The following is a 57,128-nucleotide window of genomic DNA, read 5'->3' as shown; positions in this document are numbered from 1 at the left end:
AAAAGTCGTGAACGTGAAGAAAGGACAGTTCCTGAGCGGCGAATCCATGCAGTTTGCCGTGGACAAGGTGCGCCAGTCGGGCAACGAAAACGTGATTCTGACCGACCGGGGCAACTCTTTCGGCTACTCCGACCTGGTAGTGGATTTCCGCAACCTGCCCGCTATGCGCGAGTTTGGCGTGCCGGTGGTAATGGACGTGACCCATTCCCTGCAGCAGCCCAACCAAAGCAGCGGCGTGACGGGCGGCAAGCCTCAACTCATTGAAACCATTGCCAAAGCTGCCATTGCCGTAGGCGCCGACGGCCTGTTTATCGAGACCCACCCCACGCCGGCCACCGCCAAATCGGACGGGGCCAACATGCTGGCCCTGGACCGGCTCGAAGATTTGCTCCTGAAGCTCACGCGCGTGCGCCAGGCCATCCGGTAGCCTAGTTGCGGGTGGGGAATCCTGGCAATTTGCTAGCCGGAAACCCCCAACGAACGGTATAACTTGTTTGCCAAAACATCCAGTATATTTGCTTCGTTGAAAACAAAAGTAGCAGGAAGCTTACCGCCCCCTGCTACCGTTACCGCTAAGGATTAAACAGGAGGTACAAACCTCCCATTCCGCCTAAAGCGGCCACTACCTTTACTACAAAAGTAGTGGTCACATGAATGGAGCATTGGAAACGAAGCCCATCCATGTCAGTACGACCCTGTCCCATACCAATGGATTTGAGGGTGGCCTAAACACCCTACTTATCCCGAAGCCCGTGCTACAACACGGGCTTCACTGCTTTTAAGGCAGCCGTGTTGGCGGGGTGACAACCGCACGTATGCCAAATATACTAGTATTCGGCGGCTTTGTTTTGCTATTTATTTTAGTAATTATCCTGCGGTTGAGCTTACCACTACGAAGCAAGCCATTCAACTCGCTCTAACAGGTTATCAAACGGGTTATCAAAACGAAGCGAAAAATGCTGTTTTGGCTGATTTCGGCGAAAGAAAACTAGGCCGATGAAAAACAGATCCACGGTAACGGTTACGTCGGGGTGCTGCTTGATAGTAGCCCAGGCCTGCTCCATTTCTTCGGACCAATGAATGTCATCCAGCACGAACACGCTTGAGTCGGTGCGGTAGCGGTTCAGCTGCTCGAAGTAGCGCACTGTGGGCTCGTAGCGGTGGTTGCCATCGAAGAAGGCAAAGTCGACGGGCGTGGGTAGTGCGGCGAGGGTAGGGGCCAGGGTATCATCCAAGTTGCCTTCAATGAGCTCCACGGCCGGCAGTTCCAGCTGCTGAAAGGTCTGGCGGGCAACGGCGGCAGTTTGAGGGCAGCCCTCGAAGGTGAGTACGCAGGCCCGCGAGTTGGCGGCGCTGAGGTAGGCGGTTGTCAGGCCCAGGGAGGTGCCCAGCTCCACAATGGTGCGTGGCTGAAAGTGGTTGACTAGGCGGAATAGCAACTGCCCCAGTTTGGGCGGCTTGGCGGCTGTCCGGGCAATATCGCGCAGGCGGCGGGTGCGGCCCGCCCCAGTGTGAGAGCCCGCTCCGAAGTCCCGCACCTGAATAGAGGTAGGGTCGGCTAACAGCTCCTGGCGCCGGGCTTCTACGGCATCATACGCAGCGAAATGCCCGCTGTGGTTGACTACGTGCGCGTACAGGCCGAATACAAACGGCGAATGGAGCCCGTGCGCGTTACCGGACCCGGCCAGAAAGCGGAGGTAGCTGAGAATCTGAAATAGCAACGGCGGAGAAGCGCAAGAACCCGGCGCGGGCGAGTTGTGATAAAATAAAGGAAACTGCTGGGGCGAAGATACAGCACGCGCCGTCGAAGCCGGCTAGGAAATTAGAGGGAGCAGCCAGGCACAAAAAAGCCGCCCCGAAAGCTCGGAGCGGCTAAAGGCGCAGGCTAGCATGCGCCAACTGCGCTAATTGAGGCGGTAGGGCACCACCAAAGTAAACTCCGGAATTTCGACCGTAAACTCGCTGCCATCCATGAGGCGCTCCATTTGGTAGGTGCCGCGCATCTTGCCCAGCCCCGACTTCAGGTTGCAGCCCGACACGTACTGGTGCGACTCGCCGGGCTCCAGCACGGGCTGCTGGCCCACTACGCCTTCACCCTCCACCTCCCGAACAACCCCGTTGGCGTCGTAGATGTACCAGTGACGACGCAGCAGTTTTACCGTGTATTCGCTGTCGTTGCGGATATCAATTTTGTAAGCAAAAACGTAGTGTTCCTGACCCGGACTGGAGTAGTCGGGTAGGTAGTTGGTGGTAACGCTAACGGTTACTCCCTGGGTGGAAATGGTATTCATAGCGCCTGGGGTACGGGTAGAAAAAGCTAACAGCCGTATGCGGAATTTGGTTTATCTACGTAGCCACTGCACTGCAAGGCCCACTCAACCGAAAAAATAATCCTCTCCCGTATGTCTGTAAAGATAGAAGAAAGCTGGCGCAAGGTCCTAGCGGCCGAATTCGAAAAGCCGTATTTCAACCACCTCATTGCCTTTGTAAAAGGCGAATACGCAACCGCCACGGTGTATCCGCCCGGCCCGCAGATATTTCACGCCTTCGACGCCTGCCCCTTTGATGAGGTGAAAGTGGTTATTCTAGGCCAAGACCCCTACCACGGCAAGGGCAGGCGCACGGCCTGAGCTTTTCGGTGGCTGAAGGCGTCCGGACTCCACCTTCCCTGCAGAACATTTTCAAGGAACTGCAGAGCGATTTGCCTGGTACCCCACCCGCTCCCAACGGCAACCTCGACCGATGGGCTCAGCAAGGTGTGCTACTGCTGAACGCCACCCTGACGGTGCGAGCTGGGGAGCCGGCCAGTCACCAGAAAAAGGGCTGGGAGCAGTTTACCGATGCCGTTATTCAACAGATTTCCGACCACAAGAAAAACGTCGTATTTATTCTCTGGGGAGCTTCCGCTCAGAAAAAAGGTGAAATCATCGACACCCGCAAACATTTGGTGCTCAAAGCCGCTCACCCCTCACCCTACGCCGCCGATCGGGGCTTTTTTGGCTCCCGGCCCTTCAGCCAAACCAATGCCTACCTAGAGCAACACGGTCAAGCTCCCATCAATTGGTAAAGCACAGTTCTAGCCGGATTTGTCGAATGCCACAGATTTGTTCTGCGTCCAACATGTCACAACAAAAAAGGGCCTTCCAGCTGGAAGGCCCTTTTTGTTCTTCAAGTTCTCTTTATCCGGCTTCAGAAGTGGATCATGTCTAGAACGAATCCGTGGTGGTATCCGACAAATCTGGTTAAATCCGTGATGTTAATTGACTAGGTCGAACAAGCGGTTCCAGCGGATTTTCTGGGCGAAGGAAGCAGTAGGATCTACGGACATCCAGATAAGCACGGCTTTGCCTACAATGTGGTCTTCGGGCACGAAGCCCAGAAGCGGGAGTCGAGCGAATTGTGGCGGTTGTCGCCCATCATGAAGTAGTAGTTCTGCTTAAACGTGTAGCTCTTCAGCGGCTGACCGTTCTGCAGAATTTGGCCGCTAGCATCCACGCTCATGCCTTCATTATGCTCGTAGCGCAGAATGATTTTCTGGTAGATGGGCGAGTTCTGCGGGGTAAGCTGCACCGTCTGACCCTCCTTCGGGATTTGCAAAGGCCCGTAGTTGTCCTTGTTCCAGGTAGGGAAGGGCGGGGTAGTTAGGGGCTGGCTGTAGGGCGAGTCGGGGTTGTTGGGGAACACCTGCTGGCGCTCGGGCTGGCCCACGGGCGTCTTCAAATCAATGATGCCCTTGATGTAAGGCTGCTGCTTGAAGTACTCGTAAGCAGCTTGGGTCATGTGCACCTCGTAGCCCAGCCCGTATTGGGCCGTCTGCATCTGAAATGGCATGCCATCGGGGAGCTTTGCTCCCACACACCAAAGCGCTTGAAGGCGTCGGCTAGGTCGTCGTTGGGCTGCGGTACTTGCAGAAAGTAGCTGCTCTGCATCTCCGGATAATTAGCAGCCTGCTTTCCATTCACAAACACTTGCCCCTGTTTAATTTCCAGCACGTCGCCGGCAATAGCAATGCAGCGCTTGATGTAGTTTGTGCGCAAGTCGGCGGGATGCTCCGCCTCGAAGGGCACGTTGAATACCACCACGTCGTTATTCTTCACCTCCGAAAAGCCCGGCAGACGGTAGCTCGGCAGCTGAATTAGGTCAGAGTAGCTTTTCAGGCTGGTCCCCAGATAGTTTGGTGCGTTAGGGGCACCTGCAGGGGCGTTTGGGGCGTGCGCGGGCCGTAGTGCAGCTTGCTCACGAATAGATAATCGCCCACCAGCAGAGAGTGCTCCATGGAGGGCGTCGGGATGGTGTAAGCCTCAAAGGTGGCCCAACGGATAAGCGTAGCCGCCACCACCGCAAACAAAATGGCATCGCCCCATTCCCTAACCACGCTCTTGCGCTTCTTAGGTTCTCCTGCGGGAGGCGCGGGCGCCGGCTTATTCTTCTCGAGGTATTTCTCCCAGGATTGTACTGCCATAATGAATCAGAGGCCAGAAAATACGAACAGCCGGCACGCGCCGGCCTCTCTCCGGATGAACGCCGGAAGATGCGAAATAATGCGGGAAGCGGTGAAGTTGCGCAAGGTGAAATTGTGAAAGAAGCATTTTTCACAATTTCACCTTGCGCAACTTCACCCATTACAAGCCCAGCAAGTCCTTCATGCCGAATACGCCCTGGCGACCGGGAAGCCACTCAGCCGCCAACAGCGCGCCCTGCACGAAGCCTTCGCGGGTATGGGCCTCGTGCTTAAGCTCAATGCTGTCGGCGGGGAGGAGTAAGTAACGATGTGGGTGCCTACTACCGCCCCTCGCGCTCCGAAAGAATGGCCAGCTCCGTGGGGGTAGTAGTTGTTTCGTTGCGCCACGTGGTTTTGCCGGGGAAATGACGCAGGATGCCTTCCGCCGTCGTTAGGGCCGTTCCGCTGGGCTGGTCCACCTTCTGGGTGTGGTGAATCTCCCGGACCTGCACATCGTAGCCACCAAACTGATGCATTTTGGCAGCTATGTATTCATTGAAGTGAAAGAACAGGTTTACGCCTACGCTGTAGTTGGAGGCATAGAACAGGGGGGTAGTCGTTTGCTGGCTCAAGGCCTGGGCCTCGGGAAAATGATGCAACCAGCCGGTGGAGCCGCATACTACCGGAATGCCCTGTTTCAGACAAGCTACCACATTTTGGAAGGCCGCGTCGGGATGGGTAAACTCGATGGCCGCGTCAACCTGCTCGGTTGTAAAGTCGGAGATGCGCACATCGGGCCGGGTAGGGTCCACGATGCCGGCTATCTGGTGGCCCCGGGCAATGGCCTGGGCTTCGATGGCCCGGCCCATTTTGCCGTAACCAATCAGGAGGAGCTTCATTGAAAAAATGCTGGCAGCGGACAGCTGGTTGCGGCGGCTGGGACAAGCAGCGCCGGAGGCAGGTGCGCTATTTTAAGTAGAAAGTTAGTGCCAGCCCTGTGCGTGGCACTGGTGAAGCAGAAGGAAGCAAGGCGGGGTCAAGACGCAAACTTAAATCTTCGCTGATGTCAAAGTCGCGCAAGTGGGCATCAACCAACGCGTCCAGAATGGTAATGCCGTAGGCTAGGGCCGTGTAAGCAATAAACGTGTCGCGGGAGGTACGGTAGTTATTCAGGCCCGTTTGGACGCCTTGATCCGTTACCTCGTCAACTAGGTTATTAGTAACCTGCGCTACCGTCTTGCCGGCGAGAAGTTCGTTTTTGGCCTTGGCGTAGGCCTTGTAGCGTATCTGGTAGAAGTACAAGCCGTAGCCCGTGCCCCAATGGCCCCGTACACCAAGGGCAGCTTCCAGTACTTGTGATTATATACCTGCCCGGCCCCCGGTAGCACCAAAGCCAGTAGAGCAGCCTTTTGCGGCCGGGTAACGCGCATCCCCAGCAACCGCTCCGTGCGCCGCGACGAATCGGGGACAGCCTGGGTAGCTACCCGGGCTGAATCGGGCCAGCCGTGACGGTTTGTGCCTGCGCACTCTTTCCCAGCAGCAGCACCAAACCAACCAGAAGCAGTAGCTGAAGGAAAAGACGTGAACAGTGCATAAATCGTGTTTCTGCTCGGGCCCACAACAAGGGGAAGGCTACGGACAGGTGAGGTTGACTACGCTTTCGAAACCCGGACCCTATGACTTCGGCTATAAAGCCTACCATCGGCTAACGCCTGGTTTGTCCGGTTAGTCTAACGGAAAGCAGGGAGGGCCGAAGAGCAGATTTTCGGCCCGCGCCCTGAAACCACCTGCGTAGCAGGCAAGCAGGTAGGCGCGGAACTAGAGGGTTTACGCGGGCTGCAGGATGTGCAGAATACGCTGCATGTCCTCTACTGAGTCGAAGGCAATTTTGATTTCGCCCCGACCTTGGGGCCCGGGCTTCACCATCACGCGGCTGCCGAAACGTTCCGAGAGGTGACGCTCGGCGCGCTTGAGTTCCGCCGGCGGTACTATTGGGGCTGCTGGTTGGGTAGGCTTCTTTTCCGTGTCGGGGGTAGCGCCGGCACCGGCGCGCACCAGCTGCTCCACCCGGCGCACGGAAAGGTCCTCATCCACGATGCGGCGGAACAGGTTGATCTGCTGCTCAGTATCTTCCACGTTTACCAGCGCCCGGGCGTGGCCCATGCTGATAACATTGTCGCGCAGGCCAATTTGGATATCGGGGGGAGCTTGAGCAGGCGCAGGTAGTTGGTAACGGTAGAGCGGTTTTTACCCACCCGGTCGCCCAACTCTTCCTGCTTCAGGTTACACTCACTCACGAGGCGCTGATAGCTCAAGGCAATTTCAATAGCGTTGAGGTTCTCGCGCTGAATGTTCTCGATGAGGGCCATTTCCAGCATCTGCTGGTCATCAGCCTTGCGGATGTAAGCCGGAATGGCATCGAGGCCGGCCAACTTGGAGGCCTGCAAACGCCGTTCCCCCGAAATAAGCTGGTAAGCATTCGTGCCGGTTTGGCGAACTGTAACGGGCTGAATGATGCCCTGCAGCTTGATGCTTTCGGCTAGCTCCTGCAAGGCCGCCTGGTCGAAGTGGGTGCGGGGCTGGTAGGGGTTGGCCTCAATCTGATTCACGGCAATCAGGCCCACCGAGTTGACGGGATGCGGAACCAAGCCCAGCCGCTCGCTTTTCTTCTCGTAGCTGCCCTCAATCAGTGCATTCAGTCCCCGGCCCAAGCCGCCAACCTTGCGCTTAGCGGCTGCGGAAGCCGCGGCCGGCGTATTTTTCTCTTCGTTTTTCTCTGACATACCTGCAATCAGCCCTCGCCCAATAGCACGGGGCGAAAGCGGGATTCAAAAATACACAAACGCCTGGGATGGCGGGGAAATTTTGTTCCACGCCTTTAAAAAACGTGAAACACTACCAGTCAGCTACCTATTGTTTAAGTACGGAAGGGTAATAGGCTGGCACAAGGCGATGCTGAAAAGAAAAAGCCCCGGCAAGATGGCACCTGTCGTTGAACGATTCAGTGCCGTCTTGCCGGGGCTAACCATCTGCGGTAGCGCTACGCGGCCGTGTCTTCCGCGGCCTGCTCCTGCTCGGGGTCAGCCGAAACCACGTTCTTCTCCACAATTTCGCGGGCCAGGTTGAGGTAGCTGATGCTGCCCTTGCTTTCCGCATCGTGCAGAATAACCGGAATACCGAAGCTCGGCGACTCCGACAGCTTCACGTTGCGCGGAATGATGGTATCGAAGACCAGCTGCTGGAAATGCAGCTTTACTTCCTCCACTACCTGGTTCGAGAGGCGCAGACGCACATCGTACATCGTGAGCAGAATCCCCTCAATCTCCAGTTCCTCGTTCAGGCGGCTCTGGATGATTTTGATGGTGTTAAGCAGTTTACCCAAACCTTCTAGCGCGAAGTATTCGCACTGTACCGGCACAATTACGGAGTGCGCGGCCGTGAGGGCGTTTACCGTAATCAGACCCAGGGAAGGGGAGCAGTCGATGATGATAAAATCGTACTGATCGGCTAGGGGGCGCAGGGCCTCCTTCATCTTCTCCTCCCGGTTGGGCAGGTTGATCATCTCAACCTCGGCCCCTACCAGGTCAATGTGGGAGGGAATCAGGTCGAGGTGGGGTAGCAGGGTTGTTTGCAGGATGATGTCCTGCACGTTAATCCCGTCTACCATGCACTCGTAAATGCTGTTCTGAATGTCCTTCGGGTCGAAGCCCACGCCGGAAGTGGCGTTGGCCTGGGGGTCGGCATCCACGAGCAGGGTCCGATATTCCAGCGCCGCCAGCGAGGCCGCGAGGTTGATCGAGGAGGTGGTTTTACCGACCCCGCCCTTTTGGTTGGCTACCGCAATGATTTTGCCCATGTGGTTGGAAGCTGGTGGCTAGCAGCGGGAAGCTGTTAGCTTGTCTCAGGTAATGCAAGAAATAAAAAAAGCTGGTAGCTAACCGAAGTGAGCTGCTTGCTTTTTACAGCGTAATCGTTTCGCCAATATTCAGCAGCACCAGCTCTTTGCCGGCCTGCTGGGCCTGGGTTTTGGCTTCTTCGTGGTTGATAACCAGGGGCGGGAACGTGTCGTAGTGCATCCCAATAACCTTGGGAGCACCCGTCCAGTCGGCCGCAATTAAGGCATCGTCCACGCCCATGGTGTAGTGGCCTCCAATGGGTAGGATGGCAAAGTCAAGCTGGTGCCGCTCCCCAATGATTTTCATGTCGTAAGTCAGAGCCGTGTCGCCGGCGAAGTAGAAGGTTTTGCCTTCGGTTTCGATGACAAAACCGGCCGCCAGTCCGCCATAGGACCCATCGGGTAGGGAGCTGGAGTGCGCGGCGGCTACCATTTTCACCGTGCCGAAGGGCAGCTTTACCGTGCCACCCAGGTTCATGGAGTAAGTAGCCTTCAGGCCTTTCTGCTCAAACCAGCCCAGCACTTCCACCATCCCGAGCAGGTCGGCACCGGTGCGCTTCCCGATTTCCTCCGCGTCGCCGACATGGTCGCCGTGGCCGTGGCTGAGCAGAATGAAATCTGCCTCAATTTTATCCACGTCCACGTTCTGAGCCAACGGGTTGTGGCGGATGAACGGGTCGAAAAGCACTTTGCTGCCACCGGCTTCGAGCAGGAAGCAAGCGTGGCCGTAGTAGGTCAGGTTCATAAAGAAAGGCTAGGTCGGCGCCGCAGGTGGGCCGCAAACCCCGGATGTGGGATACCTTTGCAAATATACACTGTTTCGCCGTTCCCATGCTCCCGTTTTCGCGCTGCGCCGCTGGTTCCGCTTTGCTCCTGACCGCCCTGCTGGCCGCCTGCTCGGGCCCTACCGCTACCACCGATGCGCGCCGGGTGTTTCGCTACAACCAACCCGAAGGCCTCACTTCCCTCGACCCCGCCTTTGCCCGCAACCAAGCCAATACCTGGGCTGTAACCCAGCTCTACAATGGGTTGGTTGAATTGGATGACAGCCTGAAGCCTGGCCCTTCCTTGGCCCGCCGCTACGACATTAGCCCCGACGGCCGGCGCTACACCTTCACCCTGCGCCCCAACGCGTTTTTCCACGATTCGGAGGTGTTTGCGGGTGGCAAGGGGCGGCGCGTTACGGCTCAAGATTTCGTGTACAGCTTCCGGCGGCTGCTGGATGGGGCACGGCCAGCCCGGGCGGTTGGATTTTCCGGGTAAAGTGCTGGAAAACAGCCAGGGCGAGCCGTCGGATACTTGCTTTGTAGCCGTGAATGACTCCACCCTGCGCATTCATTTGCAAGAGCCGTTCATTCCGTTTCTGGGCATCCTGACTATGCCTTACGCCTACGTGGTGCCGCGGGAGGCTGTGCAAAAGTATGGCAAAGACTTCCGGGAGCATCCGGTGGGCACGGGGCCGTTTCAGTTCAAGGAGTGGGACGAGGGCAACGCCATCATCTACCACCGCAACCCCACCTACTGGAAAAAAGACGCGCAAGGAAAACAGCTACCCTACCTCGATGCGGTGCAGATTAGCTTTATCCAGGACCGCAAATCGGAGTTTCTGACCTTTATGCAGGGCAAGCTGGATTTCGTGAGCGGTATCCGCAGCGGCTCCCGCGACCTTATCCTCTACCCCGATGGCACCGTGCGCGAAGACTTCCGGGGCAAGTTCCGCTTCCAGAAAGTGCCCTACCTTAATACCGAGTACCTGGGCATGCAGCAGGACCCCACCAACCTGCGCGGCGACAATGCCGAAACCGGCCGCGCCCTCCAGGACAAGCGCGTGCGCCAAGCCCTGAACTACGCTCTTAACAAGCCCGAGTTTCTGGCTTACTTCCTGAACAATGTGGGCAAACCCGGTAACTCGGGCTTCGTACCAGCTTCCCTACCTTCTTTCAGTGCTGCCCTAGTACCCGGCTACACCTACCAGCCCGACAAGGCTCGGCAGCTGCTTCGCGCCGCGGGCTACGGCCCCGGCAAACCCCTGCGCCTGCGCCTGAGCACGGTGGCCGAAACCAAGGAATACTGCGAGTACTACCAGAAAAAGTGGGCCGAAGTAGGCGTGCAAGTAGATATTGACGTCAACCAGGCCGCTGCCCATGGGGAGCTGATTGACAACGGCCGCGCCGCCTTCTTCACCCGCAGCTGGCTCGGCGACTACCCCGACGCGGAAAACTACCTGGCCCTGTTCTACAGCAAGAACTTCGCCCCAGCTGGTCCCAACAAAACCCACTTCAAAAGCGCCACCTACGACCAGCTCTACCAGCAGGCCAAACTGGAGCAAAACACCGAAAAACGCTACGCCCTCTACCAGCAAATGGACCGCCTTGTGGTAGAGGAAAGCCCCGTTATTGCCGTGTACTACGACGAGGTAGTGCGTCTAACCCAGAACAACGTACAGGGACTCACGCCTAACCCCATGAACCAGCTCGTGCTAGAGCGCGTGCGGAAAGAGTAGGTTTGGTTGTAGCAATAGGAGCAGTAGCAATAGAAGTAGCACCATTGTCATTTCTTCTGCTTCGGAATGACAGATGGGAGGAACTACTAACGTCAACTCAAAGACCGTCATGCAGAGCGGAGCGAAGCATCTCGCGTGTTGATGTTGCCAAATTAACTGTCATGCTGAGCGCAGCCGAAGCATCTCTACCGCTTCGTCTGAGCAAGCGTTGGAGTTAGCCAGAGGTAGAGATGCTTCGCTCCGCTCGGCATGACGGCCTTGTGCAATCCATAAGCCCTGACTGTTCACTCGGCCTAATTGACCTGAACTAGACAGGTTGCTGCAGAAAAGAACAACAGGCGGTACTGAGGGTTAGGGAGCTACCTCACTCTACATATAGACCACGTAAAACGACAACGCCCTGCTACCGGAAGGCAACAGGGCGTTGTCGTTTCTACGCTACTGCTCCGAATTACGAGCGGCGCGTTTTGCGGGGCGCTTGGGCGAAATATCCGAGGCACCGGTGCCGGGCTCAGTGTCAGAATCATCTGTATCATCGGCGGCGGTGTTGCGGCCGGCCTGGCGAGTCTGGGCTTCTTTCTCCTGGGCGGCTTTCATGGCGTCGGCGAGGCGGGCACCCAAGCCGGAGGGCTTCTTGTCTTTGTTCTTCACTTTGTTGGCTTCCAACTTGGCGCGCACCTTAGTGTCGTCGACGAACCGGCGGGTGAGGGCCTGCTGGCCCAGAGTTACCAGGTTCGAAACCAGGTAGTACCAGGTCAGGCCGGCGGCGAAGTCGTTAAGCACGAAGAAGAACACCAGCGGCATGAGGTAGCTGTAAAACTTCATCGGGCCCTGCATGGCCGCTGGGTTGGCCTGGTTGCTCTGGTAAGTCATGGCCAGCGTCGAAATCGTCATCAGCAGCGTGAACAAGCTGATGTGGTTGCCCAGGAACGGTACGTTGAAGGGCAGCTTAATCAGGTCGTCGTAGGTGCTCAGGTCCTTGGCCCACAGGAAGTGCTCCTGCCGTAGTTCGATGGCATTGGGGAAGAACTGGAACATGGCGAACAGGATCGGGATAGTCAGCAGCGTGGGCACGCAGCCGCTCAGCGGCGAGACCCCCATGGTCTGGTAGAGCTTCATTTGCTCCTGCTGTTGCTTCATCTGGTCGTCAGGGTACTTCTCCTTGATGGCGTCCAGCTCGGGCTTGAGCACCTTCATGCGGGCCTGCGACTCATACGTTTTATAGGTCAAGGGCCAGGTCACTAGCTTAATCAGCACCACCAGCAGGGCGATGATGATGCCGTAGCTGCTCACAAATTTCTCCAGCACGTGGAACACGGGCAGAATCACGAACTGGTTAACCCAGCGGAACAAGCCCCAGCCCAGGTACACGTTCCGGTCGAAGCCGGGCGTTACTTCCTTCAGGATGTTATAAGCGTTCGGCCCGAAATAGAAGCGAAAGTTAGCCTTGCCCTGCTGCACGTCGGCAGCTGGAATGCTCAAAGTAGAGCTCAAGGTCTTGAGGTAGGTCGTGTCCTCCAGGTTCACCGAGGAGTTGAACTGCCCGTTGCTGAACTGGTTATCGGCAATGATGCCGGCCACGAAGAAGTCGTGCTTGTGGGCGGCCCACTTCACGGGTTCCGTAATCTTTATTTCCTCCGGGTTTTCGGAGGCCTCGGTCAGGGCGGCATGGTCGCCGGAAGCGAGGTAGTGGTTGATGGTGGTGTGGTTGCGGTTCTGCTTGGCCACCTGCTCGGTCTGGCGCACCCGGTCGAGGAAGGTGAACGTTACCGGCTCCTGGGCTAGGGTCGCCGTCAACCCGTTGAAGCGCAGCTTGTAGCCTACCTCAAAGCTATTAGCGGGTAGTGAATATAACTGCTCGATCTGGCCGCCGGCCACGTCGGCCACGAAGCGCAGTTCGTTGCTACCCTGAGGCTCAGGGCGGAAGTACAGGTCAGAAAGCTTGATCTGGCGGCCGTCGGTGGTGCGGAAGCGGGTGTCCAGCTGGGCGCTCTGGGCATCGAGCAAATCCAGGGGCTGGCCCCGGAAGGTCTTGTACTTGTTCAGGCGCACGGCCTCAATCCGGCCGCCTTTCGACGAGAAGGTAATCGTCAGGTTCTCGTTTTGCAGCTGAGCGGTTTGGGCAGTGCCCTGGGCCGCGGCGGCAAACGAGCCAAGCTGCTGGGCCAGAGCCGCCGAATCGGGAGCTGCCGGAGTGGCACCAGGCGCGGCCGCGGCAGTTTTGGCGGGCTGCAGCGCGGGCTCGGGTTTCGGCTTGGGCGCGAACTGCAGGTAAATCAGAAGCAAGGCAGCCATCAGGAAGATGCCTATTGCTGAATTTCGGTCCATTCAAATACTAGTGAAGGCGAATAAAGAAGAGAAGGTATGCCGCCAGCAAAAATCCGGCGCCGCTGCCGCAAAGGTCGGACTTGTCAGGCGAATATTTTTCGCGGCGGCACTTTTGTCAGGTGGAAAGGCGAAATAGAGGGGTAGGTAGAAGAGAAAGTGAGTCAGCTACAGCCAGAAAATGCAAAAAGAACGTCATGCCGAGGCGCAGCTGTAGCATCTCGCGTGCTGACGTTGTAGTGCTAACTCAACGACTCGGGCGAGATGCTTCGGCCGCGCCTCGGCATGACGAACAACTAGTGAGTGGATGAGATGTACCAGCTCACTAGTTTATCATTTCACCGCTGCTACCCTTGCGGTTCTGGATAGCGGCGCGCACGAAGCGCACGAACAGCGGGTGGGGGCTCTGGACGGTGCTTTTCAGCTCGGGGTGGAACTGCCCGGCCACAAACCACGGGTGGTTGGCTAGCTCTACTACTTCCACCAGCCCAGTTTCGGGATTGAGGCCCGAGGGAATCATGCCAGCTTCCTCGTACTGCTTCAGGTACTCGTTGTTGAACTCGTAGCGGTGCCGGTGCCGCTCACTGATGTGGTTACGGCCGTAGGCTTTGGCTGCTTTCGAGCCCCGGCGCAGCTCACAGTCGTAGGCCCCGAGGCGCATGGTGCCGCCCTTCTGGGTGATACTTTTCTGCTCCTCCATCATGGCAATGACGGGAGCCGGCGTCTGGGCGTTCATCTCCGTAGACGAGGCTTCGGGCAGGCCCAGCACGTTGCGGGCAAACTCTACTACCGCTACCTGCATGCCCAAGCAGATGCCGAAAAACGGAATGTTGTTCTCGCGCACGTGCTTGACGGCCAGAATCTTGCCTTCGAAACCCCGCTCGCCAAAACCAGGTGCTACCAGCACGCCATCCACGCCGTGCAGCAGTTGGGCCACGTTGTCGGGGTTGATGTGGTCCGACTGAATGCTGCGCACCGTCACTTTGCACTCATTCTGGGCACCGGCGTGCACAAAGGCCTCATTAATAGACTTATAGGCGTCGGGTAGCTCTACGTATTTACCTACCAGGGCAATGGTCACTTCCTCGGTGGGGTTTTTCAAGCGGCCCAGGAAGTCTTTCCAGGCTTCCAAGTCAGGTTGGGGCGCGCCGCCTTGCAGCTTCAGCTTCTTGATAACCCGCTCATCGAGGTGCTCCTTCAGCATGAGCAACGGCACGGAGTAGATGCTGTCCGCGTCCAGGCTCTCGATTACGGAGTTAATGTTGACGTTGCAGAACAGGGCAATTTTGCGGCGCATTTCGGCCGGAATCGGATACTCGGAGCGGCACACCAGAATGTCGGGCTGCAGGCCGGCGCTGCGCAAGTCGCGCACCGAGTGTTGGGTGGGCTTGGTTTTCAGCTCGCCGGCCGCCTTGAGGTAGGGCAGCAGGGTGAGGTGAATAACCAGGGAGCTGTTTTCGGGTAGCTCCCAGCGCAACTGGCGCACCGACTCCACGAAGGGCAGCGACTCAATATCACCAATGGAGCCCCCGATTTCGGTAATCACTACGTCGAAGTCGCCAGTCTGGCCCAGCAGCAGCATGCGCCGTTTAATCTCGTCGGTAATATGGGGCACCACCTGCACGGTCTTACCGAGGTAGGCGCCCTCGCGCTCCTTCGTGATGACGTGGTCGTAGATGCGGCCGGTCGTGACGTTATTGGCCTGGGAGGTCGGTACGTTCAGGAACCGCTCGTAGTGGCCCAGGTCGAGGTCGGTTTCGGCCCCGTCGTCCGTGACGTAACATTCGCCGTGCTCATAGGGGTTGAGCGTGCCGGGGTCGATGTTGATGTAGGGGTCGAACTTCTGGATGGTGACGCGGAAGCCGCGGGCCTGCAGCAGCTTGGCCAAGGAGGCCGAGATGATGCCTTTGCCCAGCGAGGAGGTCACTCCACCGGTGACGAAAATGTACTTGGCCGTTGCAGCCGTGGGGGTAGGGGTTCGGTCTGGCATAACGGGAAACAAAGTTAGCGGATATATCCGGGGCCGCTCACGAAACTTTGTGCTACACGCGAAAAGCGGGACCAAGGCTAGAGGGAACGGGTCTATAAATGCAACAATGTTTCATATATTTACCTTAGTTTTACTTACCTACCTCTAGGACCTCGGCTCGTATGAAAACTGACTTTGTTGCTGACGTAGTAATAATTGGGGGTAGCACGGCCGGCTTAAGTGCAGCTCTTACCCTAGGCCGCGCCATGCGCCGGGTAGTGGTGCTGGATGGCGGCCAGCCCTGCAACCGCCAAACCCCGCATTCGCACAATTTTTTCACCCGCGACGGTGAAACGCCGGCCCAACTGCTGGCCCTGGGTCGCGCGCAGCTACAAGCTTACCCAACCGTGCACCTGCAAACAGCTACCGTGACGCAGGCAGCAAGAAAGGACGATCTGTTTCAGCTTACTACCGCTGAAGGGCAAACCTTTTGGGGGAGGCGGGTGCTGCTAGCTACCGGCGTACACGACCAGCTGCCGCCGGTGCCTGGCTTTGCCGAGAGCTGGGGAATATCGGTGCTGCACTGCCCCTATTGCCACGGCTATGAGGTAAGCGGGCAGGCGCTGGGGGTACTTGGCAACGGGGACATGGGCTTTGAATTTGCCCGCCTTATTCGCCACTGGACGCCCGATTTGCAGCTGTTTACCAACGGCCCGTCCACGCTGTCGGCGGCCCAGGTCACCCAACTCGTTGCGCATGGGGTAAGGATAGTGGAAGCGCCGCTGATTGAAATTGAGCACAGTAAGGGCCAGCTGCACCACCTCCGCTTGGCAGGAGAGCTGCGGCGGCAGCTCACGGCGCTGTATGCCCGCGTGCCGTTTGTACTACCGGGCACCTTGGCTCAACAGTTAGGCTGTGAACTGACTGAGCAAGGGCTTATTCGGGTAAATGAAGTGGGGCAAACCTCCGTGCCGGGCGTGTCGGCGGCCGGCGACAATAGCATCCCCATGCGGCAGTTGGCGCTAGCCGCCGCTAATGGCTCTAAAGCGGGCGCCTTTCTCAATAATGAACTAATTGAGAAAGAATTTTAAGCGGCAACCAAGCGCCAGCAGGCCTCCAGGGCCCACCAGAACAGCTGTTCTGGTGGGCCCTGGAGGCCTGCTGGTAGTCGACTATACTATGCTTTTTACGCCTGCTTCGGTTCGGGGCCCCGGAATACATCGGTGCCTTGCACTGGCGTCAGCTTTACCGGGCGGCCCTCACGGGCCGATTGGTAGATGGCCTCCATGATGCGCTGGTCCTGCAAGCCTTCCTCGCCGGGAGTGTGGGGCGGCTTGTCTTCCAGCACGCACTCCGAAAAGTGGTCCATTTCAGCGGCAAACTGGTTCTTCTCGCTCAGCACCACCTGGTTTTTCATCTTAGCGGGCCCTTCGGCGTGGGATGTTTGCAGCTGCTGGCCGGTGTAGGCGTAGGCGTTATCCACGTGAATCCAGCCTCGCTCGGTGTTCACGCGGTAAAACCGGGAATCGTGGGTATTGTAGTGGGTAATGCAGTTGACAATGATGCCGTCGGGGAAGCGCATCTGCCACGACATGGCTTCCTCTACCTCCTTGAACAAGGGGTTGCCGGGTGTGCTGTAGGAATAACCAAACACTTCGGTAGGCTCCGTGCCCAGCACAAAACGGCTGGTATTGAGACAGTAGAGGCCAATATCGGGGAGGGCACCGCCGCCGGCCAAGTCCTGTTTGTGGCGCCAGTGGTCGGGGTTGGCGGAGCTCTGGCTGTTCTGGGCTTCGATGTACTTGGGCTTGCCAAACTTGTTGCCGCGCACCATCTCCTTCACCTGCCGGTTGTAAGGCTCGTACTGAATGCGGTAGGCCACCATGAGCTTTTTATTGGCTTTTTTGCAGGCCGCAATCATGGCCTCGCACTCGGCCGAAGAGTTGGCCATGGGCTTTTCGCAGAGGATGTGCTTGCCGGCCTGGGCCCCCCGGATGGTGTACTCGGCGTGCATGGAGTTAGGTAGTACAATGTAAATAACCTGCACTTCGGGATTGTCCTTGAGCTTATCGTAATCCTGGTAGCTGTAGCAGCTTTCGGGCTTGATGCCATATTGCTGAGCCACTTTCTTAAGCTTCTCCGGTGAGCCGCTGACCAAGGCCACCGGCTTCGATTTTTTGCACTCTCCAAAGGCTGGCAGCAGCTCCTCCAGGGTTAGGTGGCCCAGGCCCACCAGGGCGTAACCCACGCGTTTGTCAGGCGGCAGGGGGTAGGCACCGGACCCGATTGTGGGTCCACGTCCGACTTCCAGGCTTCCAGTTCGATGGGCTTGTTCAGGTCGGCGGGTACCTTGGCCGGCGGCGACACTGCCTCGGAAGAAGGTATCTGCTGGCCACCTGGGGCCGCATACACGGTGCTGGCATCTACCTCCGAGGCGGGCGTGCCCGTAGTGGGGGTAGTAGCGGCCGAAGCGGAAGCCGACTTATCCTGGCAGCTGGCTAGCGTGCTAGTTGCTACGCCCACAGCTAGCCCGCGTCCGGCCAGGCTCAGAAACTCCTTGCGCGAAACCTCTTGGCTGGCGTGGCGCAACACGGTATGGAACAGTTCATTGGTGATGGACATAGAAGCAGGCTGTAGGTGATGGATATACCAACTCATACTGCCAGGTTCTGAGCGGGTTGCCTTTGCCCGCGGGGCCACCCCTACGAAATTATGGCTTCCCAAGGCGCGGGCTCGAGGAAATAACTGTCTATTGCCCGGGAATAGTTGGGTTTGAAACTGATTACGAGGCAAAACTGCCCTGGCGCGGATAATAGGTAAAAGCCCGTCATGCCGGGCGCAGCGAAGCATGATGGTAGAAACCTTTTACTACCCTCAAACAAGCGCAGCAGTTGAAAAGCGCGGTGGTTTTGCCCAAGTTGCGGGTGTTTTGCTTATCACTTCTGCCTTGATGCCGTTTTTTCGCTTGCTGCAACGCGCCTTGCTCGTGCTGCTGTACCTGCCGCTTGGGCTTCCTGTTACTGCCCAAATACTGCCCACTGCTACTCCTGCACCTGCTTCTGGTTTGCCGTGGCTAGAGCAGTTGCTTACTTCTTCGGCGGTGTTGCGGCGGCACCACGTGGGCGTGTGCCTGACGGATGTAGCCACGGGGCAACAGCTATTTGGGCTGAATGACGACCGATATTTCACCCCGGCCAGCACCATGAAGCTGTTCAGCCTCTACGCCGGGCTGCGCTTGCTACCCGATTCCTTGCCCAGTCTGCATTACGTGGTGCGCCCCGACAGCCTCGTGTTCTGGGGAACCGGCGACCCTACCCTGCTCCACGGCGACGTACCCTCCCGGCGGGCCTTTATCTTCTTGCAAAATAGGCCCGAAAAGCTGTTCTACGCCGAGGTGCCCACCGTTACCGCCTTCGGGCCGGGGTGGAGCTGGGACGACTACAACTACTACTTTCAGCCCGAGCGCGGGGCCTTTCCGGTGTACGGCCACACGGTGCGTTTTTACGGTAAACCAGGTCCGGCGCTACCCCACGTGCATCCGCGCTTCTTCCGGCCACTCACGGAAATGGCCCCAGCAGGAACCGCCAATCCGGCCGATGACCACGTGCGTCGGGTGCCGCTGGAAAACCGCTTCACCGTGTTTCCAGCCACGAAAAACTGGGTCGACGAAACACCGTTTCGAACGAGCTCGGCGCTGCTCCTGCAACTGCTTCAGGACACCCTGCGCCGCCCCGTGCTTCCCGTGCCGCTACGCCTGCGGCCCCAAGATGCGGTGTACACGCTGCGCGGGCTACCCGTCGATTCGCTCTATCGTCGCATGATTCGGGTGAGCGACAATTTCCTAGCCGAGCAGCTCCTGCTGCTGTGCTCCTCCTCGCTCCGCCTTGACTCCTTGAACACGGCCCGTACTATCCAAGTGGTGCAGCAGCGCTACCTCGCGGGCTTGCCCGATGCCCCAGTGTGGGTTGATGGCTCCGGCCTCTCGCGCCTCAACCTCGTGACGCCTCGTACGCTGGTGGCGTTGCTGCTGCGCCTGCATCAGGAGGTAGCGGAGCCGCGCCTGCTGAGCCTGCTGGCCGCCGGCGGCGGACAAGGTACTCTGCGTCGGCGCTACCGCCCCGTGGCGGGTAAACCTTGGCTGTGGGGCAAAACTGGTACGCTCACCAACAATCACAACTTAGTAGGCTACATTAGGACCAAGTCCGGTCGGCTGCTGGCCTTCAGCTTCCTGAACAACAACCTGCCCGGCGATGATGCTCCCGTACGCGCCGAGATGGAGAAGATCCTAGGCCAGGTTCGGGAGCGGCTGTAGAAACGGGGGTAAGATCTATCTTGTAAGAAGGCGTGTGAATTTATTTCACGAAGGCTGTCATGCAGAGCCGGAGACAAAGCATCTGGCGTGCTGACGTCTGAGTACTATGGCAACGACTGCACGCCGGATGCTTCGCCTCCGGCTCTGCATGACGGTCTAGTGAATCTTCTTAGGCACACGCCCTTAATACAGCACCCGGAACTTGATGGTGTGCTCTACCTTGCGCAGCTCCCCGATTACCTCCGGCTCGTACTGCTTGTCGATGTCGGTAATCACATAGCCGATGTGCTCGTTGGTTTTCAGGTACTGCCCCAGGATGTTGACGTGGTGTTGGGCCAGCACGTTGTTGATGCGGGCCAGCACGCCGGGCACGTTGTGGTGAATGTGGATGAGACGGTGGGCCTGCTGTTCGGGCAGCTGAATGTTGGGAAAGTTGACGCTCTGCTGGGTGTTGCCGGTATTCACGTACTGCATAATCCGCTCGGGCACGAACTCGGCAATGTTGCGCTGGGCCTCGGCCGTGCTACCCCCCACGTGGGGGGTGAGCAGCACGTTGGGCAAGCCGCGTAGTTCGCTCTCGAAGCTTTCCTGATTGGTTTTGGGCTCGTAGGGAAACACGTCGACGGCAGCGCCGCCCAGGTGGCCCGAGCGAAGCACGGCGGCCAGGGCGGGCACGTCCACCACGTGGCCGCGGCTGTTGTTGAGCAGCAGGGCGCCGGGCTTCATCATGGCCAGCTCCGTAGCCCCGATGAGGTTGGTGTTGGCCGGGCGGCCATCCACGTGCAGGGTGACGATGTCGGACTGGCGGAGCAGTTCCTCCAGGGTGCGGCACTTTACGGCGTTGCCGAGCTGCAGCTTCTCGGCCACGTCGTAGTACAGCACCTGCATGCCCACGGCCTCGGCCACTACCGAGAGCTGGGCGCCGATGTTGCCGTAGCCGACGATGCCCAGCTTCTTGCCCCGGATTTCAAACGACCCCTTGGCCGATTTATCCCACTCGCCCTCGTGCATTTTGGGGCTTTTCTCGGGGATGCGGCGGGCCAGCATGATGATTTCGCCCAGGGCCAGCTCCACCACTGAGCGGGTGTTGCTGAAGGGGGCGTTGAACACGGCCACACCCTTTTTCATGCAGCCCGTCAAATCAATCTGGTTGGTGCCGATGCAGAACGCCCCGATGCTGATGAGGCGGTTGGCAGCCTCCAGCACCCGTTGCGTTACCTGGGTTTTGCTCCGGATGCCCAGAATGCTCACGCCCTCAATCTGCTGCACTAGCTCGTCTTCGTCGAGGCCACCGGGCACGGTATCTACCTGGTAGCCTTCCTGGCGGAACAGCTCGGCGGCGCGCGGGTCGGGGTTTTCGAGCAGCAGAACTTTGATGCGGTTTTTGGGGTAGGAGAGGGTCATCGGGAGCTTGTTCTGGTAGAGAAATTCGTCGAAGGAAGGCAGCACCTCATCGGCGCGGGCTACTACGGCTGCGCGGTGCACGTTTTCGGTGAAGGCGTAGAAGCGGTTGGCCAGCCCAGCCTCCCGAATTTGGTAGTCGGTGTACCCGTCGCCGAGGGCGTACACGTCGCCGTCCAGGTCGAGCTGGCGCAACTGCAGAATCTTGCCCCCGTCGCGGCTGAGCACGTTTTCGGGGTCGAAGCCGGTAATGCGGCCCTCGGCATCGAAGGAGAAGGTATTGGCCAGCACGTGCGCGGCGTCGATGCCAAACTCGGCCACCACCGGCTCAATAAACTCCCGGAAGCCGCTGCTGACAATGTAAATGCGGCCCTGAAACTTCTCAAAAAAGCTGCGGTTACGCTGAATGCTTTCGGATACTTTGCCGCGCAGGCGCTCCACTAGCAGGGGCAGGTGCTCCCGCCGGGCCGGCAGCAGGGTCAGCCGCTGCTTCAACGACTCCGAGAAGTTTAACTCCCCGCTCATGCCCCGGTCCGTCAGGGCCCGGATGGCGCTTACTACCTCCTCCCGGTTCGGCTGACCTGTCAGGGCAATGTCGGCCAATTCATCGAGGCCTTCTACCTGCGTGAAGGTGCTGTCGAAATCGATAATGAGGTAGGGGAGTGGTTGCGGCTGGTTGGGCATAGTAAGGGGAGTTACATAACCGTTACATAAAAAAACAGATAGTATGGGATGGAAATGGCGTTTTTATATTCGCCAGTTACACAGCCGTTACATAAGATTTAGTTTAAAACTGGTACATACCGAGCTTGCTTTTTCGACTTGTTATCCGGATCATATGGTTTTATAAGACCAGCTTCTAGTGTATCAGAGATAATACGTGAAGCCATAGGATAGTTTTTTTCAGCTATTCCCATTCTTTCTCTAAAAGACTGGTTGGACATAGTTTCACCATTAGCTAGCTTTAAACAAGCATGTTGGTAGCACGCTCTTACTTTGTCTCGGGCACTCATTTCACGTAGCAGCCTAGGCGCGTATAAAATAGCTTGGGTAAAATTGTCCCCCGAATAAAATCTGGAGCTGGGAGTAAGTGTTTTTCACACTCCTCTACAATGCGGTCAATACCACTACCTCGTCGTTCGCAAAAGTCAAGGGCATGCATAGTGGCTGCAATAGCTTCATTACGACTAACCGGCAGATGATTGAGAAACTGAAGCACGTTAATTAAGGGCACACCAGGATTACTTACTTCAATACGATTAGTAAATACTTCGACCATTGGTGCAGAGCCAGATGTATCGAAGTTCTGATGAATTAATGCATTGGCCAATAGTTCTCTAATAGCTTTGGGTGGATACGTAGCAATATGTACTCGTCTTGCCGAACCAATTTCCTCTCGGTTAGGTAGCTTTTCATTCAGCCAATTGAGTGCGTTTTCAAACCCTAGAGCATACCCACGATGACCTGTGTGCTCTTGCTTACCTCCGGTGCGGCCAGTGCCGTCATAGAAAATTATCCGTAGCCGTTTGTATTCTAACTGGTCAAACTGTCGTAAGTCGCGGGCAAATAACACTGCGCCAAGGTTAGTAATATGAAGAACTTGATTCTCTCGGATCACTATCTTATCCATCACGAAACGAGCGACAACATCCTGCGCGTTGGTGGGCTTTGGATAGTTGAAAAGTTTGTAGTAACCCTCCCAGTCGAGTAGACTAAGGATATGCGAAACGCTAGCATTAAGGAATGCAAAACGACGCTCAAATGGCGTAATGGTTTGACCTTGCCATTCAAGACGACGACGCTCATCGGGGTTCAACGGACCTAGACTTTCACCATCGCGGCCGTAGTAATGGCCTTTCCAAGAAGTAGGGGAACCTAGAGCAGCAGGAGGAATTTCAAACAGAAGTACTCGTTTTTCCTCACAAAATATTTCGTGTATTGCACGAAATGTGAGCCGGTTGCCTGTTTGGTCAGCAATTTCGCGGTAAAGACTCTGCAACTTACCACTATCCTGCCGAAACGAAGTCCCTACTACTTGCTTCTGATCATCGACCCCAAAAACAAGCCAAGCCGCTTCCGTACCCTGTAAGCTAGCTTCGTTGCTTAACGCACTGAAATACTGGCCTAACTTGTCGAAGTCGAACGTGTTTTTTGCCTCTTTGAACTCAACAACTTCGTTTTCACTATGCAGCTGTAAAAGCTGATCTAATTGGTCAGAACCATCTCTCATACTGTTGTTGTCATTAGAAGCGAGCTAATGCATAGGTAAGGGATAAATGGATAGATATGGCTCTGCAATATAGCTCCAACCAGCTGAGTTAATGAGTCTCATAAAACTCCAGCGGCAGCCCGTCGGGGTCCTGAATGAAGGTGAAGCGGCGGCCGGTAAACTCATCTACCCGCACGGGCTCAGCGGCTACTCCGTGGCTGGCGAGGTGGCGCACGGTGGCTTCTATGTCCGACACGGCGAAAGCCAGGTGGCGCAAGCCAGTGGCCTCCGGCTGACTAAGACGGGCGGGCGGGGCAGGAAACGAAAACAGCTCAATACTATACTGCTCGCCTAGCGCTAGGTCTAACTTCCACGACTCCCGCTCGGCCCGGTGCACCTCCCGAATGATGCGCAGGCCTAGCACCTGGGTGTAAAACTGCTTCGAGCGGGCGTAATCGGCGCAGATAATGGCAATGTGATGAACGCGGAGCAGGGGTAGCATGGGCAACAAGAGAAAACAAGCAGCGAAGAGGCGCAAAGCTATACGATGCGCTGGCAAGCGGGCCCTACGGAGAACCTCAGCGGCATCCATTTCGGGCCGGAGCAGTACACCTTACCAAGTACCACCAACGCCGGCGCACCCATGGCACAGCAGCAACCGCAAGAGTATGAGTTAGAAGTCGTAACGCTAGACCGGTACGCGGCAGGAGTAGAAGAGCTCACCCTGCACACAAATGCCGGCCCAATAACCGCCCGCCTGCACCCGGCTACCCCCGGCGCGGCCGTGGTAGTGTGGGTAGGCGGTTCGGGCGGGGGCCTGGATGGGCCCGCTGGCGGGATGTATCCGCGGCTGGCGGGGCAGCTGGCGGAGCGCGGTATTGCTTCCCTGCGCCTGCATTACCGCCAACCTAATTACTTAGAGGACTGCGTGGTTGATGTGCTGCTGGCCGTGCAATACCTGGCGGAGCAGCGCGGCTACGGGCCAGTTGGGTTAGTTGGACATTCGTTTGGGGGTGCCGTGGTAGTGAGTGCCGGTGCCCTGAGCCCGGTGGTGGGAGCAGTGGTAGCCATGAGCAGCCAAACCTATGGCACCGACCTGGCCTCACAAGTAAGCCCGCGGCCCCTGCTGGTTTTGCACGGCACCGACGATGAAATACTACCTCATCGGTGCTCGGAGAACATTTACGAACGGGCCCAGCAGCCCAAAGAACTGCTGCTTTATCCCGGTTGCCGCCACGGCCTAGATGAGTGCCGCGACCAAGTGGATGCAGACGTAGTACATTGGCTGACTACTCAGCTACGCACCGCGTCCTTGCCGCCCGTAGGCGACGCCGGAGAGTAGCCGCCGCTTTCTACAGTGATTGAAATGGAGTGCGTTACTGCACCCGCTTGTCGTCGCAGGTGGGCACCCACTTGTCGCACTGGCAGCTGGGGCAGGTGGCGACGCCGCCGCGGGGCAGCAGCTGCACGGTGCCACACTGGGCGCAGGCAAAGTTGCCGGCCTCGCTCACGCGGCGCACGGCGGCGTCTACCCGCTCGGGCCAGATGGGGAGGCCAGGTCGCACGTCCGGATCATCGAAAAAGAAAATGCTCATTTCGCCGGTGGCCTCAATGTATACGCGCCGCACCTGGCCCAGGTGTTCGATCTGCTGCTGGCGCAGCTCCCCGAACAGCTCTTTCTGGTTGAGGCGTTGCTTGCGGAAGTTGCTCATGTTCACGACCCCTTCCTCTACCAACAGCACCGGGGCACCCTCCAGCCAGTCAGAAAAGCGCGGCAGGTGCTCGGTGAGGCGGTTAAAGCCGACGTACATGAGGGCCACGGCCGCAAACACCACCACGACGTGGCTCAGGGGCACGTCGTCGTAGAACATGGCGTCGCCGGCCGCCGAGCCCAGGGCCAGCACAATGCTCAACTCAAACAAGGAAAGTTGCTTGACCCCGCGCCGCCCGGTAATGCGCAGCACCCCCAGCGTCAGAATATAAGTGAACACGCAACGCGCCGCCACTTCCAGAAGGTACAGTGGCGGCGCGTCGTCGGACCAAAGGATGCGGTTCCAGTCGAAGGGGGTAATGGAGGCGGCAAGGAGCATACACAGCGAAATGGCAAACCGGCCGATACGGCCGTGTTTGGTCTAACGCAGGTAACAACCATACAGTTAATTAAATCGGCATTAACCCCACCCAAGCCGGAAAGCCAGCGCGTTAGCGCGGCGGCGTCAGGGGCAAGACGAAGTGGTAGGTGGAAGGCGCAAAGCCCAGCGCCGTCCAGAACTGCACCCCGGCCGGGTTGGCCACGGCTACCTGCAGCTCCAGGTGGTCGGCGCCTTGGCGGGTAAGCCAGTCTTTGGCCGTCTCAAACAGCAGCCGGCCCAGGCCGTTGCGCCGGTACTGGGGGCGCACAATGGTTTCGGCAATGTAGCCGCGCCGGTTGAAGTGCATGCCGTTGTTGCCAATCTGGTACATGGCCACGAGCAACCCCATCAGACCGTCCGCATTTTCCACCACAAAAAACCGGGTGTACGGCTCCTGCAAGCGTTGAAGCAGCACGCGTTTCAGCTCCGGTTCAGCCTGGCGGTAGTACCCGAAAACGGGGTGGTAGGCCTCGTGGGAGTCCATTAGCTCACACCAGATGGAATACAGGGCGTCAAGGTCGGGCCGGGTAGCGGTACGAATGGTCATAGGTAAAAGCCGGGGAAGCGCAAAAGTTGCAGAAGGAAGGTCACAAACCAATAGCTTCTCGTCGTTGGCTGCAGGCTCATCGGCAGTAAGCACCCACCTCCGGCCTTCAGTTGGGGCTGGCAGAAGTTGCCGGACCGGAGTACCAGGCCTTTGCCTCGCGGCAACGTTTAAACCCAAAACCTTTCACAACTGCATGCGCCGCGAGTAGGGTAGCTGTTCCCTCATCCGCGGCGCATGTGGTTGTGGGGGCATAAGCTAGGCGCTGGCCTCGTTCAGGGTTTGTATATCGTCGGGGCTTAGCTGCAACTCGGTGGCGTGCAGCAGCTCCGTTACCTGCTCGGGGCTGGTGGCGCTGGCAATGGGTGCCGTAAGGCCGGGTTGGGCCATAATCCAGGCTAGGGCCACCTGGGCGGGCGTGGCTTGCTGGCGGGCCGCCACGGCATCCAGGGCGCCAAGAATTCGCAGGCCTTTTTCGTTTAGGTATTTCTGACCTACGCCGCCCCCGCGGGCACTTTTCTGCAGGTCGGCTGCGGTGCGGTACTTGCCGGTGAGGAAGCCCGCCGCCAGCCCGTAGTACGGAATCACGCCGATGTTGTGCTCCTGCACCAGGGGTAGCAACTGCTGCTCAAACTCGGCCCGGTCGTAGAGGTTGTAGAGTGGCTGCAAGGACTCGTAGCGCGGGAAACCCAGACGGGCGCTAGCTTCCACCGACTCCCGGAGGCGGGCCGCATCGAAATTCGAGGCCCCAATGACGCGCACCTTGCCTTGCTGCACTAGCTGGGCGTAGGCTTCCAGGGTTTCCTCCACGGGTGTCGTGGGGTCGTCTTTGTGCGACTGGTAAAGGTCGATGTAGTCGGTTTGCAGGCGCTGCAGGGAGCCCTCCACGGCCCGCAGGATGTAGTCTTTTTTCAGGCCCTTGTTTTCGGGGTTTACTTCCCAGCCGACTTTGGTGGCAATAACTACATCGTCGCGGCGGCCGCGCTGGCGCAGCCACTTCCCGATGATAGTTTCCGACTCGCCGCCGACGTGGCCCGGCACCCACACAGAGTAGCCATCGGCGGTGTCAATGGCGTTGCCGCCCCCGCCCACGAAGGCGTCGAGAATACGGAAGGAAGTAGCTTCATCGGCGGTCCAGCCGAAGACGTTGCCGCCCAGCACGAGCGGGGCAATGCGCAGGCCGGAGCGGCCCAGTTCACGGTGTTGCATAAAGTAGGTACGTAAGGAAAGGAAACGATACCGTAAACCGGCGGGCCGCCCGGAGGTTAGGACGAGGGCGCGCCAGCTCGTATTTTCCCGGATGGCTACCAAACTCGATACCCTGGAAATAGTAGATGCCCCCAGTCGGGCGGAGTGGCGGGCGTGGCTAGTCGCCCACCACACCCAGCCGGTAGGTATCTGGCTGGTACTCTACAAGAAAGGCAGTGGACCTCAGCGCCTTTCATACGCTGAAGCCGTGGAGGAAGCCCTGTGCTTCGGCTGGATCGACTCTTCACCGCGCAAAGTCGATGACACGTGCTTTCAACTGTACTTTTCGCCCCGAAAAAAGGGTAGCGTGTGGTCGGCGGTCAACAAAAAGCGCATTGAGCAGCTAGCCGCCGCGGGCCTGCTCATGCCGGCCGGGCAAGCCAAAATAGCCGCCGCCCAGCACGACGGCAGCTGGGCCGCCCTGAATGAGGTAGATGCCCTGCTAGTGCCGCCCGACCTGGCCGCAGCCCTAGCCGTTACCCCCGGCGCTGAGCAGCACTTTGCCCGTATGGCCCCCAGCCGCCGCAAACAGCACCTTCAGCAACTGGCCGCCGCGCGCCGCCCCGAAACGCGGCAGCAGCGTATTGCGCGCCTTGTTCAGCAGCTCGTCCCGCCACCGCCGGCCCAATAGGAGTTCTGAAAGCGCAAAAGCGTGGCTGCCGGCGCGCCCGGCTGCGGTGCGGCTCCTATCTTCGCGGCCATGCTACGGATTTGCTACCTTCTGCTAAGCCTCGGTTGTTTGCTGCTTGGTGCCGCGCCCGCGCCCCGGGTTACGGAGCGCAACCTGCAGCAACACTTCGACCAGTATGGGGTGCGGGGCTCATTTCTGCTCTATGAAACGGCTACTGGGCGCTTTACCGCCTACCAGGAAAAGCGCTGCCGCCAGGGCTTTCTGCCGGCCTCCACCTTTAAAATTCCGAACACGCTCATTGGCCTGCAAACCGGTGCCCTGCCCGATACGGCCACCATTTGCCGCTGGGATGGAGTGCAGCGCGACTTCCCGCAGTGGAACCAGGATATGCCTTACGCCCGCGCCCTGCGCGTTTCCTGCGTGCCGTGCTACCAGCAGCTAGCCCGGAAGGTGGGTGTGCCGTCCTACCAGCAGTGGCTGCGGAAGCTGCGCTACCCCGGCATTGTCGTCACGCCTGGTACCCTCGATACGTTTTGGCTTGATGGTAGCTCGCGCATCAGTCAGTTTGAGCAGGTGGATTTCCTTCGGCGCCTGCAGGCCGAAACCTTACCCCTGGCAGTGCGTCACCAGCGGGCGGTAAAGCAACTGCTCATCTTGCAGAAAACGCCAACCTACACCCTGTATGGCAAAACCGGCTGGCGCTTTCACTCGGCTACTAACCCCGACAACGGGTGGTTTGTGGGCTGGGTAGAGCGTGCCGACGGCCGCACGGCCATTTTTGCCCTCAACGTGGAGCCCCAGCGCGGCCCCAAAGCCGACGAGCGGTTCCTCGCCGGCCGCCGAGCCCTCACGGAAGCTATTCTGCGGGAAATGCAGTGGCTGTAGCAGAAAGCCTCTGGTACCATGCCTGGCGTTAAAAACAGCTAACGGCAAGCCGCGAGGCACTGGCCAGCGCTGCCAGGAAGCGCAGCTCAACAACCGCGCAATTAAGCCAGGGCTACCTAAACCACGCTGCACCTGTAGTAGATTCGAAAAGTAGCTCGCTCTGGCGCTACCTTACGTTTCTATGCGCTGTACCCTGCTGATTTCCCTTCTTCTGCTCACTGGCCTGGCCGCGGCTCAAACCCCGCGGGCCGACATCCTGATCCGCAACGGCCGCCTCTATGATGGCACCGGCAACGCCTGGACGCTCGGCGACGTGGCCGTGCGGGAAGGCCGCATTGTGGCCGTGGGCCGGCTGCCCGCTGATTACCCCGCCGACACCGTGCTGGACGCCCGCGGCATGGCCGTGGCCCCAGGCTTTATCGATGTGCACACCCACATTGAGGACGATGAAGTGCGCCAGCCCACCGCCGACAACTTCCTCTACGACGGCGTCACGACCGTAGTGACCGGCAACTGCGGCTCCTCCCGCCCCAACCTGGCCCGCTACTTCCGCACCCTCGACAGCCTGCATCTATCCGTAAACACCGCTTCCTTGGTGGGCCACGGCACCGTGCGCAAAGCCGTGATGGGCCGGGCCCAGCGCCAGCCTACCCCCGCCGAGCTAAGCCAGATGGGAAACTTAGTGGAGCAGGCCATGCAGGCCGGTGCCGTGGGGTTATCATCGGGGCTGATTTACGTGCCGGGTACCTACTCCCGCACGCCCGAATTGGTGCAACTGGCCCAGGTAGCAGCCCGCTACCACGGCCTCTACGCCACCCACATGCGCAACGAAAGCGACAGTGTGCAGTTGGCCATGCAGGAAGCCCTGCGGGTAGGGCGGGAGGCCGGGCTGCCCGTCCAGATTTCCCACCTCAAGCTGGGCGGCCAGCAGAACTGGGGCCGCACCGCCGAGATGCTGGCCCTGCTGGATCAGGCCCGCCACGGCGGTCAGCAAGTCACCATTGATCAGTATCCGTACACGGCCAGCTCTACCTCCCTGAGTACCCTGCTGCCCGATGCCGTGCAGGCCGATGGCCGCGACTCCCTGCGCCAGCGCCTAGCCCGCCCCGCCGTGCGCCGGGCCGTGGAGGCCAGCATGCTGGCGCGCCTGCGGGGGCGCCAGCTCAAGCACTTTAGCTACGCCGTAGTAGCCAGCTTCCCACCCGATACCAGCTACCAGGGCCTGAGCATCGAGGAAATCAACCGCCGCCGGGGGCGCCCGCACAAGGCCCGCGCCGAGGCCGCCACCATTCTGGAGCTGGTATTGCAGTACGACGCCGGCATGGTATTTCACGGCATGAGCGAAACCGACGTGCAAAGCATTCTGCGCTACCCCCAGAACATGGTAGCTTCCGACGCCAGCATTCGGGTGTGGCGGGAAGGCGCGCCCCACCCGCGCGGCTACGGCTCCAATGCCCGGGTGCTGGGCCGCTACGTGCGCGAACTGCACATCATTACGCTGGAGGAAGCCATCCGCCGCATGACCAGCTTGCCGGCTCAAACCTTTGGTTTCGCGGACCGCGGGCTACTGCGCCCCGGTTTTGCCGCCGATGTGGTGGTGTTCGACCCCGCCACCGTGCAGGACCGCTCTACCTTCGAGCAGCCCCACCAGTATTCCACCGGCATGAAGTACGTGCTGGTGAACGGCCGCCTCACCGTCCGGGCCGGGCAGCACACCGGCCGGCGGGCCGGGCAGGTGCTCTACGGACCAGGTAAGCGGTAGCCCGGTGAGATAGAGACGTTCAGAAGGATGCTACAGAGTAGGCAGACCTTACTGTTTTTCTAGCACCCGCCAGCCCTGGGGCGGCAACACGAGTTCTTCGCCTGCCCGGAACATGAGCTGTTCACCGCTGAACGCATCTAGCCAGGTGCCGGCGGCCTCCGCGGGAAGGTGAAGCACCTGCGGCTCAAGGCTGCTATTAATGCCAGCGAGTACGGCGGCCAGTCCCTTGCTGCGCAGAAAACAGTACGTGTCATCAGGGCCCGCCAGGCGCTGGAAGCGGCTGAGCGGGTCGCCGTTCTGCAGGGCAAAGTGGCGGCGCTTGAGCTGGAGCAGGCGGGTATAGAATTCCTGGAGGGGGTAGTCTTGCCAGTCGACGGGGTCTTTATCGAAGAAGGCCAGACGCTTATTGAGGGCCGCTTCCTGGCCGGTGTACACCAGCGGCATACCCGGCAGCAGCACCGTGAGCACGGCGAAGGGGAGGGCCAGCGGGCCGAGGCGCTCGTACTCGGTGCCGTCCCAGCTGTTTACATCGTGGTTGCTGGTGAAGTGCATGAGGTACACCGAGGGCGGGTATTTGGCCCGCTCGTCGGCCAAGTACTCGTCAATGGCGGAAAGTGGCTGCTTGCCCTCGGCAATGTGGTCAAGCAGGTAGTGCAGGCGCAGTCCAAAGGTCATGTTAAAGGCCTTTTCCAGCAGCTTGGTGTCGGAGTTGAACCGCTCCCAGCTCAGGCCGCCCGAGGGGTACAGCTCGTCCCACTCGGCCAGCATAAACAGGGACTTTACAGCGTCCAACTCCCGGCGGGCGGCGTCCCAGAAATCGGTGGGCACCAGCCCGGCCACGTCGCAGCGGTACCCGTCAATGTCGGCCTCGCGCACCCAATAGAGCAGGGCATCGGTCATGTAGCGGCGCAGCTCGGGGTGGCTGTAGTCGAAGGCTACTACATCAGTCCAGTCGGGTACGGGAGGCACCAGCTGGCCGTGTTCGTCGTGCTGGTACCACTCGGGGTGTTCCTGCACTAGTAGGTTATCAGGGCTGGTGTGGTTGGCTACCCAGTCGAGCAGTACGCGCAGGCCCAGTTGGTGGGCGGTGTGCACGAGGTGGCGCAAGTCGTCGAGGGTGCCAAACTCCGGGTTCACCCCGAAGTAGTCGCGCACGGCATATTGGCTGCCCAGCGTGCCCTTGCGCTCCACTTCCCCAATCGGGTGGATCGGCATCAGCCACACGATGCTCACACCCATGGAAGCCAGCCGGGGCAAGTGGGCCTCAAACGCTCGAAACGTACCCTCCGGCGTGTATTGGCGCAGGTTAACTTCGTAGATGGTGGCGTTGGCGGCCCAGTCGGGGTGGCGCACCTGAAACAGGTGGGCGCTGGGGTGCAGTTGAGGTTCAGACACGGTACGAGGGGTAGGCGAGAACAAGTAAAACTGCTTCTGCCTACGCGAAATCAGCATGCTATAGCCGAAACCAGAGAGTGTCTACCTCATCCTGTAAGGTACAGGGGCAGGAACAAAGGAACGTCATGCCGGGCGCAGTGCAGGAAGCTCGCGTGCTGATGTTGCCATGCTAATCCGGCCGACAATACCCGAGATTCTCGGCCTAAAACCAACTGTTATCCGGGTTTGGGAGCTGCTCATACACCTGGTAGCTGTGCGGGGTCAGCAACAGGCGGGAGCCCGAGCCCAGGCTAAGCACCTTGCCCGTAAACACCTCCCGGTAAACGCCCGGACCCAACCCGCTCAGGAGCAGCTCGTGGGGCTGCTGGCCCAGGTTAACGGCCGTCAGGACGCCCGCCGGGCCTTTGCGGCGCACGAAGGCGTAGGTATCGGGGCTGGCCGTGGGGGCCATGCGCGTGAACTCGCTGCACGGGTCGCCGTTGCGCAGGGCCGGGTGGCGCTTCTTGAGCTGGAGTAGGGTGGTATAAAAGTCCTGCAAGGGGTAGTCGTTCCACGGAATAGTGTCCTTGTCGAAGAAGCGCAGCCGCTTTTTCAGGGCCGCTTCCTGGCCGCTGTACACCATCGGGATGCCGGGCAGCAGGGCCGTTAGCACGGCCTGGGGCAGGGCGTCCTTGCCCAGGCGCTCATACTCCGTGCCATCCCAGCTATTGATGTCGTGGCTGGTAGTGAAGTACATGAGGTAGGCCGAGGCGGGGTAGCGGGCGCGCTCTACCTCCCGGTAGGCATCGAGGGCCGTGAGGGGCTGCTGGCGCCGGCTGATGCTGTCGAGCAGGTAGCGCATGCGCAGGGCGTAGGTAGCATCGAACGCCTGTTCCAGCATGCCGGTGTTGGGATTGAACTCACCTTTTTTGAGGAAGGGCGGGTCGTGCAGCTCGTCCCACTCGGCCAGCATGAATACGGGCTTTACCTTTTCCAGCACGGGGCGGGTCTGGTTCCAGAAATCCATGGGTACGAGGCCGGCCACATCGCAGCGGAAGCCGTCGAAACCAGCTTCGCGCAGCCAGAACACCATGGTTTGCTGCATGTACTGGCGCAGCTCAGGCTTGCTGTAATCCAGGTCGATGACGTCCTGCCAGTCGGCCACGGGCGGCACCGGCTGGCCCTGGGCGTTGCGCGTAAGCCACTCGGGGTGCTGTTGCAGCAACTGGCTGTCCCAGCTGGTGTGGTTGGCTACCCAGTCCAGAATGACGTGCATGCCCAGCTGGTGCGCCGTCCGGATCAGGTGGCGCAAATCGTCCAGAGAGCCAAACTCCGGGTTTACGGCCCGGTAGTCCCGGATAGAATACTGGCTGCCCAGCGTGCCTTTGCGGTTCAGCTGGCCGATGGGCTGCACCGGCATCAGCCACAGAATGCCCACGCCCATTTTCTGGAGGCGGGGCAGGTGGGCCTCAAACGCCCGGAACGTGCCCTCCGGCGTGTATTGCCGAATATTGACCTCGTAAATACTGGCCGAGTCGGCCCACTGCGGGTGACGGATGGTGTAGGCGTCGGGAGCGTCGGGGGCGCAGGTGATGCTGGGCTCCTGGCGGCAGGCACCAAGTAGCAGCAAAGGAAATAGCAGGCAAAGAAAAGCACGGGACATGGCGAAACTTACCGCTTTTCCCGCATTTGCCAGGGAGAAGGGGTAGCAAGAGGTGCCGCCTGGCGTAAACTGAGTAGCGCAATGAGCTAGGCAGTGTCAGGACTAGGTCGTGTGAACAGTCAGGGCTTGTGAATTACATCAGCTCGTCCTACGGAGGCGGAGCCGAAGCATCTCGCGGGCTGATTTCTAAATTACTACCCAACGGTTTGAGCGAGATGCTTCGGCTCCGCCTCTGCAAGACGGTCGATTTTCATTACCGACCACTACTTCTAGCTGGGCTCCAGCTCTCGGTGGCGGTAGGCAATACCGCCGAACCAGTACAGCATCAGGGTGCGGGAGTAGCGCAGGCTGAGCGGGGTCAGGAGCACGGCTACCACGGCTACGCTCGTCACGTACACCCATACGGCCGGGTCGTGAAGCAGGAAGTACACTAAAAACCCCGTTATCAGCATAATGGCCGTGGAAAAGGCGTAACTGATGAACATGGCGCCCCAGTAAAAGCCCGGTTCCGGCTCGTAGGCTTGCCCGCATACGGGGCAGTGCTCGGGCATTTCAGCAAAGTGCACGGGGTTGAGCGCCGAGTGCGTAAACAAGGGGCCTTCGTGGCAACGGGGGCAGCGCTGTTGCAGCATGGCCAGGGCCGTCGAATCTAGCTTTGTCATGATTTCTTGTGGAGTTGGTGAAATCGTATGACAAAGGTAAAATGCCGCCCACGCGCCCGTAAGAGCTATTTCCGGGTTTGTGTGGTACAAATCAACGCGGGCTACTTGGGGCTGGGCGGCCTTCCTGCTGCTGCTCCCGAAACGCCTCGGGTGAATGGCCGGCGTGCTTGCGAAAGTAGCGGCTGAAGTAAGATGCATCGTCGAAGCCCAGAGAGTCGGCTACCTGCGCCACGGTAGCGGGCGTGTGGCGCAGCAGACGACGGGCTTCAATGAGCACCCGCTCCTGAACCAGGGCGCTGGCGGTTTTGTCCAGGTGGCGTCGGCACAGGGCGTTGAGGTGGTTGGGCGAAACGTGCAGCAAATCGGCGTAGAGTTGCACCTCGCGCTGGGTGCGGAAGTACTGGTTAATCAGGGCCCCAAACTCGCGAAGCAGCTGTTGGGCGTGGCGGGGCTCCCCGGCGGCAGCTGGCTGGCCCAGGCTAGTGGGGTAGTGGCGGGCGGCTAGTTCTAGGCAAATGTGCAGGTAGGAGCGAAAGACTTCGTCTTGCTGGGGGCGGGCGCCAAGTGCTCCTGCCACATGCGCTCAAACAGCGGTAACAGCTCGGTTTCGGCCGGGCCCAGTTGCAGCACCGGTGGGTGGCTGTGCTGGAAGAAAGGGTAGTCAAACAGCCGGGCGCCGGGGTAGCGAAACAGGTAGAAATCAGCCTCGAACAGTACCACGTAGCCCTGGGCGCCCTCGGAAAGCTGCCAGTGGTGCACCTGTCCGGGCGTCATGAAAAACAGACTACCCGGCCGCAGCTCGTAACGAACCAAATCAATGGTGTGGGTGCCGTGGCCGCCAGTGACGTAGAGCAGCAGGTAAAAATCGTGGGCGTGGGGCTGACTAACGCCGGGGAAGTTGGCCACGTGCCTAGCTAGCTGCTCCAGGTACCAGGGCCGCGGCTGCCCCTGCGGAAATGAGTTGAGGGTAAGAACGGGCAGGCCAGGCGGATTCATGGGCGCAGGGTGGGGTAGGGGAGCCAGCAACTCAGGCCAATCAAGCTCGGTAGTTAGTCACCGAAATTACGCAGGCGCTTCTTGCTGAGTTCGTAGCTGATGATGGCGGGAATGTAAAAGGTCACGTCGGCCGCGAACTTGGCCAGCAGCACGCCGCCCGCCCGGCTGCCGGTCCAGCGCGGTAGCCAGTACAATAGAGCCGGCCGAATCAGCAGGCTGTCCAGCAGCTCCGCCGGCCCAAATTCCACCACCAGCGCCCGCACGTTGCGCCCCAAGCTGCGGCGGGTATAAGGGCGGCCCTGGGCCCGAAGAGTACGGCGGGCCAGCTGCACATCCTGCCCCAGCAGCCAGCCAAAGTAGGCTACGTTGCCGGCCCAGGTGCCCGCCAGCGCTGCCCGCAAGTCCTGATTTGGGGCCAGGTGCCACACCAGGCCCGCCCCGGCCAATGTGGCCCCCACGGAAAGCACCTCGGCCAGCAGGTAACGGCGTAGCCACTCCCGAATTTTCTGTTTCATAAGCGGCCAGCGGAACCTACCCATGCAAGGCGCCTGGTGAGTTACAGCCAAAAATAGCGAGCTGGGGCAGAAGAGTAGCCGGTTGGCACCCCCGTTTCATAAGGAAGCTAGCCCGTAAGTAGTAAGTAACGTGCATAACTGATGGCTACCAACGCCGCTGTGCCCCGCAACTTCAATCGTGGCACAATGGGCTACTCTGGGGCCAGCTCCGCAGCGCTTGGCGGTGCCATGCTGTGGATGGTGCCGAAAAGGTAGTAGTAAGCTGTCAGTCAGGTGGTAAGAGTGGGGTATAGCGGGCCTATTGGCAGCTAGATTAGTGGGCTGCCAACAAAAAAAGTGCAACAATCAGAAAAAAAGTGAGCGAAAAAGGCTGCTCACTCCTCCCAAATTGAAACAGGAGGTGTAGCGGATAATGAGGTTTAAGAAGACGCATGCATGTCTGGTTTCATAATTGGATATAATCATTGTAATACGATTCAATATGGGATGATATTCCAAATATTAGAATTGAATATAAAGTATTAATAATCAAGAAAATAAACTTACAAAACTTGATTTATGGCTCATTTTACGGGATGCACTGGATTGAATCTGAAATTGAACTTTATAAGGTATATGGTAGTAAATTTGGCATTGCTAGCGGGGCAGCTTGTGATGGATGCCCTCAGATACACCTATTTATTTCTGCATGAAGACACCTTTACGCTACTTGTTCCCCTTGGGGCTCGTTTTGGGGGTTGGAACTTGGAACCAGGCAGCGGCCCAGTGCGCGGCTACCACTACGTTCGCTTTTTCCAGCGACGCGGCCAACGGCGACTGGAAAGCACGTCCGGCCTTAGCAGTGCCCACGGGCTCTGCCCTGACTACTCTTGGCAGTGAGGGCTACTACTCCGGCGCTTCGGGTACCAACGCGGTGTTGCGCACCCAGGCCGTAAACGGGGCCGACATGCTGAGCTGGTCCAACGACTACCCCGACAACTCGGCTGCCAACGAGCGGTACTCTACCATCACGTTTACTTTCAACCGGCCCGTTGCCAACCTCACCATCCGGTTGCAGGACGTGGATATGGCCGCTGGCTTTACCGATGAGGTAACGTTTGCCGGCAGCAACGGCGGGACGCCCGTAGTGCCAACGCTTACCAAGCCCACCGGCAGCAGCACGGCCATTTCGGGAGCTATAGCTACCGGCACGCAGAACGTGGACAACAACACGGGCGGCACCGTAACGGCCAGCTTCGCCGGGAGTATTACCCGCCTGACACTTACTTACCGCAACACCGTTAGCGGGGTGCCCGGCAACCACATGGTTGGCATTGAGCAGATGACGTGGTGCCGTAGCGTGCCCGTAGCGGCCAACGTAACCAACGCAGCCAGCCTGGCTAACTCCCTGGGCCAAACCGACATCGACTCGCCCACGGCCCAGGCCGAAGGTACCATTACGGGCTATACCGTTACGCAATTGCCGCCGGCTAACGAAGGGGTACTCTATTACAATGCGCCCGTACTACTGGGCATCCCCAACTACATTGCCCTGCCGGCCGGCACCACCATTTCGCCCGATCAGGCGGTTGGACTGCGTTTCGACCCGGCCCCGACTTTTGCGGGTGGCACTACCACGTTCCGCTACACCGCCACCGACAATGCCGGTCTGGTATCGGCCGCCGCTACCTTCAGCATCCCGATTCAGGCCATTGCCGGTCCGGCGGGTTGCGCGGGTTCGTATTTCGACAACACCAAGTCGTCCAGCGGCCTAACGGCGGAATACTACGCGGGCTACTTCAATGACAACCTCGCCTTCTTCGGTGGGCGCACGCCCAACCTGCGCCGCATTGATGCCCAGGTCAACTTCCCGGAAACCAACAGCTTCGGCAGTGACCTGATCAGCACAAACGCCGCCGCCGGCACTGCCGCCAACCCCGAGATGTTCAGCACCCGCCTGCGGGGTAGCATTTACGTGCCAGTTTCCGGTAGCTACACTTTCTATATCTCCTCCGATGACGCCGCTTACCTGTGGCTGGATGCGGCGGCCCTAGCAACTACCCCCACCGCGGCCACGGCTACCGTTGACAACGGCACGGCCCACACCGTGCGCGAGCGGCAAGCTACCGTCACCCTGTCGGCGGGCCTGCACAACCTGCTGCTGGTGTACGGCGACAATGACGGCGAGAACAGCCTGGTATTCTCTTACTCCAGCGCCATTTCAGGCGCTAGCATCTCCAAGCAGCCAGTTCCGACCTCGGCTCTGTGCGCGGGCCCTAGCAACCTGCCGCCGGTGGCGAACAACGTGACGGCTACGCTGCCCACGCTGGGCTACGCGCTGGCTCCGCTCAGCGGCACCGACCAGGATGGTAGCATTACCAGCTTCACCATTGAAACCCTGCCCGCCAACGGCCGGCTACTGCTCGGCAACACGGCCGTAACCGCTGGTCAGGTAATTTTGGTGGCTAATGCCGGCAATCTGACTTTCGTGCCGAATGCGGGCTACGTGGGCACCACCAGCTTTACCTATACTGCTACTGACAACGCCGGGCTGCGCTCCAACCTGGCCGCTACCTACACCGTGAATGCTCCCAACCGTCCGCCTGTGGTGGCTGGCGACTCCCGCGACGTGCCCCTGAACACGGCCGTGAACGGCAACGTGGTGCTCAACGACTACGACCAGGAGCAGAACGGCTTTACTGTAGCCCTGGGCACGGCCCCCACCCACGGTACGCTCGTGCTCAACGCCAACGGCACCTACACCTACACGCCCGCCACGGGCTACACCGGCCCCGACAGCTTCACCTACACCGCCTGCGACAACGCCGCTACCCCTCTCTGCTCGGGCAGCGCCACGGTAAGCCTGCGCGTATTCAGCACGAACACGGCCTGTACCTCCGCTACGGGCTCCAACCTGCTAGCCAACCCCGCCTTCACCAGCGGCAACACCGGCTTCGCGACCAACTACAGCTACGTGGCTTCGGCTTACGTAGCGGGCAACACTAGCACGGGTATTTATCCGGAGGGCACGTACACGGTGGGCCCCAACGCCACCACCTACCACCCCAACTTCCAGGGCACCGGCCGCACGGGCGGCACCTCCGATAACTTCCTGATGGTAAACGGCGCCGCTTCCATCCGGACGCTGTACGCCCAGACCGTGACCGTGCAGCCCAACCGCTACTACACGTTCTCGGCCTTCTTCAACAACCTGCTGGCCCCCAACAGCGGCCAGGGTATTCCGGAGCTGGGCTTCGTTATCAATGGCGAGTCTGTGTCGGGTACGATTCAGTTGAACGAGTCACCTGATCAGTGGGTGCAGTTCTCGGACGTGTGGTACTCGGGCAACAGCACCTCAGCTACCTTCGAGATTCGCAACGTGAGCACCGCTACCGGCGGCAACGACCTGGGCGTGGACGACGTGTACTTCGGCTCCTGCAACCTGGCCCCCACGGCCGTAGCCGACGTGGCCGCCACTACCTCGGGCGCCAGCACCAGCCTGAACGTGCTGACCAACGACATCGACCCCGAGAATTCGTTTAACGTAGCTACCGTCGACCTGAACCCCGGTCAGGCCAACCGCCAACTCAGCGTGACTACCGCCGAGGGCACCTTCACGGTGGACAACAGCGGCGTAGTAACCTTCGCGCCGGTAGCCGGCTTCGTGGGTACGGCTACGGCACCCTATACCGTGCAGGACGCGGCCGGAGCTCCTACCAACCAGGCCAACATTGTGGTGATGGTGCAGCAGGCCACGGCCGATGTGGTAGTAGCCCTGACGGCTCCGGCCAACAACGCTACCGCCACGGCTGGTCAGCCGATTACCTTCACGGTGCAGGCGACCAACAACGGTACCGTAACGGCTAGCAACGTAGCGCCTACCCTGCAACTGCCCGCCGGCCTGCGCGGCCTGGGTGCCAACGGCGCCCTCACGTTCAGCCACGGTGGCACGTACAACAGCAGCACTGGTCTGGTAACCTTCCCGGCGGTTAACCTCGCGGGCGGTGCCAACGCTCAGTACAGCGTGACTTTCCTGGTGCCCGGCTCCGGCCCCTTCATGGGCACGGCCAGCGCTGCTTCCGCCGCCGTAGCCGACCTAACCACCGGTAACAACACGGCCAGCGCCACGGTAAACGTGACGCCCGCCTTCGATCTAACGACTACCCTGCAAACCCCCGCCAACGCGGCTACCGGCTCTACGCTCACTTACACGGTAGTAACCCGTAATAACGGTCCTTCCCTGGCAACGGGCGTCGTGCAAACCGTATCGTTGCCCGGCAACCTGACCGGCCTGTTCGTATCCAACAACGGCAGCTACGTTTACAATTCGGCCTCGAACACGACGGACGTTACCTTCCCGAGCATTAGCGCCCTGCCCGCCGGCCAGACGGTGAGCAACACCATCAGCCTGACCGCTCCGGCCACGGCGGCTACCTTCACGGCTACGGCCAACGTAACGGCCAACGGCGAGACGGTGCCCGGCAACAACTCGCTCTCGGCTTCCACGGCCGTAGCGGCCAGCGCCGACACGCCGGCCAACGTGTACACTTCCCTGGCCCTGACCAGCAATGGTGTGGCCGTAACCTCGGCCGCTCCCGGCGCCCAGCTAACCCTAACGGCGGCAGTAACCAATGCTGGTCCTGGCACCGCCACTGGGGTAGTGCAGCAGCTTGCCGTTCCCGCCGATTTGGCAACCAGTGCTCTCACAATTTCCGGCGGCGGCACCTACAACGCCAGCGCCGGCGTGGTTACCTGGCCCGCTACCAGTTTGGTGAGCGGCACCAGCCAGACGAATACCGTGCAGCTGAACACCCCGGCTTATGGTCCGGTGCTGTTCAACTCCAACGCGGCTACCACTACTCCCGACCCCGTTGCCGGTGACAACATTGCCAGCCTCATGCTCACGGTTCGGCCGGCGGCTGATGTGGTGACCACCCTGGTAGGCCCCACGGCCGTAACGGCTGGTCAGCGCGTGACCTACACCCTGACGACGACCAACAACGGTTCCGTAGCGGCCGCTAACGTGCAGCAGTTCCTGCGCGTGCCCCCAGCCGTAGCCAACCTGACTTACTCCAGCAACCTGCCGGCCGGCACCACCGGCACTGTAGACGTGCAGCCCAACCAAGCTCTGCTGGCCTACCCAGTTATCAGCAGCCTAGCTCCTGGCCAGACGGTAGTGAACATGGTGTCGTTTGATGCGCCCGCGGGCTCTTTCACCAACACGGCCTTCGTTACCAGCACCACTCCGGATAACGCCACGGCCACCAACACCAGCACCCTGGCCGTTACGGCCAGCCGCGCCTCGGATGTGGTAGCCACCATTTCGGGTCCGGATGTGGTAGTGAATGGTACCCCGGTTGTGCTGACGGTACGCACCCTGAACACCGGCACCTCGCCGGCTGCCGGGGTAACAACTACGGTGCAGCTGCCCGTCGGCCTGACGGGTGTGACGGTGCGCGATGCGGCGGGCGTAGCTATTAACAGCGCTTACAACGCCACCACCGGCCGCGTAACCTTCCCCGCGCAAACGGAAGTAGTAGCTGGCCTGGCTGGTTCCGTAACGAACACCATTACCTTCAACGCCCCCGACGTGGCCGCCATCAGCGCCACGGCCATTGCTACTGCCAGCTCGGCTACCAACGACGTGAACGGCACCAACAACGCCACCACGTTCACCACCAGCGTACTGCGCCCGACCCTAACGGCCGCCGATGTAGTGGAAACGCTCAGCTCGAATGTAGCCAGCCAGACGGCCGGTCAGCCGATACTCTTCACCCTAACGGCTACCAACAACGGCACGGCTCCGGCCACCAACGTGGTGCAGCGCGTGGCTCTGCCCGCCGGCCTCGACCCAGCTAGCCTGAGCATCACCAACGGTGGTACCTACGACCCGGCTTCCGGCCTGGTAACCTTCCCGGCCCTGACCCTGCAAGCCAGCGGCACTGCCGGCAACGCCCAGACCAGCACCATTACGGTAGTAACGCCCGGCGTGGGTCCTGTAACGGCCGTGGCCAGCGTAGGCTCGGCCTTCAGCGACGGTACGCCCGCCAACAACACGGCCGTAGCCAGCGTGACGGTTAACTCGCTCAGCAACGTGCGCGCCATTGTACGCGGCCCCAGCGCCCAGACCTCGGCCCAGGACGGAACGGTGCTGCCGGGCCAGCCGGCTACCTATCTGGTACGCGTGCTGAATGATGGCCCTTCGGCCGCAACCGGCGTGAGCATTTCGGCCCAGATTCCGGCCGGCCTGAACCCAGCGGATGTAGCTATTACGGGGGGCGGCACTTACGCTCCCGGCACGGGCACGGTCACGTTCCCGGCCGTGGGCACCCTGGCTGCCGGTCAGGCCGCCTCGGTAGGCTACACCATCACCTTCCCGGTGCCGGCTACCGCCGCTTCGTTCCCGGTGTCGGCCACGGTAGGCGCATCCTCGGCGCAAACCACCACCGCCGACGACACCCAGACCTACACGACCACCCTGGCCAACCAGGTAGCCGTGGCCAACCAGGTGGTGAACAACCTAACGGCCCCGACGGCAACACCGCCGTAACGGCCCTGGCCCTGTCGCCGCTCAGCGCTTCCGATGCCGATGGTTCCATCACGAACTACGTCATTACCTCCCTACCTGATGCCGGTACCCAAGGCACCCTGTTCTACGCCGCCGACGGCACCAACTTCGCGCCGGTAGCGCTCAGCAACGGCCGCTTCACGCTGGCCGCCGCTACGGCCGGTAACCTGCGCTTCGATCCGGTAGCCTCCTTCGTGGGTAACGCCTACTTCACTTTCTTGGCCATTGATAACAGCAATGCTGAGTCGGCGCCGGTGCTCTATACAATTCCGGTAGGCCAGGACAACACCACGGTCTTCACGGCGGCTACCGTAAAAGGTGGCAGCAACGGAGCCTATCAGAACGGCGACGTAATTACCAGTGCCTTTGATGCCAACGGCGGCGAGTACAGCCTGAACACCACTACCAAGGTGAACAGCGTAACCGACACCGGCATCCGGGTTGCTACCACCGATGCCGCCAGCACTACCCGCCTGGCGAGCATGGGTCTGACCCTGAATGTGGCTACCGGCACCATCACGGTGGCCGACCGCACCCTGCTGCGCACCGGCAGCTACGACCTGACTGTAACGACCACCGACGAGTTCGGGGCACGAGCAGCCAGCTGGTGGCCTTCACCATTGGCGGGGCTCCGCTGCCCGTGCAGCTGGTGAGCTTCTCGGCCAAAAGCCAGGGTGCTAACGCCCTGCTGACCTGGGCTACCACTCAGGAGCTGAACAACGCCCGCTTCGAGGTGGAGCGCTCCGTAAATGGCAAGAGCTTCGAGAAAATCGGGCAGGTAGCCGGCCACGGCACCACCACGGCGGCCCAGCAGTACAGCTTCCAGGATGCCGGTGCCAGCCGCCACGGAGCCGTAGTGTACTACCGCCTCAAGCAGGTAGATACCGATGGGGAAGCCCACCTAACGGAAGTGCAGGTAGTGCGCTTCGAGCTGAGCCAGACGCCGGAGCTGGTACTCTTCCCGAGCCCCGCCACCGATGTGCTGCACGTGCGCCTGTCGGCTACGGCCAGCCAAGCTAGCGTAACGGTGTACAGCGCCACCGGCGCCCAGGTGCTGCAAGCCCAGCTAGATGCGGCCCTGAGCACCACGCTTCCGGTAAGCAACCTGCCCGCCGGTACCTACCTCGTGAAAGTGCAGACCTCAAACGGCGTTTCCCTGGTGCGTCGCTTCGTGAAAGAATAGATTAGCCTCCTGTAAGGCCTAAAAAAGCCGCGGTCTTCTAGGCCGCGGCTTTTTTTATGTCGGTTTATCAGCGTTATGTTATGAGGAAAGCACAAACTACTTGCACGGCTAGCGGCACGGATGGCTGCCTCAAGATGCCTCGGCAAACTCCCTGAAACGTCATGCAGGCGGAGCTGAAACATCTCGCTCGAATCGTTGAATTACTACTTCACGTCAGCCCGCAAGATGCTTCGGCTGCGCCTCTGCATGACGGCCTTTTAGGTTGGTTGTAGCTCACACACTCTAAGTAGTATAAGTAGGGAAGGTTTCTCTACCTCGTGCGCTGATTCTTCACTGACGGGGCGGTCAAGGCAACGCCTGGGCCGCTGCTGGCGTACAGTTCCACTACTTCTTCATTCTTCCCAACCTCCCGCGTTATGAACCACGCCGACCGCATCGAAGAAACTATTGAGGGCATCTACCGTGCCCTGGAGCAACACAGCAACCACCCCGTTGATGCCGGGCTAGGACATATTGACAGCTGGATTCAAGCCCTTGATGGCTTGGGCGGCTCGGCCCTCACGGGTTTGCAAGGTGAGCTGCGTCACCTGCGTACCCACGTGGAGCGCGACGACCGGCCCGCCATTGCTGCCTCCCTGCAGCAGCTGGGCCAGCAAACCTCCCTCATTGCCCGCGACATGCACGACGGGGTAGGTGACCACCTACGCCACCTGGGCCAGACGCTCATTGCCGCCGCTGGCAACCTGAAGGTTTCCTAAGCTACCACGTTTTTGACCGCCCCAGTGCCGCAGCCTTGCCTACCGGGCGAGGCTGTTTTTTTACCGGTTTGGCCGATTTCGGCTCAGGTCATATAATCGATTTTCTGTCACTCAATTTACTTACTGATATGAGCACGAACTCCCCTGACGCGGGCGCCGGGCATGCCCCCGGCTCCGTTCTGGCCGGCAGCCAAACCCACCTGGAAGCCACCCTGCACGCCCTGCAAACCGACCAGCTACCCCACCTACTGCCGGCCGCCGGCGACAACCTCTACCGCTGGATGAATCTGCTCCAGACCGTAGAGGGTGACCGGTTTGCGCCTCTGATTGAGGAACTGCAGAACCTTTACAACGCCATCGACCACGGCAACCCCAACGGCGCCCAGGTAAAGGAGTGCCTGCATAACCTGGCCAACCTGACTACCCAAGCCGCCGCCAGCGCCGATGCTCAGTCGCAGCCCAAGCTGCAGCAGCTAAGCCAGGCCCTCCAAAACGCGGCCGCCACTTTGTAACCTCCTTTTTCCTGCGCCCTTATCCGAAGTCGGCCTACTTCCTAAGAGGTAGGCCGCTTTTGTGGAAGAAGGGATACAGAGCGCAACGCAGCCGCGCTGGCGTGTTTAGGCCAGCGCGGCTGACGGAACAAGTGAGGTGAGGCTGCCGGGGAGGGATGAAAGGCAGTTTACCTGCCTTCGAAGCGGGTGCAGCGTACGCAACGAAGCTGAACTACAAGCCAAATGTTGTACCCTGGTTGCTACCAACCCTGAGAGTAAGGAAGTAGTACACAGGCTAGTATCTCTGTGTTTCACTCAACCTCCTTTCCTATGTCCATTTCGCATTCTGCCAGCGCCGACCAACTGGAGGCAACCCTCCGCATCCTTCGCAGTGAAGACGTAACGCAAGTGGTAGCCCGGGCTACGGAGAACATCGACGGCTGGATTCAGATGCTGCGTTCCTCCGGCGAAACCGCCCACGCTACCCTCGCCGCCGACCTGGTAAAGCTCAAAGGCTTCTTTAGCGGCACAGACCCCAACCCCATCAGCGACGTGCTGCAAACGCTGGCCGAGCACATCAACAGTTTCGTGGACAATGCCAACCCGCGCTACATCGAATCCCTGGACCAGCTCTCCAAGCAGCTCACCGAGGTAGCCCGCAACCTGCAAACCGCCCGTGACGCCCAGCAGCAGTAAGCAATCCGTTTCCGGCTCTAACTCAAAACCCACCTAGCCTTGCAGCATGCACAGCCGGGTGGGTTTTGAGCTGATAGGCGGTAGACCAACAGCCGCTTAGTAACCGGCCGCAGCGTCGTCGCCGCGGGGTCGGCGCCGCCTTCTAGCTGGCCACCGGGCAGCACCCGAATCACCTCTACCCGGCCCCAGGGTGCACGCGGGTTGAGTAGGTAACCGCGGGCCCGCAGCGTGTCTTGAGCGGCGGGTAGCAGGGCGCCGGCTTCCACGTCAATCTGGTCGGGGAGCCACTGGTGGTGCAGGCGCGGGGCGGCCACGGCTTGCTGGGCGTTCAGGCCGTAATCCAGAGTGTTGAGGATGGCCTGCATGACGCTGGTAATGATGGTGCTGCCGCCGGGCGTGCCCACTACCAGGGCCAGTTTCTTGTTTTTGGTGAGAATAGCCGGCGTCATGGAGGACAGCATGCGCTTACCGGGCGCAATGGCATTGGCCGCGCCGCCTACCAGTCCGTAGGCGTTAGGTGTGCCAGGCTTGCTACTGAAATCGTCCATTTCATTATTGAGTAAGAAGCCAGCTCCGGCCACTACCACCTTGCTACCGTAAGCCCCGTTGAGGGTGGTGGTGCAGCTGACGGCATTGCCTTGCGCGTCCACAATGTTGTAGTGCGTGGTCTGGTCCGACTCGTAGCCAGGCAGGCCTGTGCCGGCCGTTACCTGGGCGCTGGGCGTGGCGCGGTGGGGAAGGGCAGAGGCCATGCGCTGCTTGCTGTACGATTTTTCGAGCAGCTGCGCCACCGGCACCCGCCCAAAGTCTGGGTCGCCGAGGTAGGTAGCGCGGTCGGCGTACACGCGGCGTTCGGCCTCCGTAATCCAGTGCGTGGCCTGGGGCGAATGCCAACCAGCCTTACCTAGGTTGTAGGGCTCCAGCATCTGTAGCATTTGCAGCAGGGCTACCCCGCCGGAGCTGGGCGGCGGAAACGTCAGCACCTCGTAACCCCGGTACTTGCCGTGCAGGGGCGTGCGCCACTTGGGCTGGTAATTCGCTAGGTCCTGTTTGGTGATGATGCCCTTGCCGCGCTGCATCTCCGCCACGATATAGTCGGCAGTAGCGCCTGCATAGAAACCGGCGTGGCCCTGGTCGCGGATGCGTTCCAGCGTGCGCGCCAGTTCACTCTGCACGAAGTTTTCGCCGGTTTTCCATTCGTTCTGGGGACGGATAAGGGCGGCGCTTTGGTTTACCTTCAGGAACGTGTCGCGCTGGCGGTTCAGCCCGGCGGCTTCCTTCTCCGTCAGCACTACGCCCTTGGCGGCTAGGTCCACGGCGGGCTGCACCACGTCTTTCCACGGCAGCTTACCCAGTTTTTGGTGCAGCTCTGCCATGCCGGCCACGGTGCCGGGCACGCCGGCGGCCAGGTGGCCCAGCGTGCTCAGGTCCGGAATTACGTTGCCTTGCTTATCTAGGTACATGTCGCGGGTAGCGGCGGCGGGGGCGGTTTCCCGAAAATCCAGGGCGCCCTCCTGTCCATCGGCGCCGCGGTAGAGCAGAAAGCCCCGCCCCCGATGTTGCCTGCCACGGGAAACACCACCGCCAGGGCAAACTGCACGGCCACGGCCGCATCGTAGGCGTTGCCACCCCGACGCAGAATCTCTACTCCCACGCGCGTGGCCTCCGGATGCGCCGATACAACCATCACCTTGTCTGTGACGACGGGGTAGCCGTGGGCACCGGGGCGGCCAGGGTAGCGGCAGCGCCGGGGGCGGTAGTGTGCTGCGGGGCTGAGCAGGCCGCCAGCACCGCCAGGAGGGCCAGCGGGGAGAAAAAGCGTTTCATACCCGCAAAGCTACGGTAAGTTCAGGACCCCAGCGCGGCCTGGCCCGGCCGGTTCCGCTCCCATTCCTCTCTTGGGTCAGATGTTGCGTATGTGCTTCCCGGCCGGTTTGTCCTACTAAGACTTCCCTGAATCCTGTAGCTTTGGGCCGGACCAGACTTGTGACTGCGCTATGACTCCCGACCTGCCTACTGCCCCCGGTGCTACCGAAACTGCCCCCGCGCTGCCCCTCGTGCAGCTCGACCCGTGGCTGGCACCCTACGAGCCCGTACTCCGCCGCCGCCAGCAGCGGCTACGGCAGCGCCTCTCGGAAATTACAACCCAGTGCGGCTCCCTCACCAAGTTTGCCCAAGCCCACCAGCGCCTGGGTCTCAACTACGACGCCCGCCGCCGGGGCTACTGGTTTCGGGAGTGGGCGCCGGCCGCCGAAGCCCTGTTTCTGGTGGGCGACTTCAACGGCTGGGACCGGCAGGCCACGCCCCTGACCCAGGGCCCGGAGGGCGTATGGGAAGTGTTCCTGCCCGATAAAGACTACCAGGACCGGCTCACCCACCACTCGCTCTATAAGGTGCACGTGGTAACTAGCAAAGGAGCCAAAGACCGGCTACCCGCTACCCTGCGCCGTGCCGTGCAACATCCCGAGACCAAAGACTTTGCCGCCCAGGTCTGGAGGCCGGAAACGTCCTTTGCCTGGACCGACCAGAAGTTTCGGGTGCCCAACTTCGTGCGTGAGCCCCTGATTTACGAGGCCCACGTGGGCATGGCCTTGGAGGCCGATCGGGTGGGCTCCTACCTGGAATTTGCCGCGCAAATTCTGCCCGCATTCAGGCTGCCGGCTACAACTGCCTGCAGCTGATGGCCGTAATGGAGCACCCGTATTACGGCTCCTTCGGCTACCACGTGGCCAATTTCTTTGCGGTATCCTCGCGCTTTGGCACCCCTGAAGAGCTGAAGCACCTCATCAATGAGGCCCATAACCGTGGCATTGCCGTGCTGCTCGACGTGGTTCACTCCCACGCCGTGAAAAACGAGGCCGAAGGACTGGCCGACTTTGATGGCTCCGGCGGGCAGTATTTCCACGAAGGCGCCCGCGGCAACCACCCCGGCTGGGACTCCAAGCTTTTTGACTACGGCAAACCTGAGGTGCAGCAGTTTCTGCTCAGCAACCTGCGCTACTGGCTGGAGGAGTTTCACTTCGATGGATTCCGCTTCGACGGCATCACCAGCATGCTCTACCACCACCACGGCGAAGGCGTCAGCTTTGGCTCCTACGACCAGTATTTTGGCCCGGAGGTAGACGAGGACGCCATTCTGTACCTGCAACTCGCCGCTACCCTGGTGCGGGAGTGCAAGCGCAGCGCCCTGCTCATTGCCGAGGACATGAGCGGGATGCCCGGCCTGTGCCGGCCGATTGCGGAGGGCGGTATCGGCTTTGATTTTCGCTTGGCCATGGGTATCCCCGACTACTGGATCAAGCTGCTCAAGCACACCCGCGACGAGGACTGGAACCTGCACGACCTCTGGTACACGCTCATCAACCGCCGCCTCGGCGAGAAAACCGTGGCCTACGCCGAGAGCCACGACCAAGCCCTGGTGGGCGACAAAACCCTGGCCCACTGGCTGCTGGACAAGGCCATTTATGAGCACATGCACAAGGACGATGCCGACCCCATCACGGCCCGCGGCATTGCCTTGCACAAGCTTATCCGGCTGGCTACCCTGAGTTTGGGCGGCGAGGCTTACCTCAACTTTATTGGTAATGAATTCGGCCACCCGGAGTGGGTAGATTTTCCCCGGGAAGGCAACAACTGGAGCCACTACTTTGCCCGCCGCCAGTGGGGCCTAGCCGACAACCCCGACCTGAAGTACCAGTACCTGCTCAACTTCGACCGGGCCATGATTAAGCTGGCCAAGTCGGCGCGGGTATTGGCCGGCGGCCCGGCTCACGAGCTCAACATCGACAGCCACAACCAGGTCCTGATTTTCGAGCGGAGCCACCTGATCTTCGTGTTCAGCTTCCACGTCGAGCGGAGCGTGCCCGACTACCGCTTCTACGTGCCCCAGCCCGGCCGCTACCGCATCCTGCTCACCTCCGACGACGCCGACTTCGGCGGCTTCCAGCGCATAGACACCGCCCTGACCTACGAAACCTTCGAGGAAGACGGCGTCAATAAGCTCAGCCTCTACGTCACGAACCGCACGGCCCTGGTGCTGGCGCGCGTGTCGTAGCCAACACTCAATAGAGCAAAAAGGCCAGTGGCTTCTTTCCTACGCAGGAAAGAAGCCACTGGCCTTTTTAGTGAAAGTTGGGAAAAGACCTAGAACTAGTGCCGGGTTTTACGGCCGGACTGGGCCTGCTCTAGGGCGTCCTCGATGCGCTGGGCGCGGGCTTCGGGCTTTTTGGTGCGGGCTACGCGCTGGGCCAGTTCCTTGCGCTGGGTGTAGGGTAGGGCGTCGAAGCTGACCTGCAGGCCGGCCCGTTCCAGGGCGTATTTAAGGTCGTCGGGCAGCTCAATGCCGCTGGAGTCGTTGTCACGCTCCAGCACCACGTGCACCGTGTCGGTCCAGGTTTTGTTGATGGCGTTGCGCACTTCCTTGCGGATGCTAATCATGTGCTGACCATCGCCCATGGGCACCAGGTTCAGCCGGATGGGGAAGCCATCCACGGTGCCGCGCACCGGCAGCGGGCCTTTGGTGCCGTACACCTCAGGTACGCTGAAGGGAACTACCAGGAAAACGCCGCTGTCGGCGCCGTCCATTTCCATAGGAGCATCGAATTCGTGGCGGATGGGCGGGTCGGTACTCATGCAGTAGGGGGAAAGAAAGGTGCGGCAAGCTGGCGGCCGGGCAGGCCATTTTCTAGCTGGCGCAGGGTGGTAGTAAGCGTTTCAATGTCCGTGGGGTCGAGTACTCGCAGGCGGCTACCCAGGGCCGGGTAGCGCGTGCGCAGCAGGGCGGCTACCTCCTCGGAGGCGGCCAGCACCACGTCGGCCCGCCGCAGGGTTAGGCGTTCCAGTTCCAGGGCCCAGCCCCGGTCGGCGGGGGTAGCTCGCTCCTGGGCCAGGCTGTGCACGTGCAACACCAGCGGCCGGCCCGTTTGCTGACGGATTTCCAGCGCGGCCAGCCAGGTAGGCCAGTCGGAGGCGTAAATCACGGAAAAGTTTTCCAGCAGAGCCCGGCGCGTAGCAAAGCGGGCGTACTGAATCACTTGAAAGTTGAAGTCGGCGGGGGCGGCGGAATCGGTGCCCAGGGCTGCCAAGGCTTCCGGCAGCGAGGCTAGCTGGGGCAGAACTTCGGTGGCTGGCGCGGGGGTAGGCTCCGGCACCAAGTCGTCGGCCGGCTGGCTCAAGGCCGCGGCTTCGGCTCCGTCTGGCTCGGCAGCCGCGCCGGCAAACTCGTCCTGGTTTAGCTGCAATTCCTGCTCCGATAGCTCCGGTGCTTCCGAGGCGGGAGGCGGGGTAGGCGTAGCAGCAAAAACGGCGCTGTCCTGCGGGCGCGGAGAGGGCTCAAGGTCGGGCAGCACGGCAATGGTTGTGGCAACTGGGGCCGTGGCTGCTGCCTCAGCTGCTACCGCTGGGGGCGTTGCGCCCAAATAAGGCGCTGCCGGCGCTTGCCAGGAACCATCGGAAGCGGCCAAGAAAGGCGTTGCTGCACCCGCAGTTTCGCTGGCCCCGAGGTAGGGAGCTGCCGGCCGCTGCCAGGCGCCGGGGCGCTCGTCGGGGTGGGGGTGGGGGGCACGGGCCTCGGCCTGCGTGAGGTTGGCCAAGCCCGTTACGCGGGTAGCGGCGGGGGTAGCCAGCGGGGGTGGGGCAAGTGGGGCAGCATTACCGAAAGCGGCAGGCGCCCGGCCAACTCTTGCACAAGAGCCCGCACGCCGGGCCGGTCGGCCGCCACGGGTGCCTCATTCCAGCCAAGCAACAACACGGAAAATGGAGCAGGAATCATAGAGCGGGGAAATGAGCGGCTGGCACGGATGAGGTATGGCAAGGTAGAGAAAAAAGTGCCTGCCGCCGCTTCTAATGGCAGTTTCTGAAAAAGTAGCGCGTAAGCTGCTCCGTTGTAGCCCGAATCAGTTTTACCTTGCGGGCTACTACCGGGCACTTCCGGCCGGGCCGGAATTTTTCTGCCTTCTTACCCTCTGACTACCTCCGACACCTCCCCGTAATGGCCGACAATATCCAGGAGAACAACTACATGGTCAATGACCTGGCCGCCCAATCCAAGCAGGAGTTCTACCCCGGCCGGGTAGTGCAGGGCGAACGGCAGGGCACTGACTTCATCTTCCGCTGCGACAATGGCGTGCAGCTCAGCCTGCAGGTAATTACCGATAAGGTCCTGCGTTTCCGCTACGCCACCGAGGCCGGCTTCGGGCCCGATTTCAGCTACGCCTTTCCCGCAGGGGTGCCCGCCCGCCAGGACCTAGAGTTTCTGGAGTTCCGCGAGAAGCCCGACCACTACCGCATTACCACCGACCGCCTGATTTGCGTCGTCGACAAGGAAAACCTGCGCACCCGGGTGCTCAACCGCTCGGGCCTGGTGCTGAGCGAGGACGAAAAGGGCTTCCACTGGGAGTATGAGTACGAAACCGGCAACGACATCGTGAAGATGAGCAAGCTGGTGCAGGGCGGGGCCCACTACTACGGCCTCGGCGACAAGCCCGACAACATGAACTTGCGCGGCAAGCAGTTCACCAACTGGGGCACCGATACCTACGGCTACCAGAAGGGCTCCGACCCGCTCTACAAGAACATTCCCTTCTTCCTGGGTCTGCACCAGAAAATTGCCCACGGCATCTTCTTCGATAACTCCTTTAAGGCGGGGTTCGATTTTGCCGCCGAGCGGGCCGACGTGTCCTCGTTCTGGGCCCAGGGCGGCGAGATGAACTATTACTTCATCTACGGCCCCAGCCTGCTGGAAGTAACCCAGGAGTACACCCGCCTGACCAGCCCGCCCGAACTGCCCCCGCTGTGGGCCCTGGGCTACCACCAGTGCAAGTGGAGCTACTTCCCCGAGAGCAACGTGAAAGCTATTGCCCAGGGCTTCCGCGACCGGCAGATTCCCTGCGACGCGCTCTACCTCGACATCGACTACATGGACGGCTACCGGTGCTTTACCTGGAGCCCGACCCACTTCCCGGAGCCCCAGCGCATGGTGCAGGAGCTGGCCGAAGATGGTTTCAAAACCATCGTCATCATCGACCCCGGCATCAAGATTGACCCCGACTACTCGGTGTACCAGGAGGGGCTAAAGAACGATTACTTCTGCCGCCGCGCCGACGGGCCGCTAATGAAGGGCTCCGTGTGGCCCGGCCTCTGCAACTTCCCCGACTACACCCGCCCCGAGGTGCGCGAGTGGTGGGCCGGGCTGTTCAAGGGCCTCATCCAGGAAACTGGCGTGAAGGGCGTTTGGAACGACATGAACGAGCCCGCCGTGTTCGAGAAAGGCACCTTCCCCGACGACGTGCGCTTTGGCTACGAAGGCTACCCCGCCTCCCACCGCAAGGCCCACAACATCTACGGCATGCAAATGGCCCGCGCCACCAACGACGGCGTGAAGCAGTTTGCCTACCCCAACCGGCCCTTCACCATCACGCGCAGCACCTACGCCGGCGGGCAGCGCTACTCCTCCGGCTGGACCGGCGACAACATCGCGTCCTGGGAACACCTGTGGCTGGCCAACATTCAGTGCCAGCGCCTGAGCATCTCGGGTTTCTCGTTTGTGGGCTCTGATATTGGGGGCTTCATTGATACGCCCGACGGGGAGCTGTACGTGCGCTGGGTGGCGCTGGGGGCCTTTCACCCCTTCTTCCGCACCCACAGCTCCGGCGACCACGGCGACCAGGAGCCCTGGTCGTTTGGGGAAAACTTTGCTGAGCTAGCGAAGGGCTTCATCGAGTTACGCTACCGCTTGCTGCCCTACATGTACACCACGTTCTGGCAGTACAACCAGCAAGGCACGCCCATGCTGCGTCCCCTGGCCTTCCTCGACCAGGCCGACACCGATACCTACCTGCGCATGGCCGAGTTCAGCCTCGGCGACCACCTGCTGGTGTGCCCCATCACCCAGCCCGGCGCCGATGGCCGCTGGATGTACCTGCCCCGTGGCGAGTGGTTCTATTACTGGACCGACGAGCCCAAAACCGGCGGGGCCGAAGTATGGGCCGCCGCCGACCTGACCCGCATTCCGCTCTTCATCAAGGCCGGCGCCGTGGTGCCCATGTACCCGCTGATGCAGTACGTAGGCGAGAAAACGGTGGAAGAAGTTACCCTGCACGTGTACTACAAGCAGGGCTCGGAAACTAGCGTCCTCTACGAAGACGGGGGCGAAGGCTACGGCTACCAGCAAGGCCAGAGCACCACGCGCCGTTTCACCGTAACGGGCTCGGAGAAAGGCCTGCTCCTGCAACAAACCATCGAAGGCGACTTCCAGCCCGCCTGGGCCACCTACCGCGTAGTGCTGCACGGGTTGCCCTTCGCTGCCGCCGCCTTCAGCACCGATGGGCAGCCCGCCGAAGCTGCCGAGGTAACCACCGAAACCGGCCTCACTTTGCCGGGCGTGGTAATAGGCGCCAGCTTTACGGAGCTGGTAGTAGGGTAGTCTGCTTTTACTCCCTCGGTCACCCGGAGCAGAATCGCGCATCAAGCCCAAACGAAGAACTTATCACCTGAGAATAATGGTCGTGACAACGTCCTGTTGCAGTGTGCTGAGTCCTTCGTTTGGGTTTGATGCGCGACACGTTTAGGACACGATGTAATGGCAATGCTTTTTATCCGCTTGATGGCTGTGTTTTCACTGGCCAGGTCGCCTCTCAGCGGATAGTCTTTGCACCTTTAGTTGCACGGTGCCGCCTACCGCTGGTGGCCTGTGCGGGTTAGCGGCTGGCCCTGAACTAGGTTACTCCGCTAGCCGCTCCCGGATATACTGATAGACTTCCGGATTGCTGAGCAGGGTACCGTGGTGCAACCGCGGATATACGCGGGTAGTGATTCGCAAATCGGGCGGAGCGGCGGGGTCGCGGAAGATGCGGCCGCGGGCACTGCCGGCTCCTACCAGTCCGTCGCCGAAGTAGTCGTGCAGGGCCGAATCAACGGTTTTCATGAGGGAGCCCACCAGCACGTGGTAGCGCACCCCGGGCAGGGGCGGCACCACCGTGCGGGGCGGAAACAGATCGTCGGCGTGCTCGTTCTGCCAGTCCTCGTCGGTCAGGCGAGCGAAGCGTAGGTCCTTAATGCCGTTGCTACGCTTGTCAATCAGCCCACTAATAGCGCGGGTCGGCCAGATATTAATTTTGCGCAGAATCAGGGCCGTCAGGTGGCTGTTTTGCTCCAAAAAAGAGCCATCGTTGGGCACGCCCAGCAGAAACACGTCGCGCAGGTAAGGCAGCCACTCGCCCGCCGGTTCGGGGGCTACGGTGGCTAGCCCAGGTTCAAGGGCAGCTGATGAAGCCGCGGAAACGGAGTGCTCCTGCGCGGCGTAGTAGCCCGCTGAGCGGATGACCAGCCCGCCCATGCTGTGGCCGATCAGCACCAGCTCGCCGACTGCTGCCGGGAAGGTCTGGACCAACTCGGTAAGGAGCTGATGCAGACGACGGCCGTTTTCCGAAATGTGCAGGCCGGAGTTGTAGCGCACGTACAGGCAGTTGGCGCCCAGCTCCTGTTGCAGGCGGGGGCCGAAGCGCACATCTTCCGGGCCGGCGCCGGTTTGCCAGATGATTTCGTCGCCCATCAGCCCGTGCAGAAAGACCACCGTTTTGCGTCCCCTACCCTCGGGGCGGGCCCTAGCCGCAGGTCCGCCACGGCCACATCGGCCTCGTGGCGGCGGAAGCTCATCTGAATAGCCCGGCGGTCGTGGCGGGCCGCTAGCTGGTCGCCGAAAGCTCCGTTGAGCACTGGCAGCGTAAAGTGCAGATTCTCCTGACCAATGCGGTAGAGCAGGCCCGCTCCGTTGAAGGGGGCCTGCGCGGCGCGCCCCACTGCTGCCGCCACCCGCCGCCAGCGCGAAGGCTGTTGGTTGGGGCCGCCAGAGAGTTCAGCCGATTCCTCAGGTTCAGTCATAGCGGCAAAGGTAGGGAGCCCCGAAAACGTGCGCTGATCTAAGAAAGATGCGAAAGGTTACCGGTGCCTTGCGGGGTAGGGCGGGGCTTCGGTTCAACAAAAAGCCCCGCCGCGGCGCAAAGCCAGCGGCGGGGCCGTATATCTATAGCACCCAAAAGTTACTGTATCACCAGCTTGCGCGTCACTAGTCCGTCGGGGGTTTCCAGCTGCAGCAGATACACGCCGCTGCGTTGCTCCCGCAAATCAACCAGCCGGCCGCGCGCGACGCTCAGCGGAGCCTTGCCCTGGCGCAGCACCACGCGGCCCGTGGCGTCCGTAACCGTAAAGGGCGCCGTGGAAAGCGCGGCATCGGTTAGTGAGGCCAAGGAAAACTCGCCGGTGGTGCTGGGGTTGGGGTACACCTGCAGCGCCGATTCGGTGACCGGGTTGCGGGTAGCCGTAATGCTACCGGTCAGTTGAATATCGTCGACTAGGAGGACGGTGCCTTCGTGCAGCTCGTCCGCAATGCCAGAATCAATTTCTATCAGCATGGAATCGGGGGAGATGCCAAGCGGGGTATAGTCAAAGGGCTGACTGACGAGGGTATAAGCTGCCGCTGGCGGGAGGATAAGCTCACTACTGGCAATTAACTGGGTAGTGCCGCTTACGTTACGTGTTAGCAGAGCCCCGGCAAAGGCGGAATCGGCCCGTGCATCGGGGCCCGTGAGGCGGTACCAGAACTGCAGGCGGGCCGGCCGTGAGGTGTACGGCGTGCCAAAGCCCTGCGGCGTGCCCGTCACCAGCACTCCGGGTACTACCAGCGGCCGAGTGCTACCTATGTCGATGTTCGTTAGCTCGGCGGCAAATGTCCCCTGGCGCACCGTCGTAGATTTCTCCACAAACCCGACGTTTGGGAGCACCTGCTGCACCAATGGCTCCAGAATGTCTTCGGTCGTAACCCAGCTCCGGGGTACCTCGCGCTGAGCTGCGTTGCGAATTTCCCAGGTGTCTAGGTTTCCGTTAGGAACCGGCGCGGGCGACTGCGCCAGCGCTGCCGAGCTGGTGGTCAGCAGGCCTATTCCGGCCAAAAAAGAGCGTAGCAGATGGCGCATAAGGGCAACAAGTGAGGTGAATGAAAGGGAATACTGGCAATTTAAAAGAATCAATAGTATAGTAGCGGGTTACGCTAGTCTAATTTCCATACGCTACTCCATATTCGGCCGGGAAGATGCGGATGGGGGAGCCAGTAAACCCAACAGGCTGCCGGTAAGCAGGCCACCTACGTGGGCAGCGTTATCGGTGGTGTGGGCTTGCAGGCCACCAGCCAGGCTACTGGCTAGCAGGTAGAAAACAAACAGCAGCATGGTGTAGCGCCCGGTCCGGGTGAAGGTAGCGGGGCGCCGCACCAGGGTAGCGAGCAGCAAGCCGTACCACCCGAAAATTGCCCCCGAGGCCCCCACGGAATTTAAGCCCTGAGAATGCCAGTACCAGCTCAGCAGGCTGCCGCCTACCCCGCTCAGCAAGTAGCCCACCACCAGGCGGCGCCCACCCACGAAACCCTCGGCAAGCAACCCCAGAAACACCAGGGAGGCCATGTTCAGCAGAAGGTGGGCGGCGCCCCCGTGCACAAAGCAGCTGGTGAGCAGGCGCCAGGGCTGGGTAGGGGTTAGGGGCGAGAAGTTGGAACCCCAGCGCACCAAGTCGGCCCCGGCGGGCTGCCAGGCATGTACGCCGGTGGCTACCATGGCTAGGTACACCAGCACGTTCAGCCAGAGCAGCAGGGGCGTTACCCGGTAGCCGGGCCGGGGCCAGCTCACGCCCCGCAAGGCGCGCCAGGCCAGGGTGCCCGCGCTAAGTTCGGGTGCTGGCACTTCGGCAGGGCGCGGCAACGGGCCGGCGGGCAGCTCATCCGGAATCAATCCGCGCCGCTGCAGCTCGCGCACGGCGGCTTGGCCTACCACGGGCGGGTACTGGTGGGCGTGCTGGGCCAGGTAAAGCAGCTCAGCGTCCGTCTTCTGGGCGAATAAGGCAGCGGGGTCGGGGGCAGACATACGCAGGAAATACAACGAGGCCGCGCCCGCTACAAAGCGCCGGCGCGGCCTCGTTGGCGCGTCATAAACCCTGCCAG

The 57,128-nt window shown here is 60.4% G+C and carries 48 protein-coding genes and 5 pseudogenes (1 of these 53 only partly in view); 19 read left to right on the top strand and 34 right to left on the bottom strand.

The window, feature by feature from the left end; translation table 11 throughout:
• Positions 1-427 carry the 3' portion of a 3-deoxy-8-phosphooctulonate synthase gene (gene kdsA / locus MUN84_RS05505; protein WP_244698671.1) on the top strand. It extends 398 nt beyond the left edge of the window, so 427 of the gene's 825 nt are visible here — the last part of the coding sequence; the start codon falls outside the window, past its left edge; the stop codon is at positions 425-427.
• Positions 428-890: 463 nt separating this feature from the next.
• Here kdsA and MUN84_RS05500 read toward each other — a convergent pair whose 3' ends face one another.
• Both MUN84_RS05500 and apaG read right to left on the bottom strand, forming a co-directional pair.
• Positions 891-1,721 (bottom strand): O-methyltransferase, encoded by an 831-nt coding sequence (locus MUN84_RS05500; RefSeq protein WP_244696985.1) that lies wholly within the window; start codon positions 1,719-1,721, stop codon positions 891-893.
• 183 nt (positions 1,722-1,904) lie between these two features.
• Positions 1,905-2,291, bottom strand: coding sequence for a Co2+/Mg2+ efflux protein ApaG (gene apaG / locus MUN84_RS05495; RefSeq protein ID WP_188559201.1), 387 nt, complete (start codon positions 2,289-2,291; stop codon positions 1,905-1,907).
• A gap of 111 nt (positions 2,292-2,402) precedes the next feature.
• On the opposite strand from apaG, the pseudogene ung reads away from it, so the two are divergent.
• A pseudogene (gene ung / locus MUN84_RS05490) lies at positions 2,403-3,067 on the top strand (uracil-DNA glycosylase).
• Positions 3,068-3,256: 189 nt separating this feature from the next.
• Here ung and lepB read toward each other — a convergent pair.
• The 7 genes and pseudogenes from lepB to MUN84_RS05460 form a co-directional block, all read right to left on the bottom strand.
• Positions 3,257-4,462, bottom strand: a pseudogene (gene lepB, locus MUN84_RS24445) (signal peptidase I).
• Between the two features lie 160 nt (positions 4,463-4,622).
• A complete protein-coding gene (locus tag MUN84_RS23605) occupies positions 4,623-4,703 on the bottom strand; it encodes a hypothetical protein (RefSeq protein ID WP_317239197.1) in 81 nt (26 codons plus the stop codon).
• A 79-nt stretch (positions 4,704-4,782) separates the two neighbouring features.
• Positions 4,783-5,340, bottom strand: coding sequence for a 4-hydroxy-tetrahydrodipicolinate reductase (locus MUN84_RS05480; RefSeq protein WP_317239127.1), 558 nt, complete (start codon positions 5,338-5,340; stop codon positions 4,783-4,785).
• A 67-nt stretch (positions 5,341-5,407) separates the two neighbouring features.
• A pseudogene (locus tag MUN84_RS05475) lies at positions 5,408-5,871 on the bottom strand (DUF5683 domain-containing protein).
• Between the two features lie 397 nt (positions 5,872-6,268).
• A pseudogene (locus MUN84_RS05470) lies at positions 6,269-7,224 on the bottom strand (ParB/RepB/Spo0J family partition protein).
• A 257-nt stretch (positions 7,225-7,481) separates the two neighbouring features.
• The gene (locus tag MUN84_RS05465) at positions 7,482-8,297 is read right to left on the bottom strand and encodes a ParA family protein (RefSeq protein WP_188559207.1); all 816 of its coding nucleotides are present in this window, start codon (positions 8,295-8,297) and stop codon (positions 7,482-7,484) included.
• 103 nt (positions 8,298-8,400) lie between these two features.
• Complete coding sequence (locus MUN84_RS05460) at positions 8,401-9,081, bottom strand: metal-dependent hydrolase (RefSeq protein WP_244696984.1); 681 nt, start codon at positions 9,079-9,081, stop codon at positions 8,401-8,403.
• 86 nt (positions 9,082-9,167) lie between these two features.
• Between MUN84_RS05460 and MUN84_RS22860 the strand changes: the two genes are divergently transcribed.
• Complete coding sequence (locus MUN84_RS22860; RefSeq protein ID WP_262920654.1) at positions 9,168-9,599, top strand: ABC transporter substrate-binding protein; 432 nt, start codon at positions 9,168-9,170, stop codon at positions 9,597-9,599.
• Complete coding sequence (locus MUN84_RS05455) at positions 9,559-10,839, top strand: ABC transporter substrate-binding protein (protein WP_262920653.1); 1,281 nt, start codon at positions 9,559-9,561, stop codon at positions 10,837-10,839. The genes MUN84_RS22860 and MUN84_RS05455 overlap by 41 nt, the downstream gene beginning before the upstream one ends.
• Before the next feature lie 438 nt (positions 10,840-11,277).
• Here the strand turns inward: MUN84_RS05455 and yidC are convergent, their stop codons facing one another.
• Positions 11,278-13,167: a membrane protein insertase YidC gene (gene yidC / locus MUN84_RS05450; RefSeq protein WP_262920652.1), complete on the bottom strand. Its 1,890-nt coding sequence runs from the start codon at positions 13,165-13,167 to the stop codon at positions 11,278-11,280.
• A gap of 322 nt (positions 13,168-13,489) precedes the next feature.
• Positions 13,490-15,154, bottom strand: coding sequence for a CTP synthase (locus MUN84_RS05445; RefSeq protein WP_244696982.1), 1,665 nt, complete (start codon positions 15,152-15,154; stop codon positions 13,490-13,492).
• 161 nt (positions 15,155-15,315) lie between these two features.
• On the opposite strand from MUN84_RS05445, the gene MUN84_RS05440 reads away from it, so the two are divergent.
• Entirely contained in the window at positions 15,316-16,224 is a 909-nt protein-coding gene (locus MUN84_RS05440; protein ID WP_244696981.1) for an NAD(P)/FAD-dependent oxidoreductase, read from the top strand.
• 95 nt (positions 16,225-16,319) lie between these two features.
• On the opposite strand, the gene MUN84_RS05435 is transcribed toward MUN84_RS05440, so the two are convergent.
• Entirely contained in the window at positions 16,320-17,381 is a 1,062-nt protein-coding gene (locus MUN84_RS05435; RefSeq protein WP_317239126.1) for a Gfo/Idh/MocA family oxidoreductase, read from the bottom strand.
• Positions 17,348-17,755: a hypothetical protein gene (locus MUN84_RS23600; protein WP_317239125.1), complete on the bottom strand. Its 408-nt coding sequence runs from the start codon at positions 17,753-17,755 to the stop codon at positions 17,348-17,350. The genes MUN84_RS05435 and MUN84_RS23600 overlap by 34 nt, the downstream gene beginning before the upstream one ends.
• Positions 17,756-18,083: 328 nt before the next feature.
• On the opposite strand from MUN84_RS23600, the gene MUN84_RS05430 reads away from it, so the two are divergent.
• Positions 18,084-19,445 carry a D-alanyl-D-alanine carboxypeptidase/D-alanyl-D-alanine-endopeptidase gene (locus MUN84_RS05430; protein WP_244696980.1) on the top strand — a complete coding sequence of 454 codons (1,362 nt, stop codon included), beginning with the start codon at positions 18,084-18,086 and terminating at the stop codon, positions 19,443-19,445.
• A 183-nt stretch (positions 19,446-19,628) separates the two neighbouring features.
• Here the strand turns inward: MUN84_RS05430 and serA are convergent, their stop codons facing one another.
• The 3 genes from serA to MUN84_RS05415 form a co-directional block, all read right to left on the bottom strand.
• Positions 19,629-21,530, bottom strand: a complete 1,902-nt coding sequence (gene serA / locus MUN84_RS05425; protein WP_244696979.1) for a phosphoglycerate dehydrogenase — start codon at positions 21,528-21,530, stop codon at positions 19,629-19,631.
• 325 nt (positions 21,531-21,855) lie between these two features.
• Positions 21,856-23,076 carry an ATP-binding protein gene (locus MUN84_RS05420; protein ID WP_244696978.1) on the bottom strand — a complete coding sequence of 407 codons (1,221 nt, stop codon included), beginning with the start codon at positions 23,074-23,076 and terminating at the stop codon, positions 21,856-21,858.
• Between the two features lie 88 nt (positions 23,077-23,164).
• A complete protein-coding gene (locus tag MUN84_RS05415; protein WP_244696977.1) occupies positions 23,165-23,557 on the bottom strand; it encodes a VOC family protein in 393 nt (130 codons plus the stop codon).
• 141 nt (positions 23,558-23,698) lie between these two features.
• Here MUN84_RS05415 and MUN84_RS05410 point away from each other — a divergent pair, with 141 nt between their 5' ends.
• Positions 23,699-24,397 carry an alpha/beta hydrolase gene (locus tag MUN84_RS05410; protein WP_244696976.1) on the top strand — a complete coding sequence of 233 codons (699 nt, stop codon included), beginning with the start codon at positions 23,699-23,701 and terminating at the stop codon, positions 24,395-24,397.
• A gap of 34 nt (positions 24,398-24,431) precedes the next feature.
• On the opposite strand, the gene MUN84_RS05405 is transcribed toward MUN84_RS05410, so the two are convergent.
• The 3 genes from MUN84_RS05405 to MUN84_RS05395 all read right to left on the bottom strand — a co-directional run bounded on the left by MUN84_RS05405 (position 24,432) and on the right by MUN84_RS05395 (position 26,940).
• A complete protein-coding gene (locus MUN84_RS05405; protein WP_244696975.1) occupies positions 24,432-25,145 on the bottom strand; it encodes a DUF421 domain-containing protein in 714 nt (237 codons plus the stop codon).
• A gap of 112 nt (positions 25,146-25,257) precedes the next feature.
• The gene (locus MUN84_RS05400) at positions 25,258-25,734 is read right to left on the bottom strand and encodes a GNAT family N-acetyltransferase (protein ID WP_244696974.1); all 477 of its coding nucleotides are present in this window, start codon (positions 25,732-25,734) and stop codon (positions 25,258-25,260) included.
• Between the two features lie 255 nt (positions 25,735-25,989).
• On the bottom strand, positions 25,990-26,940 hold the full coding sequence (locus MUN84_RS05395; RefSeq protein ID WP_244696973.1) for an aldo/keto reductase: 951 nt from the start codon (positions 26,938-26,940) through the stop codon (positions 25,990-25,992).
• 91 nt (positions 26,941-27,031) lie between these two features.
• On the opposite strand from MUN84_RS05395, the gene MUN84_RS05390 reads away from it, so the two are divergent.
• The 3 genes from MUN84_RS05390 (at position 27,032) to MUN84_RS05380 (ending at position 30,257) form a co-directional block, all read left to right on the top strand.
• On the top strand, positions 27,032-27,610 hold the full coding sequence (locus MUN84_RS05390; protein ID WP_244696972.1) for a YdeI/OmpD-associated family protein: 579 nt from the start codon (positions 27,032-27,034) through the stop codon (positions 27,608-27,610).
• A 108-nt stretch (positions 27,611-27,718) separates the two neighbouring features.
• Positions 27,719-28,495, top strand: a complete 777-nt coding sequence (blaOXA, locus tag MUN84_RS05385) for a class D beta-lactamase (protein WP_244696971.1) — start codon at positions 27,719-27,721, stop codon at positions 28,493-28,495.
• Between the two features lie 181 nt (positions 28,496-28,676).
• The gene (locus tag MUN84_RS05380; RefSeq protein WP_244696970.1) at positions 28,677-30,257 is read left to right on the top strand and encodes an N-acyl-D-amino-acid deacylase family protein; all 1,581 of its coding nucleotides are present in this window, start codon (positions 28,677-28,679) and stop codon (positions 30,255-30,257) included.
• Positions 30,258-30,305: 48 nt separating this feature from the next.
• On the opposite strand, the gene MUN84_RS05375 is transcribed toward MUN84_RS05380, so the two are convergent.
• From MUN84_RS05375 to MUN84_RS05350, 6 genes are all read right to left on the bottom strand, one after another.
• Complete coding sequence (locus tag MUN84_RS05375) at positions 30,306-31,652, bottom strand: alpha-amylase family glycosyl hydrolase (RefSeq protein WP_244696969.1); 1,347 nt, start codon at positions 31,650-31,652, stop codon at positions 30,306-30,308.
• 202 nt (positions 31,653-31,854) lie between these two features.
• Positions 31,855-33,261 carry an alpha-amylase family glycosyl hydrolase gene (locus MUN84_RS05370; protein WP_244696968.1) on the bottom strand — a complete coding sequence of 469 codons (1,407 nt, stop codon included), beginning with the start codon at positions 33,259-33,261 and terminating at the stop codon, positions 31,855-31,857.
• A gap of 302 nt (positions 33,262-33,563) precedes the next feature.
• Entirely contained in the window at positions 33,564-33,956 is a 393-nt protein-coding gene (locus tag MUN84_RS05365) for a DUF983 domain-containing protein (RefSeq protein WP_244696967.1), read from the bottom strand.
• A 91-nt stretch (positions 33,957-34,047) separates the two neighbouring features.
• Positions 34,048-34,533, bottom strand: coding sequence for a helix-turn-helix domain-containing protein (locus MUN84_RS05360; RefSeq protein WP_244696966.1), 486 nt, complete (start codon positions 34,531-34,533; stop codon positions 34,048-34,050).
• On the bottom strand, positions 34,464-34,952 hold the full coding sequence (locus tag MUN84_RS05355) for an AraC family ligand binding domain-containing protein (protein WP_244696965.1): 489 nt from the start codon (positions 34,950-34,952) through the stop codon (positions 34,464-34,466). The genes MUN84_RS05360 and MUN84_RS05355 overlap by 70 nt, the downstream gene beginning before the upstream one ends.
• 53 nt (positions 34,953-35,005) lie before the next feature.
• A complete protein-coding gene (locus MUN84_RS05350; RefSeq protein ID WP_244696964.1) occupies positions 35,006-35,467 on the bottom strand; it encodes a hypothetical protein in 462 nt (153 codons plus the stop codon).
• Positions 35,468-36,197: 730 nt separating this feature from the next.
• Here MUN84_RS05350 and MUN84_RS05345 point away from each other — a divergent pair.
• The 6 genes from MUN84_RS05345 to MUN84_RS05320 all read left to right on the top strand — a co-directional run bounded on the left by MUN84_RS05345 (position 36,198) and on the right by MUN84_RS05320 (position 45,142).
• Positions 36,198-41,996, top strand: coding sequence for an Ig-like domain-containing protein (locus tag MUN84_RS05345; protein WP_244696963.1), 5,799 nt, complete (start codon positions 36,198-36,200; stop codon positions 41,994-41,996).
• 212 nt (positions 41,997-42,208) lie between these two features.
• A complete protein-coding gene (locus MUN84_RS05340; protein WP_244696962.1) occupies positions 42,209-42,667 on the top strand; it encodes a hypothetical protein in 459 nt (152 codons plus the stop codon).
• Positions 42,622-43,197 carry a T9SS type A sorting domain-containing protein gene (locus MUN84_RS05335; RefSeq protein ID WP_244696961.1) on the top strand — a complete coding sequence of 192 codons (576 nt, stop codon included), beginning with the start codon at positions 42,622-42,624 and terminating at the stop codon, positions 43,195-43,197. The genes MUN84_RS05340 and MUN84_RS05335 overlap by 46 nt, the downstream gene beginning before the upstream one ends.
• 416 nt (positions 43,198-43,613) lie before the next feature.
• Positions 43,614-43,955, top strand: coding sequence for a hypothetical protein (locus tag MUN84_RS05330; RefSeq protein WP_244696960.1), 342 nt, complete (start codon positions 43,614-43,616; stop codon positions 43,953-43,955).
• Positions 43,956-44,083: 128 nt separating this feature from the next.
• Positions 44,084-44,467, top strand: coding sequence for a hypothetical protein (locus MUN84_RS05325; RefSeq protein ID WP_244696959.1), 384 nt, complete (start codon positions 44,084-44,086; stop codon positions 44,465-44,467).
• Positions 44,468-44,776: 309 nt separating this feature from the next.
• Positions 44,777-45,142, top strand: coding sequence for a hypothetical protein (locus tag MUN84_RS05320; protein WP_244696958.1), 366 nt, complete (start codon positions 44,777-44,779; stop codon positions 45,140-45,142).
• Positions 45,143-45,159: 17 nt separating this feature from the next.
• Here MUN84_RS05320 and ggt read toward each other — a convergent pair.
• Positions 45,160-46,829 (bottom strand): annotated as a pseudogene (gene ggt, locus MUN84_RS05315) (gamma-glutamyltransferase).
• Positions 46,829-46,969 carry a lipoprotein gene (locus MUN84_RS05310; RefSeq protein WP_244696957.1) on the bottom strand — a complete coding sequence of 47 codons (141 nt, stop codon included), beginning with the start codon at positions 46,967-46,969 and terminating at the stop codon, positions 46,829-46,831. The pseudogene ggt and the gene MUN84_RS05310 overlap by 1 nt, the downstream one beginning before the upstream one ends.
• Before the next feature lie 170 nt (positions 46,970-47,139).
• On the opposite strand from MUN84_RS05310, the gene MUN84_RS23595 reads away from it, so the two are divergent.
• Together MUN84_RS23595 and MUN84_RS05305 are read left to right on the top strand one after the other, a co-directional pair.
• Positions 47,140-47,823, top strand: a complete 684-nt coding sequence (locus MUN84_RS23595) for a hypothetical protein (RefSeq protein WP_317239123.1) — start codon at positions 47,140-47,142, stop codon at positions 47,821-47,823.
• Positions 47,823-49,196 carry an alpha-amylase family glycosyl hydrolase gene (locus MUN84_RS05305; protein WP_317239122.1) on the top strand — a complete coding sequence of 458 codons (1,374 nt, stop codon included), beginning with the start codon at positions 47,823-47,825 and terminating at the stop codon, positions 49,194-49,196. The genes MUN84_RS23595 and MUN84_RS05305 overlap by 1 nt, the downstream gene beginning before the upstream one ends.
• Before the next feature lie 95 nt (positions 49,197-49,291).
• Here the strand turns inward: MUN84_RS05305 and MUN84_RS05300 are convergent, their stop codons facing one another.
• Genes MUN84_RS05300 through MUN84_RS05290 form a run of 3 tightly spaced genes read right to left on the bottom strand, consistent with a single transcriptional unit; the run spans position 49,292 to position 50,912 of the window.
• Positions 49,292-49,774, bottom strand: a complete 483-nt coding sequence (locus tag MUN84_RS05300; protein ID WP_244696956.1) for a YdeI/OmpD-associated family protein — start codon at positions 49,772-49,774, stop codon at positions 49,292-49,294.
• On the bottom strand, positions 49,771-50,733 hold the full coding sequence (locus MUN84_RS05295) for a glycosyltransferase (protein WP_244696955.1): 963 nt from the start codon (positions 50,731-50,733) through the stop codon (positions 49,771-49,773). The genes MUN84_RS05300 and MUN84_RS05295 overlap by 4 nt, the downstream gene beginning before the upstream one ends.
• 5 nt (positions 50,734-50,738) lie before the next feature.
• Complete coding sequence (locus tag MUN84_RS05290; protein WP_244696954.1) at positions 50,739-50,912, bottom strand: hypothetical protein; 174 nt, start codon at positions 50,910-50,912, stop codon at positions 50,739-50,741.
• A 219-nt stretch (positions 50,913-51,131) separates the two neighbouring features.
• On the opposite strand from MUN84_RS05290, the gene MUN84_RS05285 reads away from it, so the two are divergent.
• Positions 51,132-53,564, top strand: a complete 2,433-nt coding sequence (locus MUN84_RS05285; RefSeq protein WP_244696953.1) for a TIM-barrel domain-containing protein — start codon at positions 51,132-51,134, stop codon at positions 53,562-53,564.
• 297 nt (positions 53,565-53,861) lie between these two features.
• Here MUN84_RS05285 and MUN84_RS05280 read toward each other — a convergent pair whose 3' ends face one another.
• From MUN84_RS05280 to MUN84_RS05265, 4 genes are all read right to left on the bottom strand, one after another.
• Entirely contained in the window at positions 53,862-54,692 is an 831-nt protein-coding gene (locus tag MUN84_RS05280; protein WP_244696952.1) for an esterase/lipase family protein, read from the bottom strand.
• Entirely contained in the window at positions 54,692-55,021 is a 330-nt protein-coding gene (locus tag MUN84_RS05275; RefSeq protein ID WP_244696951.1) for a hypothetical protein, read from the bottom strand. Before MUN84_RS05275 ends, MUN84_RS05280 begins: the two co-directional genes overlap by 1 nt.
• A gap of 158 nt (positions 55,022-55,179) precedes the next feature.
• The gene (locus MUN84_RS05270) at positions 55,180-56,112 is read right to left on the bottom strand and encodes a T9SS type A sorting domain-containing protein (RefSeq protein WP_244696950.1); all 933 of its coding nucleotides are present in this window, start codon (positions 56,110-56,112) and stop codon (positions 55,180-55,182) included.
• A 93-nt stretch (positions 56,113-56,205) separates the two neighbouring features.
• Positions 56,206-57,051 (bottom strand): rhomboid family intramembrane serine protease, encoded by an 846-nt coding sequence (locus MUN84_RS05265; protein ID WP_244696949.1) that lies wholly within the window; start codon positions 57,049-57,051, stop codon positions 56,206-56,208.
• Positions 57,052-57,128: the final 77 nt, after the last annotated feature.

The organism is Hymenobacter sp. 5516J-16, assembly GCF_022919335.1.
In the GTDB taxonomy this organism is placed as follows: domain Bacteria; phylum Bacteroidota; class Bacteroidia; order Cytophagales; family Hymenobacteraceae; genus Hymenobacter; species Hymenobacter sublimis.
Note: the sequence above shows the minus strand (reverse complement) of the source record. Positions and strands in the feature narration are given on the sequence as shown.

Excerpts from the sequence above, each read along its gene's own strand:
- MUN84_RS05285 (WP_244696953.1), top strand. The coding sequence starts at position 51,132 with ATGGCCGACAATATCCAGGAGAACAACTACATGGTCAATGACCTGGCC.
- apaG (WP_188559201.1), bottom strand. The coding sequence starts at position 2,291 with ATGAATACCATTTCCACCCAGGGAGTAACCGTTAGCGTTACCACCAAC.
- MUN84_RS23595 (WP_317239123.1), top strand. The coding sequence starts at position 47,140 with ATGACTCCCGACCTGCCTACTGCCCCCGGTGCTACCGAAACTGCCCCC.
- MUN84_RS05330 (WP_244696960.1), top strand. The coding sequence starts at position 43,614 with ATGAACCACGCCGACCGCATCGAAGAAACTATTGAGGGCATCTACCGT.
- MUN84_RS05275 (WP_244696951.1), bottom strand. The coding sequence starts at position 55,021 with ATGACTGAACCTGAGGAATCGGCTGAACTCTCTGGCGGCCCCAACCAA.
- MUN84_RS05415 (WP_244696977.1), bottom strand. The coding sequence starts at position 23,557 with ATGCTACCCCTGCTCCGCGTTCATCACATTGCCATTATCTGCGCCGAT.
- MUN84_RS05440 (WP_244696981.1), top strand. The coding sequence starts at position 15,316 with ATGAAAACTGACTTTGTTGCTGACGTAGTAATAATTGGGGGTAGCACG.
- MUN84_RS05400 (WP_244696974.1), bottom strand. The coding sequence starts at position 25,734 with ATGACCATTCGTACCGCTACCCGGCCCGACCTTGACGCCCTGTATTCC.
- MUN84_RS05300 (WP_244696956.1), bottom strand. The coding sequence starts at position 49,774 with ATGAGTACCGACCCGCCCATCCGCCACGAATTCGATGCTCCTATGGAA.
- MUN84_RS05355 (WP_244696965.1), bottom strand. The coding sequence starts at position 34,952 with ATGAATCCGCCTGGCCTGCCCGTTCTTACCCTCAACTCATTTCCGCAG.
- MUN84_RS05365 (WP_244696967.1), bottom strand. The coding sequence starts at position 33,956 with ATGACAAAGCTAGATTCGACGGCCCTGGCCATGCTGCAACAGCGCTGC.
- MUN84_RS22860 (WP_262920654.1), top strand. The coding sequence starts at position 9,168 with ATGCTCCCGTTTTCGCGCTGCGCCGCTGGTTCCGCTTTGCTCCTGACC.
- MUN84_RS05395 (WP_244696973.1), bottom strand. The coding sequence starts at position 26,940 with ATGCAACACCGTGAACTGGGCCGCTCCGGCCTGCGCATTGCCCCGCTC.
- MUN84_RS05270 (WP_244696950.1), bottom strand. The coding sequence starts at position 56,112 with ATGCGCCATCTGCTACGCTCTTTTTTGGCCGGAATAGGCCTGCTGACC.
- MUN84_RS05265 (WP_244696949.1), bottom strand. The coding sequence starts at position 57,051 with ATGTCTGCCCCCGACCCCGCTGCCTTATTCGCCCAGAAGACGGACGCT.
- MUN84_RS23600 (WP_317239125.1), bottom strand. The coding sequence starts at position 17,755 with ATGTCCATCACCAATGAACTGTTCCATACCGTGTTGCGCCACGCCAGC.
- MUN84_RS05310 (WP_244696957.1), bottom strand. The coding sequence starts at position 46,969 with ATGAAACGCTTTTTCTCCCCGCTGGCCCTCCTGGCGGTGCTGGCGGCC.
- MUN84_RS05460 (WP_244696984.1), bottom strand. The coding sequence starts at position 9,081 with ATGAACCTGACCTACTACGGCCACGCTTGCTTCCTGCTCGAAGCCGGT.
- MUN84_RS05480 (WP_317239127.1), bottom strand. The coding sequence starts at position 5,340 with ATGAAGCTCCTCCTGATTGGTTACGGCAAAATGGGCCGGGCCATCGAA.
- MUN84_RS05380 (WP_244696970.1), top strand. The coding sequence starts at position 28,677 with ATGCGCTGTACCCTGCTGATTTCCCTTCTTCTGCTCACTGGCCTGGCC.
- MUN84_RS05455 (WP_262920653.1), top strand. The coding sequence starts at position 9,559 with ATGGGGCACGGCCAGCCCGGGCGGTTGGATTTTCCGGGTAAAGTGCTG.
- MUN84_RS05290 (WP_244696954.1), bottom strand. The coding sequence starts at position 50,912 with ATGATTCCTGCTCCATTTTCCGTGTTGTTGCTTGGCTGGAATGAGGCA.
- MUN84_RS05410 (WP_244696976.1), top strand. The coding sequence starts at position 23,699 with ATGGCACAGCAGCAACCGCAAGAGTATGAGTTAGAAGTCGTAACGCTA.
- MUN84_RS05420 (WP_244696978.1), bottom strand. The coding sequence starts at position 23,076 with ATGAGAGATGGTTCTGACCAATTAGATCAGCTTTTACAGCTGCATAGT.
- MUN84_RS05305 (WP_317239122.1), top strand. The coding sequence starts at position 47,823 with ATGGCCGTAATGGAGCACCCGTATTACGGCTCCTTCGGCTACCACGTG.
- MUN84_RS05465 (WP_188559207.1), bottom strand. The coding sequence starts at position 8,297 with ATGGGCAAAATCATTGCGGTAGCCAACCAAAAGGGCGGGGTCGGTAAA.
- MUN84_RS05445 (WP_244696982.1), bottom strand. The coding sequence starts at position 15,154 with ATGCCAGACCGAACCCCTACCCCCACGGCTGCAACGGCCAAGTACATT.
- yidC (WP_262920652.1), bottom strand. The coding sequence starts at position 13,167 with ATGGACCGAAATTCAGCAATAGGCATCTTCCTGATGGCTGCCTTGCTT.
- MUN84_RS05350 (WP_244696964.1), bottom strand. The coding sequence starts at position 35,467 with ATGAAACAGAAAATTCGGGAGTGGCTACGCCGTTACCTGCTGGCCGAG.
- serA (WP_244696979.1), bottom strand. The coding sequence starts at position 21,530 with ATGCCCAACCAGCCGCAACCACTCCCCTACCTCATTATCGATTTCGAC.
- MUN84_RS05320 (WP_244696958.1), top strand. The coding sequence starts at position 44,777 with ATGTCCATTTCGCATTCTGCCAGCGCCGACCAACTGGAGGCAACCCTC.
- MUN84_RS05280 (WP_244696952.1), bottom strand. The coding sequence starts at position 54,692 with ATGGGCGACGAAATCATCTGGCAAACCGGCGCCGGCCCGGAAGATGTG.
- MUN84_RS05325 (WP_244696959.1), top strand. The coding sequence starts at position 44,084 with ATGAGCACGAACTCCCCTGACGCGGGCGCCGGGCATGCCCCCGGCTCC.
- MUN84_RS05390 (WP_244696972.1), top strand. The coding sequence starts at position 27,032 with ATGGCTACCAAACTCGATACCCTGGAAATAGTAGATGCCCCCAGTCGG.
- MUN84_RS05405 (WP_244696975.1), bottom strand. The coding sequence starts at position 25,145 with ATGCTCCTTGCCGCCTCCATTACCCCCTTCGACTGGAACCGCATCCTT.
- MUN84_RS05430 (WP_244696980.1), top strand. The coding sequence starts at position 18,084 with ATGCCGTTTTTTCGCTTGCTGCAACGCGCCTTGCTCGTGCTGCTGTAC.